Annotated in this window: 50 protein-coding genes, 2 tRNA genes and 1 other RNA gene (2 of these 53 running past the window's edge); 32 read left to right on the forward strand and 21 right to left on the reverse strand. The window is 63.3% G+C overall.

All coding sequences use genetic code 11. The features are described 5' to 3' along the window. Positions 1–1,537, reverse strand: the 5' portion of a protein-coding gene (locus QD356_RS14565; RefSeq protein ID WP_192839079.1) for a mechanosensitive ion channel domain-containing protein. The gene continues 848 nt to the left of window position 1, outside the view; the window shows 1,537 of its 2,385 coding nt (coding positions 1–1,537); it begins with the start codon at positions 1,535–1,537; the stop codon falls past the left edge of the window. A 664-nt stretch (positions 1,538–2,201) separates the two neighbouring features. Here QD356_RS14565 and QD356_RS14570 point away from each other — a divergent pair. The 4 genes from QD356_RS14570 to QD356_RS14585 all read left to right on the forward strand — a co-directional run bounded on the left by QD356_RS14570 (position 2,202) and on the right by QD356_RS14585 (position 6,451). Then, positions 2,202–3,098 carry an ABC transporter substrate-binding protein gene (locus QD356_RS14570; RefSeq protein ID WP_225996605.1) on the forward strand — a complete coding sequence of 299 codons (897 nt, stop codon included), beginning with the start codon at positions 2,202–2,204 and terminating at the stop codon, positions 3,096–3,098. Positions 3,099–3,274: 176 nt separating this feature from the next. Beyond that, positions 3,275–4,243 carry an iron ABC transporter permease gene (locus QD356_RS14575; protein ID WP_225996622.1) on the forward strand — a complete coding sequence of 323 codons (969 nt, stop codon included), beginning with the start codon at positions 3,275–3,277 and terminating at the stop codon, positions 4,241–4,243. 138 nt (positions 4,244–4,381) lie between these two features. Further along, a complete protein-coding gene (locus tag QD356_RS14580; RefSeq protein WP_082388719.1) occupies positions 4,382–5,440 on the forward strand; it encodes an iron ABC transporter permease in 1,059 nt (352 codons plus the stop codon). Positions 5,441–5,593: 153 nt separating this feature from the next. Then, positions 5,594–6,451 (forward strand): ABC transporter ATP-binding protein, encoded by an 858-nt coding sequence (locus QD356_RS14585; RefSeq protein ID WP_192839118.1) that lies wholly within the window; start codon positions 5,594–5,596, stop codon positions 6,449–6,451. Positions 6,452–6,675: 224 nt separating this feature from the next. Here the strand turns inward: QD356_RS14585 and ssrA are convergent. After that, positions 6,676–7,030, reverse strand: a transfer-messenger RNA (tmRNA) gene (gene ssrA, locus QD356_RS14590). A gap of 135 nt (positions 7,031–7,165) precedes the next feature. Continuing rightward, positions 7,166–7,642, reverse strand: a complete 477-nt coding sequence (smpB, locus tag QD356_RS14595; RefSeq protein ID WP_043333345.1) for an SsrA-binding protein SmpB — start codon at positions 7,640–7,642, stop codon at positions 7,166–7,168. Between the two features lie 162 nt (positions 7,643–7,804). Here smpB and QD356_RS14600 point away from each other — a divergent pair, with 162 nt between their 5' ends. Beyond that, a complete protein-coding gene (locus QD356_RS14600; RefSeq protein ID WP_043333347.1) occupies positions 7,805–8,242 on the forward strand; it encodes a type II toxin-antitoxin system RatA family toxin in 438 nt (145 codons plus the stop codon). Positions 8,243–8,329: 87 nt separating this feature from the next. Then, on the forward strand, positions 8,330–8,641 hold the full coding sequence (locus QD356_RS14605) for an RnfH family protein (protein ID WP_043333350.1): 312 nt from the start codon (positions 8,330–8,332) through the stop codon (positions 8,639–8,641). A 92-nt stretch (positions 8,642–8,733) separates the two neighbouring features. Here the strand turns inward: QD356_RS14605 and bamE are convergent, their stop codons facing one another. After that, positions 8,734–9,162 (reverse strand): outer membrane protein assembly factor BamE, encoded by a 429-nt coding sequence (bamE, locus tag QD356_RS14610; protein ID WP_052384519.1) that lies wholly within the window; start codon positions 9,160–9,162, stop codon positions 8,734–8,736. Between the two features lie 78 nt (positions 9,163–9,240). Here bamE and fur point away from each other — a divergent pair, with 78 nt between their 5' ends. Then, positions 9,241–9,663 (forward strand): ferric iron uptake transcriptional regulator, encoded by a 423-nt coding sequence (gene fur / locus QD356_RS14615; RefSeq protein WP_043333352.1) that lies wholly within the window; start codon positions 9,241–9,243, stop codon positions 9,661–9,663. A 200-nt stretch (positions 9,664–9,863) separates the two neighbouring features. Here fur and recN read toward each other — a convergent pair whose 3' ends face one another. Further along, the gene (gene recN, locus QD356_RS14620) at positions 9,864–11,534 is read right to left on the reverse strand and encodes a DNA repair protein RecN (RefSeq protein WP_192839081.1); all 1,671 of its coding nucleotides are present in this window, start codon (positions 11,532–11,534) and stop codon (positions 9,864–9,866) included. A 376-nt stretch (positions 11,535–11,910) separates the two neighbouring features. Between recN and grpE the strand changes: the two genes are divergently transcribed. The 3 genes from grpE to dnaJ all read left to right on the forward strand — a co-directional run bounded on the left by grpE (position 11,911) and on the right by dnaJ (position 15,981). Next, positions 11,911–12,534 (forward strand): nucleotide exchange factor GrpE, encoded by a 624-nt coding sequence (gene grpE, locus QD356_RS14625; protein WP_043333357.1) that lies wholly within the window; start codon positions 11,911–11,913, stop codon positions 12,532–12,534. A 203-nt stretch (positions 12,535–12,737) separates the two neighbouring features. Further along, complete coding sequence (gene dnaK, locus QD356_RS14630; RefSeq protein WP_192839082.1) at positions 12,738–14,660, forward strand: molecular chaperone DnaK; 1,923 nt, start codon at positions 12,738–12,740, stop codon at positions 14,658–14,660. A gap of 169 nt (positions 14,661–14,829) precedes the next feature. Then, entirely contained in the window at positions 14,830–15,981 is a 1,152-nt protein-coding gene (dnaJ, locus tag QD356_RS14635) for a molecular chaperone DnaJ (protein ID WP_043333362.1), read from the forward strand. Between the two features lie 175 nt (positions 15,982–16,156). Here the strand turns inward: dnaJ and QD356_RS14640 are convergent, their stop codons facing one another. Next, a complete protein-coding gene (locus QD356_RS14640; protein WP_192839083.1) occupies positions 16,157–17,185 on the reverse strand; it encodes an esterase-like activity of phytase family protein in 1,029 nt (342 codons plus the stop codon). A 215-nt stretch (positions 17,186–17,400) separates the two neighbouring features. On the opposite strand from QD356_RS14640, the gene dapB reads away from it, so the two are divergent. The 4 genes from dapB to greA all read left to right on the forward strand — a co-directional run bounded on the left by dapB (position 17,401) and on the right by greA (position 23,725). Beyond that, the gene (gene dapB / locus QD356_RS14645; protein ID WP_043333367.1) at positions 17,401–18,207 is read left to right on the forward strand and encodes a 4-hydroxy-tetrahydrodipicolinate reductase; all 807 of its coding nucleotides are present in this window, start codon (positions 17,401–17,403) and stop codon (positions 18,205–18,207) included. Positions 18,208–18,808: 601 nt separating this feature from the next. Continuing rightward, positions 18,809–19,954: a glutamine-hydrolyzing carbamoyl-phosphate synthase small subunit gene (gene carA, locus QD356_RS14650; protein WP_192839084.1), complete on the forward strand. Its 1,146-nt coding sequence runs from the start codon at positions 18,809–18,811 to the stop codon at positions 19,952–19,954. A 67-nt stretch (positions 19,955–20,021) separates the two neighbouring features. Continuing rightward, complete coding sequence (gene carB, locus QD356_RS14655; protein ID WP_192839085.1) at positions 20,022–23,252, forward strand: carbamoyl-phosphate synthase large subunit; 3,231 nt, start codon at positions 20,022–20,024, stop codon at positions 23,250–23,252. After that, positions 23,249–23,725, forward strand: a complete 477-nt coding sequence (gene greA, locus QD356_RS14660; RefSeq protein WP_043333374.1) for a transcription elongation factor GreA — start codon at positions 23,249–23,251, stop codon at positions 23,723–23,725. The genes carB and greA overlap by 4 nt, the downstream gene beginning before the upstream one ends. Before the next feature lie 236 nt (positions 23,726–23,961). Here the strand turns inward: greA and yhbY are convergent, their stop codons facing one another. Further along, positions 23,962–24,276 carry a ribosome assembly RNA-binding protein YhbY gene (gene yhbY, locus QD356_RS14665; RefSeq protein ID WP_043333380.1) on the reverse strand — a complete coding sequence of 105 codons (315 nt, stop codon included), beginning with the start codon at positions 24,274–24,276 and terminating at the stop codon, positions 23,962–23,964. A 279-nt stretch (positions 24,277–24,555) separates the two neighbouring features. On the opposite strand from yhbY, the gene rlmE reads away from it, so the two are divergent. The 15 genes from rlmE (at position 24,556) to pnp (ending at position 40,767) form a co-directional block, all read left to right on the forward strand. Further along, on the forward strand, positions 24,556–25,179 hold the full coding sequence (gene rlmE, locus QD356_RS14670) for a 23S rRNA (uridine(2552)-2'-O)-methyltransferase RlmE (protein WP_318833294.1): 624 nt from the start codon (positions 24,556–24,558) through the stop codon (positions 25,177–25,179). A gap of 481 nt (positions 25,180–25,660) precedes the next feature. After that, complete coding sequence (gene ftsH / locus QD356_RS14675; RefSeq protein ID WP_054556443.1) at positions 25,661–27,661, forward strand: ATP-dependent zinc metalloprotease FtsH; 2,001 nt, start codon at positions 25,661–25,663, stop codon at positions 27,659–27,661. 469 nt (positions 27,662–28,130) lie between these two features. Further along, positions 28,131–28,973, forward strand: a complete 843-nt coding sequence (gene folP / locus QD356_RS14680) for a dihydropteroate synthase (protein WP_225996623.1) — start codon at positions 28,131–28,133, stop codon at positions 28,971–28,973. Beyond that, positions 28,970–30,319 (forward strand): phosphoglucosamine mutase, encoded by a 1,350-nt coding sequence (gene glmM / locus QD356_RS14685; protein ID WP_043333386.1) that lies wholly within the window; start codon positions 28,970–28,972, stop codon positions 30,317–30,319. The genes folP and glmM overlap by 4 nt, the downstream gene beginning before the upstream one ends. 215 nt (positions 30,320–30,534) lie before the next feature. Continuing rightward, positions 30,535–31,281, forward strand: coding sequence for a triose-phosphate isomerase (gene tpiA, locus QD356_RS14690; RefSeq protein ID WP_107335694.1), 747 nt, complete (start codon positions 30,535–30,537; stop codon positions 31,279–31,281). A 5-nt stretch (positions 31,282–31,286) separates the two neighbouring features. Then, a complete protein-coding gene (secG, locus tag QD356_RS14695; protein WP_043333391.1) occupies positions 31,287–31,673 on the forward strand; it encodes a preprotein translocase subunit SecG in 387 nt (128 codons plus the stop codon). A 62-nt stretch (positions 31,674–31,735) separates the two neighbouring features. Next, positions 31,736–31,822: transfer RNA gene (locus QD356_RS14700), tRNA-Leu, on the forward strand. Between the two features lie 103 nt (positions 31,823–31,925). Next, positions 31,926–32,002: transfer RNA gene (locus tag QD356_RS14705), tRNA-Met, on the forward strand. A gap of 123 nt (positions 32,003–32,125) precedes the next feature. Further along, complete coding sequence (rimP, locus tag QD356_RS14710) at positions 32,126–32,584, forward strand: ribosome maturation factor RimP (RefSeq protein ID WP_043333393.1); 459 nt, start codon at positions 32,126–32,128, stop codon at positions 32,582–32,584. A 76-nt stretch (positions 32,585–32,660) separates the two neighbouring features. After that, the gene (nusA, locus tag QD356_RS14715) at positions 32,661–34,154 is read left to right on the forward strand and encodes a transcription termination factor NusA (protein WP_054556444.1); all 1,494 of its coding nucleotides are present in this window, start codon (positions 32,661–32,663) and stop codon (positions 34,152–34,154) included. 28 nt (positions 34,155–34,182) lie between these two features. After that, a complete protein-coding gene (gene infB / locus QD356_RS14720; protein WP_043333398.1) occupies positions 34,183–36,627 on the forward strand; it encodes a translation initiation factor IF-2 in 2,445 nt (814 codons plus the stop codon). Positions 36,628–36,654: 27 nt separating this feature from the next. Next, positions 36,655–37,080, forward strand: coding sequence for a 30S ribosome-binding factor RbfA (gene rbfA / locus QD356_RS14725; protein ID WP_043333400.1), 426 nt, complete (start codon positions 36,655–36,657; stop codon positions 37,078–37,080). After that, positions 37,080–38,009 (forward strand): tRNA pseudouridine(55) synthase TruB, encoded by a 930-nt coding sequence (gene truB, locus QD356_RS14730; protein ID WP_054556446.1) that lies wholly within the window; start codon positions 37,080–37,082, stop codon positions 38,007–38,009. The genes rbfA and truB overlap by 1 nt, the downstream gene beginning before the upstream one ends. A 98-nt stretch (positions 38,010–38,107) precedes the next feature. Further along, the gene (gene rpsO / locus QD356_RS14735; protein ID WP_024952154.1) at positions 38,108–38,377 is read left to right on the forward strand and encodes a 30S ribosomal protein S15; all 270 of its coding nucleotides are present in this window, start codon (positions 38,108–38,110) and stop codon (positions 38,375–38,377) included. Positions 38,378–38,625: 248 nt separating this feature from the next. After that, a complete protein-coding gene (pnp, locus tag QD356_RS14740) occupies positions 38,626–40,767 on the forward strand; it encodes a polyribonucleotide nucleotidyltransferase (protein ID WP_192839086.1) in 2,142 nt (713 codons plus the stop codon). A gap of 171 nt (positions 40,768–40,938) precedes the next feature. Here the strand turns inward: pnp and QD356_RS14745 are convergent, their stop codons facing one another. From QD356_RS14745 to dksA, 10 genes are all read right to left on the reverse strand, one after another. Beyond that, positions 40,939–42,120: an acetyl-CoA C-acetyltransferase gene (locus tag QD356_RS14745; RefSeq protein ID WP_192839087.1), complete on the reverse strand. Its 1,182-nt coding sequence runs from the start codon at positions 42,118–42,120 to the stop codon at positions 40,939–40,941. A gap of 305 nt (positions 42,121–42,425) precedes the next feature. Beyond that, positions 42,426–42,806 carry an aspartate 1-decarboxylase gene (gene panD, locus QD356_RS14750; protein ID WP_043333409.1) on the reverse strand — a complete coding sequence of 127 codons (381 nt, stop codon included), beginning with the start codon at positions 42,804–42,806 and terminating at the stop codon, positions 42,426–42,428. A 122-nt stretch (positions 42,807–42,928) separates the two neighbouring features. Further along, a complete protein-coding gene (panC, locus tag QD356_RS14755; protein WP_192839088.1) occupies positions 42,929–43,783 on the reverse strand; it encodes a pantoate--beta-alanine ligase in 855 nt (284 codons plus the stop codon). Next, the gene (panB, locus tag QD356_RS14760) at positions 43,783–44,574 is read right to left on the reverse strand and encodes a 3-methyl-2-oxobutanoate hydroxymethyltransferase (protein WP_192839089.1); all 792 of its coding nucleotides are present in this window, start codon (positions 44,572–44,574) and stop codon (positions 43,783–43,785) included. The genes panC and panB overlap by 1 nt, the downstream gene beginning before the upstream one ends. A gap of 169 nt (positions 44,575–44,743) precedes the next feature. Further along, positions 44,744–45,241, reverse strand: a complete 498-nt coding sequence (folK, locus tag QD356_RS14765; protein ID WP_054556450.1) for a 2-amino-4-hydroxy-6-hydroxymethyldihydropteridine diphosphokinase — start codon at positions 45,239–45,241, stop codon at positions 44,744–44,746. A 46-nt stretch (positions 45,242–45,287) separates the two neighbouring features. Beyond that, positions 45,288–46,688, reverse strand: a complete 1,401-nt coding sequence (gene pcnB, locus QD356_RS14770) for a polynucleotide adenylyltransferase PcnB (protein ID WP_131431144.1) — start codon at positions 46,686–46,688, stop codon at positions 45,288–45,290. 544 nt (positions 46,689–47,232) lie between these two features. After that, positions 47,233–47,436: a hypothetical protein gene (locus QD356_RS14775; protein WP_192839090.1), complete on the reverse strand. Its 204-nt coding sequence runs from the start codon at positions 47,434–47,436 to the stop codon at positions 47,233–47,235. Positions 47,437–47,812: 376 nt separating this feature from the next. Next, complete coding sequence (locus tag QD356_RS14780; RefSeq protein WP_225996606.1) at positions 47,813–49,423, reverse strand: sigma-54 dependent transcriptional regulator; 1,611 nt, start codon at positions 49,421–49,423, stop codon at positions 47,813–47,815. Positions 49,424–49,565: 142 nt separating this feature from the next. Further along, positions 49,566–50,501, reverse strand: coding sequence for a tRNA glutamyl-Q(34) synthetase GluQRS (gene gluQRS, locus QD356_RS14785; protein ID WP_192839091.1), 936 nt, complete (start codon positions 50,499–50,501; stop codon positions 49,566–49,568). Positions 50,502–50,635: 134 nt separating this feature from the next. After that, positions 50,636–51,073: an RNA polymerase-binding protein DksA gene (dksA, locus tag QD356_RS14790; RefSeq protein ID WP_043333424.1), complete on the reverse strand. Its 438-nt coding sequence runs from the start codon at positions 51,071–51,073 to the stop codon at positions 50,636–50,638. A 275-nt stretch (positions 51,074–51,348) separates the two neighbouring features. Here dksA and QD356_RS14795 point away from each other — a divergent pair, with 275 nt between their 5' ends. Together QD356_RS14795 and sfsA are read left to right on the forward strand one after the other, a co-directional pair. Further along, positions 51,349–52,533, forward strand: a complete 1,185-nt coding sequence (locus tag QD356_RS14795) for an aminotransferase class I/II-fold pyridoxal phosphate-dependent enzyme (protein WP_192839092.1) — start codon at positions 51,349–51,351, stop codon at positions 52,531–52,533. After that, a complete protein-coding gene (gene sfsA, locus QD356_RS14800; protein ID WP_192839121.1) occupies positions 52,533–53,375 on the forward strand; it encodes a DNA/RNA nuclease SfsA in 843 nt (280 codons plus the stop codon). The genes QD356_RS14795 and sfsA overlap by 1 nt, the downstream gene beginning before the upstream one ends. Before the next feature lie 60 nt (positions 53,376–53,435). On the opposite strand, the gene QD356_RS14805 is transcribed toward sfsA, so the two are convergent. Continuing rightward, positions 53,436–53,768: a Rieske 2Fe-2S domain-containing protein gene (locus QD356_RS14805; RefSeq protein ID WP_192839093.1), complete on the reverse strand. Its 333-nt coding sequence runs from the start codon at positions 53,766–53,768 to the stop codon at positions 53,436–53,438. 185 nt (positions 53,769–53,953) lie between these two features. Between QD356_RS14805 and QD356_RS14810 the strand changes: the two genes are divergently transcribed. Next, on the forward strand, positions 53,954–55,036 hold the full coding sequence (locus QD356_RS14810; protein ID WP_192839094.1) for a ChaN family lipoprotein: 1,083 nt from the start codon (positions 53,954–53,956) through the stop codon (positions 55,034–55,036). Between the two features lie 157 nt (positions 55,037–55,193). Here the strand turns inward: QD356_RS14810 and QD356_RS14815 are convergent, their stop codons facing one another. The 3 genes from QD356_RS14815 to QD356_RS14825 form a co-directional block, all read right to left on the reverse strand. Further along, positions 55,194–55,697 carry a hotdog domain-containing protein gene (locus QD356_RS14815; RefSeq protein ID WP_192839095.1) on the reverse strand — a complete coding sequence of 168 codons (504 nt, stop codon included), beginning with the start codon at positions 55,695–55,697 and terminating at the stop codon, positions 55,194–55,196. A 249-nt stretch (positions 55,698–55,946) separates the two neighbouring features. Continuing rightward, the gene (gene metW / locus QD356_RS14820) at positions 55,947–56,561 is read right to left on the reverse strand and encodes a methionine biosynthesis protein MetW (protein ID WP_043333435.1); all 615 of its coding nucleotides are present in this window, start codon (positions 56,559–56,561) and stop codon (positions 55,947–55,949) included. Next, positions 56,554–57,108, reverse strand: partial view of a homoserine O-acetyltransferase gene (locus QD356_RS14825; RefSeq protein ID WP_192839096.1) — the 3' portion only. Its footprint extends 639 nt past the window's final position; the window shows 555 of its 1,194 coding nt (coding positions 640–1,194); its start codon lies off the right edge, out of view — the gene reads right to left on this strand; it ends in the stop codon at positions 56,554–56,556. The genes metW and QD356_RS14825 overlap by 8 nt, the downstream gene beginning before the upstream one ends.

Genomic DNA, 57,108 nt, shown 5'->3' on the forward strand with positions numbered 1-57,108 from the left:
TCATCGCGATGGCGATGGCATTGCGGAACAGCGCCAGCAGGGTTTCCACCCGCGAGGAGGGCTTGCCCTTGCCGGTGTCCGGATTGAGCTTGTGCTCGATCAGGCTGGCGATGCCGACCCAGACCGCGATGGCGAAGGCGAGAATGAACAGCACATGGAAGATGCGCGACAGCAGCAGGGCACCGGCATCGGTTGCCAGCCACTCGCCGAGCGCCACGATGTGCCAGGCATTCAGCACCATGCCGACCACCACGATCAGGATGATGGCGCGCATGATGCGCAGCGCGGTGGGGATGTAGGAGTTGAGGCGCTTCTCGAGCAGCGGCAGCTGGCCGCGCAGCTTGTCGGAGATCTGGATGCGCTTGCCGATCAGCTGCGTCACCACGCGCGACAGCAGAGCGCCGCCGCCGATGGCGAGCAGCGTCTTGAGCGTCGCCCCCATCATGAACGGCAGCGCCTCTTCAGGCGTCGTCTGCGAGATGATGAACAGGGTGGCGAAGTAGGCCAGCGCGATCAGATGCCAGGTGCGCGCCAGAATGCGCAGGCACACGGCGATGAGCGCGTTGTTCGCCTCGCGGGCCTGAGTGAGCAGGCGGTCACGCAGAATGATGCGATTGCGCGAGATCACCACGATGGCCCAGACGAGGGTGATGGCCATGATCAGCAGATTGACGAAGCTGCCGACGGCCGGCGCCAGGTTGTTGTTGATCATCGGCACCACGACCAGGATGCCGTAGCCGATGAAGCCGGCCAGCATGGCCAGGGAGCGGTTCCAGTACCGCGCCACCTCATCCGGCATCGGCAGCAGACGCAGCCCCTTGTAGCCGGAGGAGAACAGCATGCGCATCAGGGCCTTGAACAGCTCGATGACCAGATAGGCGTTCAGGAACATCGACTCGCGCTGACCGATCACGCCCTGTTCGCCATAGGCGAAGATGGCGAGCAGATAGCCGCCGAGGAAGGCGAGACCGATGACCGCGATGTCCACCACCGCCGCGACCAGTACCGCCAGCAGGGTGCGCAGCAGCGGGCTGCGGTGCTGGCCATCCAGTGACCACTGGCTGACGCGCGAGAACAGCGGCTTGGCGAGTCTGCGCAGCACGAGGAACAGCGCGATGGTCGAGATGACGACCAGCCCGAGGCTTACGGCCTCGCTGGTGAAGCGACTCCAGTCGATCTCGTCGGCGTCCTCGTTGGCCAGACCGTCGAGGGTGCCCAGCATGCGGTCCAGCGTGGCGGAAAGATCCGCGACCAGGTCCTGGCTGATGGCCGCCAGCTGGCGCGACAATGACGGCGAGTCCTCGCTCAGGGTGACGTCTTCTCCCGCCACCTCGACGGCTTGTTCACTCGCCTTGCTGTCCAGCTGTCGCAGGCCTTCGATCAGGGCCTCGCGCTGACTGGGGTCTTCCAGCAGTGTGGCCAGGCTCTCGTAGGAGGATGTCGCGCCATCGCCGCTGCCGCCCTCGGCCGGGGCGGCATGGGACAGGCTGCTGAACCCGAGGCTCAACACCATCAACAGCATCATCAGGGCGGACATCAGCCAGGCAGGTCGCCATGAGTCCGGTTGGCGCGAGGCAGCAAGGGCGGGAGGGGAGTGCGGGGGTGTCGGAATCGCCACAGATGGCTTCTCCATGTCGGTGAGTGTGTGAGGCGTCGGGGTAGAGAGTGAGAGCAGGCTCCGCAGGTGCATCAGAGGCTCGCAAGCGTCCCATCAATAACGCGAGGATCTGTCAGGTAGATGTTGAAGGGGCGTCACGCGCGTCCTGCGCGCACGCCGAGCGAGAGTCCATCCCTCAGTTATCGGGGCACTTGGGGCTATCCCAACCCCTGCGGGGACTCCGCCAGAGACATTCTTGCGCACAGCCTGCGGCAGGCGCCGCCAACCTTCAAGGTCTTCAGACGCTGCTCGGGGGAGAGGCGTGACCTGCTGCCACGCAGGATGTTGCAATGTCGCGTTGCATGAACTGGTGTGGTGAGTCACAGGATGAGTCGGTATTGTTGCGATTGATTATTATTCGTTGTTCAGGTGTGATAGTCATGCGCACAGGGGCCGCCTTGCGGTATCGTCCTGCGCAGGATCACGCCTGCCTTCGCTTGAGTGCGAGATCATTTCCTTCATTTCGGAGTACTGCATGACCGTCTCGTCGACTGCTTTTACTGCTCGTGGCATGACCCGGCCTGCATGGTTCAAACAGGGCCTGATGGCGACCTTGGCGGTAGCGCTGATGGGGGCTTCCCTGTCTGCCGAGGCACGCAGTGTCGAGACGGCCTACGGTGAGCTGGATATCGAGGGTACGCCGCAGCGTGTCGTCACCCTGTACGAAGGCGCGCTGGATGTGGCCGTCGCCAGTCAGGTGACGCCGCTGGGCACCGTGACCACGCGTGGCGGTGATGGCGTGGCGAGCTATATCCAGCCGCAGGTGCCGGACATCAAGATCATCGGCACGCCGCGTGAATTCAATCTCGAGGCGATCGTCGCGCTCAAGCCGGACCTGATCCTGGCACCGCCGGGCCTCGACAAGACCCAGTACCAGCTGATGTCGCGTCTGGCGCCGACCGTCGTGCCGAGCGCTTCAGCGCTGAGCCAGCAGGGCTGGAAGGAGCAGAGTCGCGTCTATGCCGAGGCGCTGGGCGAGACGGCCGAAGCGGAACTCGAGACACGTCTGGCTGCCATCGACGCGCACGCCACGCGTCTGAAGGCCGAGATGACCACCCCGGAAACCGCCAGCCTGGTGCGTCGCATGCCGGGTGGTCTGATGGCGATGTCCGACCAGCTGTTTGCGACCGGCCTGATGGCGGCCAGCGGCTATGAGCTGGTCGGCGGTGATCTGGTCAAGCCGGGTCGCCCGCATTCCGATCCGCTCAGCGACGAGAACATGGCACGCATCGATGCGCAGACCATCTTCCTCGCCACCATGGACGATTCCTCTGATGCCGCGGTCGACGCCCTGGCGGCAGAACCGGCCTTCCAGCGTCTCGAGACAGCGGACCGCGACAGCCTGGTCGGCGTGAATGGCCAGCTGTGGACCAGCGCCAGTGGCCCGTTGGCCGCGGAAGCACTGCTGAAGGATATCGACCGGGCGCGCGATGATGGCTAGTCGCAGTCATGTCGGTGCACCACGTTTGATCCCTGCGCAGGCAGGGGACCTCCCGCAACCGCGACGCGGGAGGTGGTATGCAGGCTGAAGAGACTTCTTCACAGCTCCGCAGGCCACGCACACATGCCGCCCGGATGACCCACAAGGTCTCCGGGCGTCTTGCGTTGCGTCAGGTGATGCCGCTGGCCTGCCTGAGTGCCCTGCTGACCTGTCTGGCCAGCCTGCTGTGGGGGGCTGGCGATGTCGGCACCTGGCAGGCGCTGCAGGTGCTGGCCGGACAGGGCAGTGATCAGGCGCGCTTCGTGGTGCTCGAGCTACGCGCGCCGCGTACCCTGATCGGCATGGTGGTCGGCATGATGCTCGCCTGTGGCGGCGCCCTGATGCAGGTGGTGGCACGCAACCCGCTGGCGGAGCCGGGCTTGCTGGGCGTGAGTGCCGGGGCCTCCTTTGCCGTGGCCGTGGCGTTGTTGCTGGGGATGGAAGCGACCGGCATGCATGTGATGGTGGCGCAGAGTGGTGCGCTGCTGGGCTGTCTGTTCGTGATGAGTACCGTGCGGATGAGCGGCGCACGTCAGGACCCGGTGCGCCTGGTGCTGGCCGGCGCGGCGTTGTCGAGCCTGCTGGTGGCGCTGACGTCTCTGGCCTTGCTGATCGACCAGCGCGCGGCCGACGAGATCCGCTTCTGGGTGATCGGCAGCCTGGCCGGGCGCTCGCTGGAGGCGCTTTACAGCAGCCTGCCCAGTATCCTGCTCGCGGTGCTGCTGACGCTGTGGCTGGCGCGGCCGCTCTCCGCGATGGTGCTGGGTGAGCAGGTCGCCAGTGGCCTGGGCCATCATCCCAAGCGCGTGCGCAAGGTCGCGATTCTGGTGGTGGCGCTGCTGGTCGGTGCCGCGACGGCACTGGCCGGGCCGGTGGCCTTCGTCGGCCTCGCCGTGCCCTATGTGGCGCGTGCGCTGTGCGGCGCCGATGTGCGCCGTACGCTGTGGCTGTGCCTGCCGCTGGGCGTGACCATGCTGCTGAGCGCCGATGTGGTGTCGCGGCTGGTCGTGCCGCCCTCGGAGCTGCCGCTGGGGGTGCTGACGACCCTGATGGGTGCGCCCGTGCTGATTGCCGTGGTGCGTGCCCGCCGTCTGCCCACCCTGTAGTAGTTGGTGCCTCTGGCGCTTGCGGCGTGAACGATGATGGAGGCCAGGCTGGCGCGCATGCCGGCGCCATCGCCTCATTGCTTGAATCGACCGGCCCTGTCAGGCGTTGTCCTGACAGGGCCTTGTTTGGAATCGATGATGTCTAGACCTTCACCGCTTGATCCCCTCCGCTCGGCCCCTACCGGCACGCTCTGGTGGCGACATGGCAAGCTGTCCCTGTTGCTGTTGCGTGCGCCATTGCTGGCGGCCGGAATACTGCTGCTGGCGCTGCTGATGGCCAGTGTCGCCTCGCTGATGCTGGGCAGTGCCGGCCTCGGGCCGTGGGATGCCTTCAAGGCGGCCTTTGGGCACGGCGAGTTCGCCACCGTCTTCGTGGTGCAGGAACTGCGCCTGCCGCGCCTGCTGGCCGGTATCGCCACGGGCGCTGCCTTCTCGCTGGCGGGCTGTCTGATGCAGACCCTGGCCGGCAACCGTCTGGCGACACCCGGCATCATCGGCATCGACAATGGCGCGACCGCCTTCGCGGTGGCCTCCGTGGTCGGGATGGGCATCTCGCTGGCGCCGCCGGTCATGGCGCTGAGTGGTGCCGTGATCGCCACTGCGCTGGCCTTCGGGCTCTCCGGCGGCATCGGCACGCGCGGTTATCGCTTCCTGGTCGCCGGTATCGGGGTCGGGGCGCTGTTCGGGGCCGGAACGCAGCTGATGCTGGCAAGAGTCTCCATCGATGCCGCCAACAGCGCCTACCCGTGGACGGTCGGCAGCCTCAATGCGCGTGACGCCGATTCGCTCACCTGGCTGGGGCTGGCCCTGCTGATCGGCGTGCCGATCGCGCTCTGGCTGGGACGCGGGCTGAATACGCTGCGCTTCACCGACCGCGTGGCGACGGGGCTGGGACAGCCGGTGTCGCGTGTACGCCTGATCACGCTGTGGCTGTCGGTCGTGCTGACGGCGGCGGCCGTCGCGGTGGCCGGGCCGGTAGGCATGGTGGCGCTGGTGGGCCCCGAGATCGCACGCTACCTGTCGCGCCACAAGGGCGTGCCGCTGCTGGCCTCGGCGCTGGCCGGTGCGCTGGTGATGGTGCTGGCCGACCTCGCCGGTCGCACCCTGCTGTCGCCACTGGAAATCCCGGTAGGTATCGTGATGGCCGTGGTCGGCAGCCCTTATCTGCTGTGGATACTGCTGCGCAGCCCGCGCTAGCCGTTGCCCCTATTTTCCTGCTGAGCGGCCCAGGGCCAGCCCTTGCCGCTCAGCGTCGCACGACATGTTTCAGCGGCTGATGATGTTCCAGCGGCCGATGATGTTTCAGGAGAGTGCGCCATGAGCGCTGAGACGATGCTTGATCCGCGAGCGATGAATTCCCCGGCCGATCGCCACGCTGCGGCCACCACCGATACCCTGCGAGCGAACGAGCTGTCGCTGGGCTATGGCGCGCGCCAGCGCCATGTCACCGTGATCGATTCGCTGACCTTGGGGCTGCCCGACGGCAAGGTGACGGCGATCGTCGGGCCCAACGGCTGTGGCAAGTCGACACTGCTGGCAGGGCTGGCTCGCTTGCAGTTGCCTGAGTCAGGCGCGGTGCTGCTGGAAGGCAAGGACATTCACGCCTACAAGCGGCGCGAAGTGGCACAGCGCATCGCGCTGCTGCCCCAGGAGACTCACTCGCCCGAGGGGGTGACGGTGCATGAGCTGGTGCGTTTCGGTCGCCAGCCCTATCAGGGCGCGCTGAGTCAGTGGTCAGAGGAAGATCAGCGGCTGGTGGCCGAGGCGATGGCCGCCGCCGACATCGAGAGACTGGCGGACCGTGAGCTGGCCTCGATGTCCGGTGGGCAGCGCCAGCGTGCCTGGATCGCCATGGCGCTGGCACAGCAGACGCCCTTGCTGCTGCTGGATGAGCCGACCTCGGCGCTGGATCTCGGCCACCAGATCGAGGTCTTCGAGCTGATCCAGCGTCTGGCCCATGAAGAGGGCAAGACCATCGTGATGGTGGTGCATGATCTGGCCAGCGCCTGCCGCTATGCCGACCACATCGTGGCCATGCACGCAGGTCGCGTGATCGCCGAGGGTGCGCCCGCCGAGGTGGTGACGCCGGAGCTGGTGCGCAAGCTCTATGGGGTCGAGTGCCGCCTGATCCCCGATCCCGACACCGGCACGCCGCTGCTGATCGGTGTACGCCGCACCAGCGAGCGCCTGAGCGGCAGCGCGACCTGAACCCGAGGCTGTGGCCATGATGGGCGCTGTGGCGCCTGCGTGGCCGCTGCCGGGCCTTGCGCAGGCCTGAAGGAGGGGCTTGGGAGGGCCTGAGAGGGAGACTTGAACGGCGGCTTGATAGGGCGACTTGAGGGGCGGTCTGCCTCTGTCAGAAAAGACCAGCCAGAACTGATCGCCCACAAACAGAAAGGCCTCCCCGAAGGGAGGCCTTTCTGTCACGGATATGGTGGAGGCGACGGGAGTCGAACCCGTGTCCGCCGGCACTCCGCCTTCGGCTCTACATGCTTAGTTTCATTATTTGATTTAACACTACTGCCGCCAATGAACAGGCTACAGCAATGCGATTCTCTGAGTTTTAATCTCGACCTTAGAGACGTCGGCCAAGACGATCCTGTTTATACGGGCTCGTTCTCAATCCACCTTGAACAGGCGCAACGGTATCATGAGCAGCTTATGCAGCTAGAGCGTAGTTGTCGTCGTTTGCGACTATATATTTGCAACGTTTTATTTACGAGATACGTTACGATCTCGGCATGCACCTCAGGGTTTGCCACCAGCGTCGAATGCCAGAACGCCCCCATAACAGTGTTACCACTTTACTGCGTTGCTACGTCTTCATCATAACAGGTGGGGACTGTGCTACGCCAGTTCAAGCGTTCAGGAAAATTTCTGACCTGACAGTAGCTTGCTGGCGTGAGCTCCCTCACGCTGCCCTCAGCGGTCGCGCAGGATACGGGCTTTCTGACGGTTCCAGTCACGGTCTTTCTCGGTGGCGCGCTTGTCGTGCAGCTTCTTGCCTTCCACCAGCGCGATCTCGCACTTCACGATCGCATTCTTCCAGTACAGCTTGACCGGCACACAGGTGTGGCCCTTGTCCTGGGTGCGCGAGAAGATGCGTGCGATCTGCTTCTTGTGCAACAGCAGCTTGCGCGTGCGCTGCGGGTCCGCCACCGCGTGGGTGTTGGCGGTTTCCAGCGGATGGATGTGGCAGCCCAGCAGCCAGGCTTCGGCATTCTTGATCACGATATAGGTATCGGTCAGCTGGCCCTTGCCTGCGCGCAGCGCCTTCACTTCCCAGCCTGCCAGTACCAGACCCGCTTCGAAGGTTTCCTCGATGTGGTACTCGTGGCGTGCCTTCTTGTTCTGGGCGATCAGATTGCCGCCCTGTTCGGGTTTCTTTTTCTTGCCCATGTTGCCTCATTTGTCGTGTGCGCCTGCCGTCATCCAGTGTGGATATGGCACATCCTTCTGGATGGGGGGAGGCGTGTTACCATTCAAGGCCAGACGGCACTTCATGCGCCGGCCCATTGTTCATGATACGCATGCTGCGTATCCAAGTCAGCGGAGAGCTAGATGCCTACGGTCAACCGGTCTGCCCTGGTGCGGCATTCGGCCCGGGCAATGTTCGATCTGGTCAATGATTTCGAGCGTTATCCCGAATTCCTGTCCGGCTGCAGCAACGCGGAATTGCTGGAACGTGATGAGGACCATCTCAAGGGCAGGCTCACCCTGTCCAAGGCAGGCATGCAGCAGAGCTTCGTCACGCGCAATGACCTGTATGCCCCCGAGCGGATAGAGCTGAACCTGGTCGATGGCCCCTTCAAGCGTCTGCAGGGGACCTGGCTGTTCACGCCACTGGGCGAAGATGCCTGCAAGGTCTCGCTCGAGATGGACTTCGAGTTCAGCAATCGCCTGCTGGGCATGGCGTTCGGCAAGCTGTTCAGTCAGGTCGCCGCTCAGATGGTCGAGGCCTTCACGCGCCGCGCTGACCAGATCTATACCCAGCGCTGACACATGGCCGTTGGCCAGGGTGGAACGCCGCGCAGGTGATATATCGCACAGGTGGTATATAAAGGTGGCGAGAGCAAAGGAGCAGACATGACAGACAGAATCACGGTCGAGGTGGCCTATGCGCTGCCCGACAAGCAGAAGATCGTCTCGCTGGCGGTCGCCCCCGGCACCACGGCGCGCGAGGCCGTGCGCATGGCGCGTCTGGAGCAGCACTTTCCGACGATTGCCGCCGAGGTGTTTCTCGAGGCGGACCTGGGCATCTTCGGCAAGGCGCTGCGCAAACCCGATGAGCATGTGCTGGACGCCGGGGATCGAGTCGAGGTCTATCGCGCCTTGATCACCGACCCCAAGCTTGCGCGCAAGCGGCGCGCCGACAAGGCTGCTCGCGCCGCTCAGTAAGACGAGATGTAGGCGAGAATCAAAAACAGCGGGGCACCTTGAAAGGTGCCCCGCTGTTTTTCTGGCTTGTCACTGAGTGAAGAGGACAGTGATCAGCGCTCTTCAGGCAGGTCGGCTGCGCCTGCCTTGGGTTCAGCACGGTTAGGCTGTGCCGCGCGAGGGTCGATGTCCAGGTCCGGCACGATGACGGTTTCCTGGTCGATGTCGCCGCTCTTGTCGATGTTGGAGAGTGAATCGCCTGCGAAGGTCAACGTCACGCGCTTGTTGATGATTTCGCCATCCGCTTTCTTGAGGCGATAGACGTAGTCCCAGCTATCCTCACTGAAGGGGGCGGTCAGCAGCGGTGAGCCCATCACGTAGATGACCTGTTCGCGGCTCATGCCCGGCTTCAATTGCTCGACCATTTCCGGCTTGATCAGGTTGCCCTGAGGAAGGTCGCGCTTGTAGACGCTGAAGTAGCTGCACCCGGTGAGCAGCGACAGGGCGCTGCAAAAGGCGACTGTTTTGATCAAGTTTTGCATTTGCCCTGAAGATTCCCTATCGTTTTGCCTTGGCCGATCATACCTGATACATCAAGCGACTGCGAAGAGTACCCCAGCATGGCCGATCAGAACCATGAACTGCGCAAGGCGGGACTCAAGGTAACCCTACCGCGAGTCAAGATCCTGCAGATCCTCGAGAAATCGACGGATCGACACCTGAGTGCCGAGGACGTGTACAAGGCGTTGCTTGAGGCTGGCGAAGATGTCGGTCTGGCGACGGTTTATCGTGTGCTCACCCAGTTTGAAACAGCGGGACTGGTGATGCGTCACAACTTCGATGGCGGTCACGCCGTCTTCGAACTGTCCCAGGAAGAACACCATGACCACATGGTATGTCTGGACAGCGGCGAGATCATAGAGTTCTGTGATCCCGAGATCGAGCGCCGTCAGCGCGAGATCGTCGAGGAGCACGGCTATGAGCTGGTCGAGCATGCGCTAGTGCTCTACGTGCGCCCCAAGGGCGACAAGAGCGACAGCTGACGCGGGTTGCGTCAGGGATGACGTGGCCGGAGAGCCTTCTCCGGCCAGATACACGAACGGCCGCCCTCAGGGGCGGCCGTTCGTGTATCTGGCGTTCATGTTTCCTCAATCCATGACTCTGGCGTTCGTCTTGTTGAGGAGCATCATTGGACGAATGGACGTCGCTGGCAGTGCATGAACGGCGACTTTGACGACAGCGCTCAGTGGCGGCTGTCGGCAGCGCCCAGCATCTCGCGGGCATGGGCGAGGGTCTGCTCGGAAAGGTGAATGCCGCCCAGCATGCGTGCCAGCTCGCGCACACGGCCGCTTTCATCCAGTAGCGCCATGTGCGTGCGGGTCGTGTCCTTCTCGGCCTGCTTCTCTATATGCAGGTGCTGATGCGCCTGTGCGGCGACCTGCGGCAGGTGAGTGACGGTCAGCACCTGGCCCTTGTCGCCCAGGCGACGCAGCAGCTGACCGACGATCTCGGCGGTAGCGCCGGAGATACCGACATCGACTTCATCGAAGACCAGGCTGGGGATGGTCGAGCGACTGGCAGCCACGACCTGGATCGCCAGTGACACACGCGAGAGCTCGCCGCCGGAGGCGACCTTGGCCAGCGCACGTGGCGGCTGGCCCGGGTTGGCGCTGATGCGGAAGTGGATGCGTTCCATGCCCTCGGGCTGCGGGCGCTCCCGCGCCTCGATGGCGACCTCGAAGGTGGCCTTGCCCATGCCGAGGAAGGCCAGCTGGTCCTGGATGTCGCTGGCCAGTTGCGGGGCGGCAGTGGCGCGTTTGGCGCTTACCTCACTCGCCAGCCCCTTCCAGGCCTCGCGACGCTGAGCCACTTCTTCGCGCAAGGCTTCGATGGCCTCCTCATCGCCACCCAGGCCGTCGAGTTCTTCGCTCAGGCGCTGATGAAGGCCATGCAGCTCGTCCGGCATCACATGATGCTTGCGTGCGATCTGGTGAATGCGGCTCAGGCGCTCATCGACGAAGGCCAGACGCTCGGGATCGAGTTCGGTGACTTCCACGAAGCGATGCAGTTCACGCGCCGCTTCTTCTATCTGGATGCGCGCTTCCTCGAGCATACCCAGTGCGCTGGCCAGTGAGCCATGCTCGTTGCCCGGCAGATGTGCCAGGCGCGCCAGGGCCTGGTTGAGGCGTGGCAACGCACCTTCTTCGTCGTGATCACAGCATTCGGCGGCGGACTGCGCCTCGGCCAGAATCTGCTCGGCATTGGCCAGCGTTTCCTGCTCCTGCTCCAGGGCTTCCAGCTCCCCTTCGCACAGCGCCAGTTCATCGAGCTCCTCGACCTGATAGCGCAGCAGCTGGCGGCGCGCACGCACCTCATCGCCATCATTGCTCATGCGCTTGAGGCGACGATGCGCCTCCTGCCAGTGACGGAAGTCCTCGCGCAACTGGGCAGCCTGAGTCTCCAGGCCCGCATATTCGTCGAGCTGACGCAGATGCGTCTCTTCCTTGAGCAGGGAGTGATGGGCGTGCTGGGAATGGATGTCGATCAGGTGCTCGCCCAGCTCGCGCAGGTCGGCGATGGTGCAGGGCGTGCCGTTGATCCAGGCCTTGGAGCGGCCGCTGGCGGTGATGACGCGACGCAGCAGGCAGTCGTCGCTGCCCAGTTCGCGCTCATCCAGCCACTGACGGGCGTCGCCAAGCTCATTGATATCGAAACGCGCGATGAGGTCGGCGCGGTCGGCGCCATGCCGCACGCTGCCGGCATCGGCACGCTCGCCCAGACACAGGCCGAGGGCGCCGAGCAGGATGGACTTGCCGGCACCAGTCTCGCCGGTGATGGCGGTCATGCCGCGGCGGAAATCGAGTTCCAGCGTTTCGACGATGGCAAAATCTTGGATGGCGAGTTGCAGCAGCATGACTACCTCCGAGGGGGCTTTGACGTACGCCGTGCTGGGAGAACATCAGCGGACCCGGACTCGATGGGCGGGCTACGGTGTCGCCATACAGTATGTTTATACAGTGAACATGGCTTTTTATACAGCACGTTCGGGTGGCCTTCAATCCATGCCGGACTCAGTGGGGAGAAAAGCCTGCGGCAAGGCTTGAGAAGCGATGTGCTGTCCCCATATAGAGGCACTGACACTTTCAGTCGGCAGCAATGGCCTGGCCTTGCTGCCTCTCAAGGCAACTCATGGCCTGTCTGTCAGCCAGTACGCGTGATGCTTCGCGACAAGCTCAGCAGGCCACGAATCAGGGCAATGGCGCATAGACGCCGGCCCGCAGGAGATCAGCATGGCTCAGGACCCGCAGACCCCGATGGATGAAGAGCTTCAGCGTGCCGCTCGCGATGCCGAGCCGCAGCCGGAAACGCCGGAAGGTGAAGTGATCGACAACGTACTGGATGCCGACGATACCGGCGCCGAAGGCTCTCTGGTGGACAACCCGGAAGCCGAGATGCTGGCCGCCCAGGTCGAAGAGCTTGAGCAGGCCGTCAAGGAAGCCAAGGACCAGGCGCTGCGTGCGGCTGCCGATGCGCAGAACGCGCGCCGTCGTGCCGAGCAGGACGCCGAGAAGGCGCGCAAGTTCGCGCTGGAGAAGTTCGTCAAGGAAATGCTGCCGGTGGTGGATTCCCTCGAGAAGGCACTGGAATCCATGTCGGGTGACGAAGCGGCCAAGACCCACGTCGAAGGCATCGAGATGACCTTGAAAATGCAGCTGGATGCCCTGAACAAGTCAGGCGTCGAGCAGCTGGATCCGCACGGCGAGCCCTTCGATCCGGAATACCATCAGGCTGTCGCCATGGTGCCGTCCCCGGACGCGGAGCCGAACAGCGTCATTGACGTGATGCAGAAGGGTTACACCCTCAATGGCCGCCTGGTGCGTCCGGCGATGGTGGCAGTCAGCAAGGCCTCCTGAGGCCTGCGCGCTCCCGACGCCCGATAGGCGTTGGATCGCGCCCTGTGGGGGCTCAGGGCGATCCGGCCCGGGAAAATTTGCCCGGCCGGGTCTTGAAACCCTGACACGCGACCCCATCTAGAGAAACAAGTTCAGGCACCGACACAAGGTGCCGACATCCAGACTTATCTTTCAGGCTAGCAACAGATTCGAGGTATACGATTATGGGACGCATCATCGGTATTGACTTGGGTACTACCAACTCCTGTGTGGCAGTGCTCGACGGCGAGAAAACCAAGGTCATCGAAAACGCTGAAGGCGGTCGCACCACACCGTCCATCATCGCTTACACCGACGACAACGAGATTCTGGTCGGCCAGTCGGCCAAGCGTCAGGCAGTGACCAACCCGGAGAACACTCTCTTCGCGGTCAAGCGCCTGATCGGTCGCAAGTTCAAGGATGATGTGGTTCAGAAAGACATCAAGATGGTGCCGTACAAGATTGTCGAAGCCGACAACGGCGACGCCTGGGTGCAGGTGAAAGACAAGAAGATGGCACCGCCGCAGATCAGTGCGGAAATCCTCAAGAAGATGAAGAAGACCGCGGAAGACTACCTCGGTGAAGAAGTCACCGAAGCCGTCATCACCGTGCCGGCCTACTTCAACGATTCCCAGCGTCAGGCGACCAAGGACGCCGGCCGCATCGCGGGTCTCGACGTCAAGCGCATCATCAACGAGCCGACTGCCGCAGCCCTCGCCTACGGCATGGACAAGTCTCGTGGTGACAAGACCATCGCGGTCTACGACCTGGGTGGCGGTACCTTCGATATCTCCATCATCGAAGTCGCCGACGTCGACGGTGAGACCCAGTTCGAAGTGCTCGCCACCAACGGCGACACCTTCCTGGGTGGTGAAGATTTCGACATGCACCTGATCAACTACCTGGTTGACCAGTTCAAGGCAGACAGTGGTATCGATCTGTCCGGCGACAACCTCGCCATGCAGCGTCTGAAGGAAGCCGCCGAGAAGGCCAAGATCGAGCTGTCCAGCGCTCAGCAGACCGACGTGAACCTGCCCTACATCACGGCTGACAACACCGGTCCGAAGCACCTGAACGTCAAGGTGACTCGTTCCAAGCTCGAGTCTCTGGTCGACGACCTGGTCGCACGCTCCCTGAAGCCGTGCCAGACCGCGCTGTCCGACGCCGGCCTGTCCGCCTCCGAGATCGACGACGTCATCCTGGTCGGTGGTCAGACCCGCATGCCGCTGGTGCAGTCCAAGGTGGCCGAGTTCTTCGGCAAGGAAGCCCGCAAGGACGTCAACCCGGATGAAGCGGTCGCCGTCGGTGCCGGCATCCAGGGCGGCGTGCTGGGCGGCGACGTCAAGGACGTGCTGCTGCTGGACGTGACGCCGCTGACCCTCGGTATCGAGACCATGGGTGGCGTGCTGACGCCGCTGATCGAGAAGAACACCACCATCCCGACCAAGAAGTCTCAGGTGTTCTCCACCGCTGACGACAACCAGGGCGCGGTGACCATCCACGTCCTGCAGGGTGAGCGCAAGCAGGCCGCGCAGAACAAGTCTCTGGGTCGTTTCGACCTGGCCGACATTCCGCCGGCACCGCGCGGTGTGCCGCAGATCGAAGTCGCCTTCGACCTGGATGCCAACGGTATCCTGAACGTGTCCGCCAAGGACAAGGCGACCGGCAAGGAACAGTCCATCGTCATCAAGTCTTCCGGCGGCCTGTCCGACGACGAGATCGAACAGATGGTGCGTGACGCGGAAGCCAACGCCGACGAAGACAAGAAGTTCGAGGAAATGGTCCAGCTGCGCAATCAGGCCGACGGCATGATTCACGCGACCAAGAAGACCCTGACCGAAGCCGGTGACAAGGCCGAAGCCAGCGAGAAGGAAACCATCGAGACGGCGATCTCCGAGCTGGAAGAAGCCCTGAAAGGCGACGACAAGGATGCGATCCAGGCCAAGCTGGATGCACTGACCGAAGCGTCCGGCAACCTGGCGCAGAAGCTCTACGCCGAGCAGGGCGCCCAGGGTGAGCAGGCTGCCGAAGGTCAGGCTGGCAAGAAGCAGGACGACGACGTGGTTGACGCCGAGTACGAGGAAGTCAACGACGACAAGAAGTCCTGAGGGATTTCTTGAACGACGTCTGATGACAGCGCGGGAGCCTTGTGAAGGTGTCCCGCGTTGTCGTTTGCATCGGTGGCGCCTTGCGCTAGCCGCGAGCCACCGGTGACAACCGGCATTCCAGAACAGACCGGCAGCCTCAGGCTGCCAGCAATCCAGGCGGACCTGATCCATGTCCAAGCGTGATTATTACGAAGTGCTTGGTGTCGAGCGTGGCGCCGACACCAAGGACATCAAGAAGGCGTACCGACGCCTGGCCCAGAAGCATCACCCGGACCGCAACCCGGATGATGAAACTTCGGCCGAGAAGTTCCGTGAAGTCTCTGAAGCCTACGAAGTGCTGTCCGATGCTGACAAGCGCGCCGCCTATGACCAGTTCGGTCATGCCGGTGTCGATGGTCAGGGCGGCGGCGGCTTCGGTGGCGGCGGCTTTGGCGGTGGTGGTGCCGGCGGCTTCGGCGATGTGTTCGGCGATGTCTTCGGTGACATCTTCGGTGGCGGCGGTGGTCGTCGCAACCCGAACGCTCCGCAGCGCGGCAGCGACCTGCGTTACAACCTGGATCTCGATCTGGAATCGGCGGTTGCCGGTACCACGGTCGATATCCGCGTGCCGCGCCTGGCAGCCTGTGGCCACTGCGATGGCGATGGTGCCGAGCCGGGTTCCAGCAAGGAAACCTGCCCGACCTGCAATGGCATGGGCAAGGTGCGCATGCAGCAGGGCTTCTTCGCGGTCGAGCAGGCGTGTCCGACCTGCCACGGTCGTGGCGAGAAGATCAGCGTGCCGTGCCGTAAGTGTCACGGCGAAGGCCGCGTCCAGGAATCCAAGACCCTCTCGGTCAAGATTCCGCCGGGCGTCGACACCGGCGATCGCATCCGTCTGAACGGCGAAGGCGAGGGTGGTGTCAATGGCGGGCCGTCAGGTGATCTGTATGTGCAGGTCAACCTGCGCGAGCACGAGATCTTCAAGCGCGATGGTCGTCACCTGCAGTGTGAAGTGCCGATCAGCTTCGTCGATGCGGCGCTGGGTGGTGAGCTCAACGTGCCGACCCTCGACGGGCGTGTCGTGCTGAAGATTCCGGCCGAGACCCAGACCGGCAAGCTGTTCCGTCTGCGCGGCAAGGGCGTCAAGCCGGTGCGCGGCGGCCCCGCCGGGGACCTGCTGTGCAAGGTGGTCATCGAGACCCCGGTCAGCTTGAATGAAGAGCAGAAGGAGCTGTTGCGTCAGTTCCAGCAGAGCCTCGGTGATACCGGCAAGAGCCATTCACCGAAGGAGAACAGCTTCTTCGATGGCGTGAAGAAGTTCTTCGAAGACATGAAGCCCTAGGCATTCGCCTTGCCGTCCGCGGGCCAGCCCCGTGGATGGCCTTCATGCCAGAGAGCCCCGCACTCGACTTGTCGAGTGCGGGGCTCTCGCGTTTCAGGCTCGGTGGCTCTGTCCAGCAATTCAGTCCGGTGACTCATTCTGGTAACTCAATCCAGTAACCCAGCCCGGGGCATGGCTATTCCGGCGCTGATTCAGCCGTGAAGGCCTCGGGTTCGATGACGGCAAAGCAGCTCAGCAGCGTGGTCTGGAAGCTGCTGAAGTTGTCATCCGAGATCATCAGGAAGCGATTGCCTTCCAGGTGCGTCAGCCCTTCGAAGTTGTCCAGCGACCAGCCATCGCCGCTCGACAGGCGTGCCAGGGTGCGCACCTCGACCTGGGTGCCGGGCTCACCGAGATGCGCGCGGCGCAGACTGATCACCAGCGGGAAGGGCGGTGAGAAGGCGCGCTCCAGCATCAGCATGTCACCGTCGGGCAGCATCTCCATCGCGGTCAGGCTCGAGCCGGTGTCGCTGGCCAGCGGGTAGCTCCACTCGTGCTTGTCGTCGAGGCTGAAGATGCGCGTCATGCCCTCGCTCATGCCCTCCGGCGTGGCTTCCAGTCCGGCGAGCATGCCGTATTCCGGGTGCAGGGTCAGGGCTTCCATGCCGTTGTTGGGCGCCGCGCCACGCGCACCCATCGGGGTGAAAGGCTCGCTGACGGCCAGGCCGCTGGGCAGGAAGTGCTCGACGCGTGGCTGCTGCTCGAAGCTGATCACCAGGCGGGAATCGCCGCGGCGGTCATTGTTCGCGCGCAGCAGCTGCAGGCCCTCGGCATCACTGAGGGCGCCGCGCAGCGAGACATCGGTCTCGTCGCGCAGGGTGTAGGTATTGAGCGCCTTGGCCCCGACCAGCTCACCGTGACGGAAGGCGAGCCGCAGACGATGCAGCCAGCCGCGGTCCGACACGGCATACAGCAGTGACTCGTCCTGGTCCCAGCCGATGTCCGACAGGCCCCCGACGGGAGTGTCATCCAGCCATTTGCCCGGCAGCCTGAGCGTGCCGCACCACTGGATTTCCGGGAACTCGCTCTTCTGTTCCGGCGATGCCAGCGTGTAGGGGCGCGGATGAACGCCGCAGGCGCTCAACAGACCGGCGAGCGCCGTGGTGACAGCGAGGGTCTGGAGCATGCGCCAGCGGCGCGAGGCGGGGGATTGGCGTGCAGGCATGCTGACTCCGGAGACTGAGCGGTGATGAGAAAAATGACGATCAACAGGAGACAACCTGGTACGAGGCTACTCTAGCGCGTAACCGGCACAAATACATGACGTCAGCCAACGCTGCAGGCGGCTGATATACTCGTGGCCACAGCATAGGTGGCACGCTCGCTCGGGGCATGCTCGCGGGCTGTCACCCTCAAGACCCACAACAGGCAGGAGTCAGCATGACCCGTATCGCAATCATGGGCGTCGCCGGACGCATGGGACGCACGTTGGTCGAGGCCGTCGGTGCAGTGGAAGGTCTGACGCTGGCGGCGGGCATCGTCGAATCCGGCAGCTCCCTGGCGGGCGTCGACATCGGTGAGCTGGCCGGTCAGGGTCGTCTGGGCGTGGTCGCCAGCGACAGTCTGGCTGCCGTGGTGGATGACTTCGATGTGGTGATCGATTTCACCGCACCGCAGGTGACGCTGGCCAACCTGGCGCTGTGCGCCGAGCACGGCAAGCGCATGGTGATCGGCACGACCGGTTTCACGCCGGAGCAGCTCGAGCAGCTGGATGGCTACCGTGACAGCGTGCCCTTCGTGTTCGCGGCCAACATGAGCTCCGGCGTCAACCTGACCCTCAAGCTGCTGGAAACCGCCGCGCGTGCCCTGGGCGATGCCGGCTACGACATCGAGATCATCGAGGCGCACCACCGCCACAAGGTCGATGCTCCTTCCGGCACGGCGCTGGCGATGGGCGAAGCCGTGGCGCATTCCATCGGGCGTGATCTCGCCACCCACGGTGTCTTTGCACGTGAAGGTCAGTGCGGCCCGCGTACCGACAAGGAAATCGGCTTCGCCACCGTGCGTGCCGGTGACATCGTCGGTGAGCACACCGTGATGTTCGCCACCGAAGGCGAGCGCATCGAGATTACCCACAAGGCGTCGAGCCGCATGACCTTCGCCAAGGGCGCGGCACGCGCGGCCGAATGGCTGTCAGGACGCGAAGTCGGCCGCTATGACATGCAGGATGTGCTGGGGCTCAAGTGAGTGAAGTAGAGAGCAAAGTGGGGAGCGAAATGGAGAGCCAAGCGCTGAGATGACAGTCTGGCGACATTCAGGAGAATTTCTTGAAAGCTGTCTCGGTGGGCAGGATGCGGCGCAAGCGTGAGCCATTCTGGCCGCCTTGCGCCGCTGGACTGCGTCGCTTTACAAGCGCTGTGCAGTGTCCCGGCTCGGCCAAGGGTTTCGTCAAGCTGACCGCGGCGACGAAACGACCGTATCGTGGGCCTTGTCGCCTGCTGGCGGGGCATGCGTGGGGTGGTCAGCACCCAAGGATTCCGGTAATCTCTACCCAATTTGGCCACGTTCTTGGCCGCCCTATTGGTTGCCGTTTTGGCAGCGCTCGGGCCAGCAGCATTCCGAAGAATGATAACAAGCGGGATGAAACCTGATTTTTCGGTTTCGTCCCGCTTTTTTGCAACCTGAATTTGCCGCTTCTGGCGCGCGTCTGTCCAGTGACAGGCACCTGGCCGAAGTCGGCAGCGGGACACAGGCTCGGCGAATGCCGAGCACGATAATCAAGCAGCATGTCCGGTGTTCGACCGCGGATTCCGGGCAGGAAAGTGGACACTATGGGGAGGACGTTGCGTTGATCAAACCCGCGATACTGGCCTTGGAAGACGGCAGTGTATTTCACGGCAGCGCCATCGGTGCTGATGGGCAGACCAGCGGCGAGGTAGTGTTCAACACTGCCATGACCGGCTACCAGGAAATCCTGACCGATCCCTCCTACACCCGACAGATCGTCACTCTGACGTATCCGCACATCGGCAATACCGGCATCAACGACGAGGACACCGAGTCCGACAGCGTCGCAGCCGCCGGCCTGGTCATCCGCGACCTCCCGCTGCTGGCCAGCAACTTCCGTTCCACTCGCTCCCTCGATCAGTACCTGCGCGACGAGAATGTCGTCGGCATCGCTGATATCGACACGCGTCGCCTGACGCGCATCCTGCGCGAGAAGGGCTCCCTGAACGGTGCCATCCTCGCCGGTGAAGATGCCCAGGGTGATGACGCCGTCGAGCGCGCGCTGGAAGCGGCACGCGCCTTCCCGGGTCTGAAGGGCATGGACCTGGCCAAGGAAGCCTCCTGCAGCGAGCAGTTCGAGTGGCACGAAGGCGAATGGACACTGGGCGAAGGCTACGCCGATACCCGTGAGTCCGAGCGTCCCTTCCACGTGGTCGCCTACGACTACGGCGTCAAGCACAACATCCTGCGCATGCTGGCATCCCGCGGCTGCCGCCTGACCGTCGTGCCGGCGCAGACGCCTGCCGCCGAGGTACTGGCGCTCAACCCGGATGGCGTCTTCCTGTCCAACGGTCCGGGCGACCCCGAGCCCTGCGACTACGCCATCACCGCGATTCGTGAAGTGCTCGAGACCGACACGCCGGTCTTCGGCATCTGCCTGGGTCACCAGCTGCTGGCGCTGGCCTCCGGCGCGACTACGGTCAAGATGGGCCACGGTCACCATGGTGCCAACCACCCGGTGCAGGACCTCGACAGCGGTGTGGTGATGATCACCAGCCAGAACCACGGCTTCGCAGTGGATGAAGCGGGCATGCCGAGCAGCCTGCGCGCGACCCACAAGTCGCTGTTTGACGGTAGCCTGCAGGGCATCGAGCGCACCGACCGCCCGGCCTTCAGCTTCCAGGGTCACCCGGAAGCCAGTCCCGGCCCGCAGGACGTCGCCCCGCTGTTCGATCGTTTCATCGAGATGATGCGCGCGCGACGCTGAGCCGAGCGCAGGCCCGAGGGCCTGATCCATCGTTGAGTTCAGTCACCAGATCATTGCGGGAAGAGACATGCCGAAACGTACAGACCTAAACAGCATCCTGATCATCGGCGCCGGCCCCATCGTCATCGGCCAGGCGTGCGAGTTCGACTATTCCGGCGCACAGGCCTGCAAGGCCCTGCGTGAAGAGGGTTACCGGGTCATCCTGGTCAACTCCAACCCGGCAACCATCATGACCGACCCGGTGATGGCCGATGCGACCTACATCGAGCCGATCACCTGGGAAACCGTGGCGCGCATCATCGAGAAGGAACGCCCGGACGCCATCCTGCCGACCATGGGCGGCCAGACCGCACTGAACTGTGCGCTGGCGCTGGAGCGCGAAGGCGTGCTCGAGCAGTACGGTGTCGAGATGATCGGTGCCAACGCCGACACCATCGACAAGGCCGAAGACCGTGATCGCTTCGACAAGGCGATGAAGAAGATCGGTCTGGCGTGCCCGAAGGCCAAGGTCGCGCACTCCATGGAAGAAGCCTGGGAAATCCAGGCCGAGCTGGGCTTCCCGTCCATCATCCGTCCCAGCTTCACCATGGGTGGTTCCGGCGGCGGCGTGGCGTACAACCGTGAAGAATTCGAAGAGATCTGCCATCGCGGCTTCGAGCTGTCGCCGACCCGCGAGCTGTTGATCGACGAGTCGCTGCTGGGCTGGAAGGAATACGAGATGGAGGTCGTTCGTGACAAGAACGACAACTGCATCATCGTCTGCGCCATCGAGAACTTCGACCCGATGGGCGTGCACACTGGCGATTCCATCACTGTCGCCCCGGCCCAGACCCTGACCGACAAGGAATACCAGCTGATGCGTGATGCATCGCTGGCCGTTCTGCGTGAGATCGGCGTCGAGACCGGCGGTTCCAACGTCCAGTTCGGCATCTGCCCGGACACTGGCCGCATGGTCGTGATCGAGATGAACCCGCGCGTGTCGCGTTCCTCGGCGCTGGCTTCCAAGGCGACCGGCTTCCCGATCGCCAAGATCGCCGCCAAGCTGGCCGTCGGCTACACCCTGGATGAGCTGCAGAACGACATCACCGGTGGCAAGACGCCGGCGTCCTTCGAGCCGTCCATCGATTACGTCGTCACCAAGATTCCGCGCTTCACCTTCGAGAAGTTCCCGCAGGCCAATGACCGCCTGACCACGCAGATGAAGTCGGTCGGCGAAGTCATGGCCATCGGCCGTACCTTCCAGGAATCCCTGCAGAAGGCGCTGCGTGGCATGGAGACCGGCGTTGACGGTCTCGACCCGATCGTCGAGAACTTCAGCGACGAGAACATGGCGCGTATCAAGGGCGAGCTGCAGGCCGCCGGTGCTGAGCGTATCTTCTACATCGCCGATGCCATGCGTGCCGGTCTCGATATCGAAGAGATCTTCCGCCTCACCAACATTGACCGCTGGTACCTGGTGCAGCTGGCCGACCTGATCGCTCAGGAAGGCGCAGTGGCCGCAAGCTCGCTGGGCGAGATGGACGCTGATCGTCTGTTCCGTCTCAAGCGCAAGGGCTTCAGCGATGCGCGCCTGGCGCGTCTGATGGGCGTGTCCGAGAAGGCCTTCCGCAAGCACCGTCAGCAGCAGGGCATCCGTCCGGTCTACAAGCGCGTCGACACCTGTGCCGCCGAATTCGCGTCCGACACCGCCTACATGTACTCCACCTATGAGGAAGAGTGCGAGGCGGAAGTCAGCGACAAGAAGAAGATCATGGTGCTGGGTGGCGGGCCGAACCGTATCGGTCAGGGCATCGAGTTCGACTACTGCTGTGTCCACGCCTCCCTCGCCATGCGCGCGGACGGCTACGAGACCATCATGGTCAACTGCAACCCGGAAACGGTCTCGACCGACTACGACACTTCCGATCGCCTCTACTTCGAGCCGGTCACCCTGGAGGACGTGCTGGAGATCGCCGACAAGGAACAGCCGGTCGGTGTCATCGTCCAGTTCGGTGGTCAGACGCCGCTGAAGCTGGCGCGTGAGCTCGAAGCCGCCGGTGTGCCGATCATCGGTACCACGCCGGACGCCATCGACCGCGCCGAAGACCGCGAACGTTTCCAGCAGATGATCGAGAAGCTCGGTCTGATCCAGCCGGAAAACGCCACCGCGCGCAGCTTCGAGGAAGCCTTCGTCAAGGCCGAGGTCATCGGTTACCCGCTGGTGGTGCGCCCGAGCTACGTGCTGGGCGGCCGCGCGATGGAAATCGTCTACTCCGCCGCCGAGCTCGAGAATTACATGACCCACGCGGTCAAGGTCTCCAATGACTCGCCGGTGCTGCTGGATCACTTCCTGAACGCGGCCATCGAGGTCGACATCGACGCGGTGTCCGACGGCAAGCAGGTCGTGATCGGCGCCATCATGCAGCACATCGAGCAGGCCGGTATCCACTCCGGTGACTCCGCGTGCGCACTGCCGCCGTACTCGCTGCCGGCAGACGTCCAGGAAGAGATGCGCGAGCAGGTCAAGCGCATGGCGCTGGAACTCAACGTCGTCGGCCTGATGAACGTGCAGCTGGCCTGGCAGGATGGCGTGATCTACGTCATCGAGGTCAACCCGCGCGCTTCACGTACCGTGCCGTTCGTCTCCAAGTGCATCGGCCAGTCGCTGGCGCAGATCGCCGCACGCTGCATGGCCGGCCAGACCCTGGAAGAGATCGGTTTCACCCAGGAAATCGTGCCGACCTTCTACAGTGTGAAGGAAGCGGTGCTGCCGTTCGCCAAGTTCCCGGGGGTCGACCCGATCCTGTCGCCGGAAATGAAGTCCACCGGCGAAGTGATGGGCTCCGGCGATACCTTCGCGGAAGCCTTCTACAAGGCGCAGCTGGGTGCCGGTGAAGCCATCCCGGCCCTGACTGGCGATCGCAAGGCCTTCCTGTCCGTGCGTGAGTTCGACAAGGCGGGCGTTATCGAGGTGGCCCGCTCTCTGGTAACATTAGGCTTTACGCTTTGTGCTACCCGTGGCACGGCAGAGGTGATCGCCGCTGCCGGCCTCGAGGTTGAACCCGTCAACAAGGTGTTCGAAGGGCGGCCGCATATCGTCGACATGATCAAGAACGGCGAGATCGCCTATATCGTCAACACCACAGAGGGACGTCAGGCCATCAATGACTCGTCCGTGATCCGTCGCACGGCGCTGGCGCACAAGGTGCCCTACGCCACGACGCTGGCGGGTGCCAATGCCGTGTGCATGGCGCTTGCCTACGGCAACGACGTCAAGGTCCGTCGTCTCCAGGATATGCATGCAGGAGTCATGATATGAGTAGAAGTCCGATGACCGTCGAAGGCGAAGACCGCCTTCGCAAGGAGCTCGAGCACCTAAAGGGCACTGAGCGTCCCCGGGTCATCGCTGACATCGCGGAAGCCCGTGAGCACGGCGATCTCAAGGAGAATGCCGAGTACCACGCCGCGCGTGAACAGCAGGGTTTCATCGAGGGTCGTATCCAGGAGATCGAGTCCAAGCTCTCCATGTCCCAGGTGATCGACGTCACCAAGTTGCCGAAGACCGGCAAGGTGATCTTCGGCACCACGGTCGACCTGATGAACCTCGATGACGATAGCGAAGTGCGCTATCGCATCGTTGGCGAAGATGAAGCCAGCATCAAGGACGGCAAGATCTCCGTCACCTCTCCGATCGCGCGTGCGCTGATCGGCAAGGAAGAAGGGGATGTCGTGGTCGTGCGCACCCCGGGTGGCGATGTGGAGTATGAAATCTCCGAAGTGCATCACATCTGAAGTGCATCGCCTCTGATTCGTCAGATCCTGATGTCGTGACAGCCCTGCCGGTAACCCCGGCAGGGCTGTTTTTTTGCCTGCGGGCACGAAATCCTTCAGGGAGGCGGCTCTCAGCGTCATCAGGTCGTGATTGTCAGCAACAGAAAACAGAAACGCCGCCCTCGATGAGGGCGGCGTTTCTGTCTGCAGCAGGCGTGGCGTGCGAGGTGAACCTCGTCAGGCCTGGGCCCGGCGGCTTACTTCTCGCTGAAGCGCTGTACGTTCGACAGCTTCGGCTTGGCCTGCGGGTTGCGGCGATACAGCAGAGCGATCTTGCCGATGCTCTGGATCAGGGTCGCGCCGGTTTCGCTGCACAGGTGGCGAGCCACCTCGCCGCGCGCTTCGCGATCGTTGATCGCCAGCTTCAGCTTGATCAGTTCGTGATCGTGCAGTGCGCGCTCCAATTCGGTCACGACGCCTTCGGAAAGGCCGTTTTCCGAGACGGTGACGATCGGGTCAAGATGGTGCCCGATGCTGCGAAATGCTTTCTTTTGTGACTGTGACAAGCTCATGGTATCGTAAAGTTTCCCTGTTGGCGTCCGATGGGAGCGGGGAGCGTAGCGAAAGACAGGGTCGACTCCAGGGCTTGAAATCCAGGGGTGTGAACCCGTCTGTTGCGCAGGCAATGTCTGTGCCCACGGGCGGAACCGCGCGCAGGACCCGCCATTCTACTCCATGACGACGCTCATGACACGACCCGTGCGCAAGCTTGCCACGCCTTTCGTGTCGTCGTTATCCCCCGCGCTATCTCCCGCCAGTATTCGATTTTCCCCGACATTCCAGGTGACAACGTGGCTCACCCCAGCAAGAGCAGTGCTGGCTGGATGAAGGAACACTTTGATGACGCCTATGTCCAGCGCAGCTGGGCCGACGGTTATCGTTCCCGTGCCAGCTACAAACTGATTGAAATCGATGACAAGGACCGCCTGCTCAAGCCGGGCGCCACCGTCATCGACCTTGGCGCAGCCCCCGGTGGCTGGAGCCAGATCGCCGCTGACCGCGTCGGCATGGAAGGCGTGGTCATCGCCTCCGACATTCTCGAGATGGACGCCCTGGCCGGTGTCGACTTCATTCAGGGCGACTTCACCGAAGAGTCCGTGCTGAACCAGATTCTGGCCACTCTGGGGGATCGCCCGGTGGATCTCGTGATCTCCGACATGGCGCCCAACATGAGCGGCATGAGCGCGATCGATCAGCCTGCCGGCATGTATCTGGTCGAGCTGGCGCTGGATCTGGCGCGCCAGACTCTCAAGCCGGGCGGCAATTTCCTGGTCAAGGTCTTCCAGGGCGAGGGCTTCGATGCCTATCTGAAGGACATGCGTGGCAGCTTCAAGAAGGTCGTGACCCGCAAGCCGGAAGCATCGCGTGCACGCTCACGCGAAGTCTATCTGCTGGGGCAGGGCTTCAAGGGCTGACGGCCCGTGTCCTTGCATGCCGCTGCACGCGGCAGGCACTGACTCGCGGTGGCGAGATTTCCACGTTGCTGTTCGCATGCTTCATCGCGGGTTAAGGCGAGCCATGCGATGCTCGTCCAGACTGGCGCCAATGTGTCCGGGCGAGTCGCAGCGCTGGCTGATGCAGGCTGTCTATCGGCGCAATAGTCCATTGTCGGGCTTTAAGCAATGGTTGCCAGCCCCCATCTGGTGTAGTGTCGATATCATTGGGTCTTGAGTACGATGGGCCAGTGACAGTTCGGTGGGTTTCAATGCCTTACCGATGCTGGCAGGCAAGTAGCACAATGCACGGCAAGCTTTGAGTGACTCGGTAGGCGAAGTGGCGCGTTGCGCTGACTTGATACCCCGCAGGCACGATCAGATAGCATGGCAGGCCACCACAAGACGGCAGTCGGAGTATTCACGGCATGCCAAGACAGATTCATGCAATGAGGGTGTCCCCTTGAACGACATGGCGAAGAACCTGATTCTCTGGTTGATCATCGCAGCAGTGCTGCTGACGGTGTTCAACAACTTCAGCGTCGATACCTCGCCGCAGGCGATGAACTATTCACAGTTCGTCCAGCAGGTGCAGAACGACCGGATCAAGAGTGTGACCATCGATGGTTACACCATTGAGGGTGAGCGGGCCGATGGCTCCAGCTTCACCACCATCCGGCCGGCGGCGTCCGATCCCAAGCTGATGGATGACCTGCTTGCCAACAAGGTGGAGGTCATCGGCAAGAAGCCTGAGCAGCAGTCGCTGTGGACACGCCTGTTGATTGCCAGCTTCCCGATTCTGATCATTCTGGCCATCTTCATGTTCTTCATGCGCCAGATGCAGGGTGGCGGTGCCGGCAAGGGTGGCCCGATGAGCTTCGGCAAGTCCAAGGCCAAGCTGCTGAGCCAGGACCAGATCAAGACCACCTTCAGTGACGTCGCAGGCTGTGACGAAGCGAAGGAAGAGGTCGAGGAGCTGGTCGACTTCCTCAAGGACCCCAGCAAGTTCCAGCGTCTTGGCGGTCAGATTCCGCGTGGCGTCCTGATGGTAGGCCCGCCGGGTACCGGTAAGACCCTGCTCGCCAAGGCGATCGCCGGTGAAGCCAAGGTGCCGTTCTTCAGCATCTCCGGTTCTGACTTCGTCGAGATGTTCGTCGGTGTCGGTGCCTCCCGTGTGCGTGACATGTTCGAGCAGGCCAAGAAGCAGGCGCCGTGCATCATCTTCATCGATGAGATCGACGCCGTCGGCCGTCACCGTGGTTCCGGCATGGGCGGTGGTCACGATGAGCGTGAGCAGACCCTGAACCAGCTGCTGGTCGAGATGGATGGTTTCGAGGCGAACGACGGCATCATCGTCATCGCCGCGACCAATCGTCCTGACGTGCTTGACCCCGCGCTGCTGCGTCCGGGCCGCTTCGACCGTCAGGTGACCGTCGCACTGCCGGACATCCGTGGCCGCGAGCACATCCTCGGCGTTCACCTGCGCAAGGTGCCGATGGGCGATGACGTCGTGCCGGTCAACATTGCACGTGGTACACCGGGCTTCTCCGGTGCGGACCTGGCCAACCTGGTCAATGAAGCCGCCCTGTTCGCCGCGCGTCGCAACAAGCGCCTGGTCGGCATGGAAGAGCTGGAGCTGGCCAAGGACAAGATCATGATGGGCGCCGAGCGCAAATCGATGGTCATGTCCGAGAAGGAGAAGCGCAATACGGCCTATCACGAGTCTGGCCACGCCATCATCGGCCTGGTGATGCCCGAGCATGATCCGGTCTACAAGGTGTCGATCATTCCGCGCGGTCGTGCGCTGGGTGTGACGATGTTCCTGCCGGAAGAGGATCGCTACAGCTACTCGCGTCAGCAGATCATCAGTCAGATCTGCTCGCTGTTCGGCGGTCGTATCGCCGAAGAGATGACGCTGGGCCCGAATGGTGTCACCACCGGCGCGTCCAACGACATCAAGCGTGCTACCGAGCTTGCCCACAACATGGTCGCCAAGTGGGGTCTCTCCAGCGAGATGGGCCCGATCATGTACGACGAGGACGAGTCCCATCAGTTCCTCGGTGGCCCGGGTCAGGGTGGCGGCAAGCTGAAGTCTGGCGACACCACCTCGCGTCTCGACAAGGAAGTGCGTCGTATCATCGACGAGTGCTACGCCAAGGCGCAGCAGATCCTGGAAGAGAATCGCGACAAGCTGGATGCGATGACCGAAGCGCTGATGACCTACGAGACCATCGATGCCGAGCAGCTGGCGGACATCATGGCAGGTCGTGCTCCGCGTCCGCCGAAGGACTGGGGTGGCCCGGCGAGCGGCGGTGACGGTGGCCTGGTGGCCCCGGTTGCCGACACTCCGAAGGCGGAAGCGCCAGAAGCTCCCAAGGCGGATGATGACGCTGATGGCAGTGAAGATGACGACAGCAACCGCCGTCGCCCGTCTGATCCGCTAGGTGGTCCGAGCGGCCATTGATGTACGCCTGATGTAGGCCTGATCTAGGCCTGAGGGGGCGCGCCCGATATCGCATGCGATATCTGAGCCTCTGAAAGGAAAAACGCCCGACTGGCTTGCCAGTCGGGCGTTTTCTTGTCTGCAGCAATGGTGACCTGTACCGCTGAAGCAATGACGCTGGTGAAGTTAAGGTACTGCTGATGAGTGGCCTACGCCGTGGTGTGACGGCGTCGACTCATGTCTCTGCACGGGCATTGTCAGCGCCATGATGAGCGTGGGGTGAAAGGTCTGAGCCAATGGCGTTGCCATCTGCTGACGCCCCGTGTGGCGGCCATTCCACGCCTTGCGCGCCATGGGCTGGCTCTTTAAAGTGGTGCGCAATCATTTCTGAACGGGCTGCGAAGCCACCTTCGTGCCCCTCTCGCCTGCATGGAATGCCATGACGAATTCTGCCTTGAGTACGCCTCTCGAGCCTCGAGTGGGCCATCTGATGTCATTGGAGTGCGCTGGACATCATCTCGATCTCTCGCGTCCGCGGGTGATGGGGATTCTCAACGTGACGCCGGACTCCTTCTCGGATGGCGGCCGCAGCGCGACTCTGGACGCCGCGCTGCGCAATGCCGAGCAGATGCTGGCCGATGGTGCCGCGATGATCGATGTCGGCGGTGAGTCGACGCGACCCGGGGCGACGCCGGTCAGCACCGAGGAAGAGCTTGAGCGGGTCTGCCCGGTGGTGGAGCGGCTGGTGAGTGAGCTGGGCGCGTTGGTGAGCATCGATACCAGCAACCCGCAAGTCATGCGCGAAACCGCACGGCTGGGGGCCGGCATGATCAATGACGTGCGTGCGCTGAATCGAGACGGCGCGCTCGAGGCCGCCGCTGCCAGCGGGCTGCCCGTCTGTCTGATGCACATGCGCGGTGAGCCGGACACCATGCAGCAGGATACGCATTATGCTCAGTCCATCGAGCAGGAAGTCCGGGCGTTCCTGGCGGCGCGTATCGCCGCATGTGAGGCGGCGGGCATCGCGCGTGAGCGACTGCTGCTGGACCCCGGCTTCGGCTTCGGCAAGTCACTGCAAGACAACCTGCGCCTCTATCACCGCATGGCGCAGTTGCATGAATTCAACCTCCCGCTGCTGATCGGCACGTCACGCAAGAGCATGATCGGCAATGCCCTCGGGCGCGCGGTAGAGGATCGCTTGGCTGGTAACCTGGCACTGACGGCATTGGCCGTCCGTGACGGGGCCAGACTGTTTCGCGTTCACGACGTGGCCCCGACTGTCGACGCTGTCGACATGGCATGGGCCGTGCTACAGGAAGGCACGATACGATGAGTCGACGTTATTTTGGTACGGATGGTATTCGCGGCACGGTCGGGGAATTCCCCATCACGCCAGACTTCATGCTCAAGCTGGGCTGGGCGGCAGGCCGCGTATTTGCCCGCCACGGCCGCGGCAAGGTATTGATCGGCAAGGACACGCGCATCTCGGGCTACATGTTCGAATCCGCGCTCGAGTCCGGCCTTTCGGCAGCGGGCGTCGATGTGTCCCTGCTCGGCCCGATGCCGACACCGGGGATCGCCTATCTGACGCGCACCTTCCGCGCCGATGCCGGCATCGTCATCTCGGCCTCCCACAATGCCTATCCGGACAACGGCATCAAGTTCTTTTCCGCTGCCGGCACCAAGCTGGATGATGCGCTGGAAGCCGAGATCGAAGCCGAGCTGGACCGCGACATCGTGATCGTCGGCCCGGACAGCCTGGGCAAGGCGTCACGCATCCAGGATGCGGCCGGGCGCTATATCGAATTCTGCAAGTCCACGCTGCCGGGCCGTCTGGGGCTGCACGGCATGAAGGTGGTGCTGGATTGCGCGCATGGTGCGACCTATCACATCGCGCCGAACGTCTTCCGCGAGCTGGGTGCCAAGGTCAGCGTCATCGGCGGTGAGCCGGATGGCCTCAACATCAATCAGGGCGTCGGCTCCACGCACCCGCAGGCGCTGCGCGCGGCCGTCATCGAGCAGGGCGCCGATCTGGGCGTGGCCTTCGATGGGGATGGTGACCGTCTGATCCTGGTCGATGCCGATGGCCGTGTCATCGATGGTGACGACATCCTCTACATGATCGCGCGTGACCGTCACGAGCGCGGTGTGCTGGGCGGCGGTGTCGTCGGCACCCTGATGTCCAACTTCGGCCTGGCGGCAGCACTGGAAGGCCTGGGAATTCCCTTCGAGCGTGCCAAGGTCGGTGACCGCTACGTCATCGAGCGTCTGGAAGCCAATGGCTGGCAGCTGGGTGGCGAATCCTCCGGTCACATCGTCTGCAGTCATATCCAGAGCACCGGTGATGGCATCGTCTCGGCGCTGCAGGTGCTGGCGATCATGGCGCGTGAAGAGTGCTCGCTCAGCGAGTTGCTGGTCGGCTTCGAAAAGGCCCCGCAGGCGCTGATCAATGTGCGTCTGGCGCCGGGGTGTGACAACAAGGCGCTGATGGCGGCGGATGCCGTGCAGGCCGCGGTGGTCGAAGTGGAGCAGACGCTGGGCAACGAAGGTCGCGTGCTGCTGCGCCCCAGTGGCACGGAACCGCTGATTCGCGTCATGGTCGAAGGGCGTCCGCACTTCGATGTCGATGCGCTGGCGGGTCAGATCGCCGCGACGGTCGAATCCAGCATGTCGGCGTGATGCGCTGACAAGGCGACTCGCCGGGGCGACGGTTCACGTCGCTGAGCGGTCGGGTTGCACAGCACGACAACAGGCGCCGAGTGCGCCTGTTGTCGTTTCTGGCAGTTGCCCCGAGCCTGATCGTGCCGGATCACGGGGCTTGACAGGGGTCGCGAAGGTTGTCAGTCAAGGGCGGCTCCATTACCATCCTCGCACTGCTCACAAGGGAGAAGCACATGCGTACACCGCTGATTGCCGGAAACTGGAAGATGAATGGTGATCTTGCCCTGGTCGATGAGTTTGCCCGGGGTCTGCAGGCGGCTGAGCTGCCGCAGGGCATTCAGGTGGCGCTGGCAGTGCCTTTCCCTTATCTGAGCGCCGCTCGCGCGAGCATGCCTGTGAGCGTGGCGCTGGCGGGGCAGACGCTGAACCCGGCGAGCGAGGGTGCCTTTACCGGCGAAGTGGCGGGTCAGATGCTCAAGGATGTCGGTGCCACGATGGTGCTGGTCGGTCACTCGGAGCGTCGAAGCCTGTATGCTGAAGACGATGCGGCGGTACTGGCGCGCGTCGAGGCGGCGCTTGCCGCTGGCCTCACACCGGTGCTGTGCGTCGGTGAGACGCTCGAGGAGCGTGAAGCCGGTGACACGGAGCGTGTCGTGCTGGGACAGCTGGAGGCGGTGTTCTCCGCGCTCTCCGCCGATGCGCGCACGCGTCTGGTCGTCGCCTATGAGCCCGTCTGGGCCATCGGTACCGGGCGCACCGCCTCGCCCCAGCAGGCGCAGGAGGTCCATGCGGCCATTCGCGCGCGCCTGGCCGAGTGGTCTGCCTCGCTCGCCGAGGCAATGCAATTGTTGTACGGCGGCAGCATGAAAGCTGCCAATGCCGCCGAGCTGCTTGCGCAGCCGGATATCGACGGCGGTCTCGTGGGCGGTGCCTCGCTCCAGATCGACGAATTCCTAGCCATTTGCCAGTCTGCAGGTTGAATCTCATGCAAGTAGCCGTTCTGATGGTCCATGTGGTACTCGCGGTCGCGCTGATCGTGCTCGTCCTTCTCCAGCAGGGCAAGGGTGCCGAAGCTGGCGCTGCCTTTGGTGGCGGTGGTGCTTCCCAGACCGTTTTCGGGTCCAGCGGTAGCGGCAACTTCCTCGCGCGCTTCACGGGTGTTCTGGCCGCGGGCTTCTTCGCGACCTCTCTGACACTGGCCTGGTTCGCGTCCAACGCCAACCAGCCGTCAGTCGAAGCGGGCATTCCGAATGCCAGCGTGATCGAGCAGCAGAAAAATTCACTGCCATCACTTGACGACTCCGAGGAAAGTGTGGAGAATACGTCGCCAGTGCTTGAGGAAAGCGGCAACGCAGACCAACCAGCACTCTAAGGAATTCAAGGCGTTAACTTTGAATTCTTCCGGGTAACGTCTCAGGCGATACCCGCCCCCGTGCCGAAGTGGTGGAATTGGTAGACACGCTATCTTGAGGGGGTAGTGACCTTATGGTCGTGGGGGTTCAAGTCCCCCCTTCGGCACCATCTTGTTAGATCGATTGGCAGTCTGGACGCAACTCTGCCACCTTGGAAAGACGTCATTCCTTGACCTCCTTTTTCGGTGACATTACCATCGTCCGACTATTGTTGCGGGGTGGAGCAGTCTGGTAGCTCGTCGGGCTCATAACCCGAAGGTCATCGGTTCAAATCCGGTCCCCGCTACCAAGTTTCTTGAAAGGCCCCTTCCTATGAAGGGGCTTTTTGTTAGCACCAGTGCCAATCAGCCACCTAGCTCTCTTCTCTACTCCCGGTCAGGTGCCTGATGCAACTGCTGTAGGAGCCTCGTCTGTGTCAACCAAGGACGCTGCGCTTAACGCGCTTATCGATCCAGTCGTCTCTGCTCTGGGCTTCGAGCTCTGGGGTATCGACTATCTCTCCCAAGGCAAGCAGTCCCGTCTGGTGATCTATATCGACCATCCCGATGGCATTACCGTGGACAACTGCGCAAACGTCAGTCGTCAGGTGGGTGCCGTACTGGATGTCGAAGACCCCATTACCGGTCAGTTCCAGCTTGAAGTCTCGTCTCCAGGCATGGATCGTCCGTTGTTCACGCTTGACCAGTACGAGCGCTACATCGGTCACGTGGTGGCACTGCGACTTCGCCAGGCCTTCGATGGCCAGCGCAAGTTCCAGGGGCTGGTGACTGGCACCGAAGACGGTGATGTCGTGATCCGGGTCGATGAAGAAGAATACTGCTTTCCCATTGAAAGCATCGACCAGGCACGCATTGTGCCGCAGTTCAAATAACTGACGTTGTCGGCACACCGCTCGCGTTGCGAGCCCGGGTCGATGCGCAAGGACAGGTTTCTGGCGAGGCAAAGTCATGAGCAAAGAGATTCTGCTGGTCGTTGACGCCATCTCCAACGAGAAAGGCGTGCCGCGGGATGTGATTTTCGAAGCCGTCGAAGCGGCATTGGCTTCGGCGTCACGCAAGCGTTTCGATCAGGAAGAGGCGGATATCCGCGTCAAGATCGATCGTGTCACCGGTGATTACGCGACCTACCGTCGCTGGACCGTCGTCGAAGACGACGAGTTCGAGACGCCGGACTACGAGATCAAGGCCAGCATCGCCGAACAGCGCGAAGAGCCGCTGGCGCTGGGTGCCGTGGTCGAGAAGCAGATCGAATCCGAAGCGTTCGGTCGCATCGCTGCACAGACCGCCAAGCAGGTCATCGTGCAGAAGGTGCGCGAGGCCGAGCGTGCGGAAGTGGTGCGCCTTTACGCCGAGCGTGAAGGTGAGCTGGTCGCGGGTATCGTCAAGAAGACGACACGTGATGGCCTCATCATCGATCTGGGCGACAACGCCGAAGGCTTCCTGCCGCGCGGTGAGATGATTCACGGCGAGCGCTACCGCTTGAACGAGCGGGTTCGTGCCCTGCTGTGGAAAGTCGACGCGGATGCTCGTGGTTCTCAGCTGATCCTGTCGCGTACGCGTCCTGAGCTGATCATCGAGCTGTTCAAGATCGAAGTCCCGGAAATCGCCGAGCAGCTGATCGAGATCAAGGGTGCTGCCCGCGATCCGGGCTCGCGCGCCAAGATCGCGGTCAAGAGCAACGACAAGCGTATCGATCCGATCGGTGCCTGTGTCGGCATGCGTGGTTCACGCGTGCAGGCCGTGTCCAATGAACTACGTAACGAACGCGTGGATATCATCCTGTGGGATGACAATCCTGCCCAGCTCGTCATCAACGCCATGGCGCCGGCAGATGTCGGTTCCATTCTGGTCGACGAAGACACCCATTCCATGGATGTCGCTGTCGCTGCGGACAACCTGGCTCAGGCCATCGGTCGCAGCGGTCAGAACGTTCGTCTGGCCAGTGAGCTGACCGGTTGGCAGCTCAACGTCATGACCGAGGCGGAAGCCGAGGGCAAGCGCGAGCAGGAAATCGACAGTTTCGTCGAATATTTCATCACTCATCTCGAGATTGAAGAGGATCTAGCCCGTGTCCTGGTGGACGAGGGCTTCACCTCACTCGAGGAAATCGCCTATGTCCCGCTCGAGGAAATGCTCGAGGTCGAGGGCTTTGACCAGGATCTGGTCGAGGAGCTGCGCGCTCGGGCCAAGGATGAACTGCTGAATCTCGCCATCGCCACTGAAGAGCAACTGGACGGCGCACAGCCGGCCGAAGACCTGCTCAACATGGAAGGCATGGAGAGTCATCTGGCATACATCCTGGCCAGCAAGGGTATCGTCACCATGGAAGACCTTGCTGAGCAGGCCATCGATGATCTGAAAGACATCGAAGGCGTCGACGAAGAGCGAGCAGCGGCGTTGATCATGACCGCCCGCGCGCCCTGGTTCGCAAGCGAACAGTAACTAGGTCACGGGCTCAGGAGGGTCGTACATGTCAGAAATGACAGTCAAAGAATTCGCCAAGAAGGTGGGCCGCGAGTCAGCCCGCCTACTGGAACAGATGCATGAAGCGGGTCTGAAGCACAAGTCAGAGAACGACGCCGTCTCTGAGGTCGACAAGCAGAAGCTGCTTGATCACCTCACCAAGAGCCACGGTGGTGGCGCCGCTCCGGCAGCGCCCAAGAACCGCATTACCCTGACCCGCAAGACCAAGTCTCGCATCAACACGGGTAGCGGTCGCGGCAAGTCCATCGAGGTGCAGGTGCGCAAGAAGCGTACCTACGTCAAAGAGGGCGAAGAGCAGGCTGCAGAAGCGCCGGCTGCTGCTGCACCGGCAGCTGCCGTTGCGGACAAGCCGGCTGCGGCACCGCAGCGCGAAGAGCGTCGTGGCAATGACAACCGTCGCGAAGAGCGTCCGCGTCAGAGTGCACCGGCTGCTGCCGCTGCACCGGCCGCCGACGCTGCGCCGGAAGTCAATGCGCCGCCGAAGGAGCCGCGTGGTGATGCACCGCGTCGCGCCAAGGCTGCGCCGCGTGATGAATCACGTGATCGTCGCGAAGCCCGTGAAGACCGTAGCGAACGCAAGCGTGGCGGGGCCAAGAAGGTCAAGCGCGCCGAGCGTCGCGGTGGTCGTCGTGGTGGCCGTGATGCCAACCGTCAGCCGCCGAAGCCGGTCCAGACCTTCGTCCGTGAAGTCTCCATCCCTGAGTCCATTTCAGTGGCAGACCTCGCCGACAAGATGGCCGTCAAGGCGTCTGAAGTGATCAAGACCATGTTCAACATGGGCGCTGCGGTCACCATCAACCAGACGATCGATCAGGAAACCGCGACCATCGTGGTCGAGGAAATGGGTCACACGCCCAAGCTGATCAAGGATGACGCACTCGAGACAGCCGTTCTCGAAGGCATCTCCTACGAAGGTGAGCAGATCACCCGCGCGCCGGTCGTTACCGTCATGGGTCACGTCGACCACGGCAAGACCTCACTGCTGGATTACATCCGCCGCACCAAGGTGGCCACAGGTGAAGCGGGTGGTATCACCCAGCACATCGGTGCCTACCACGTCGAACACGACAACGGTGACATCACCTTCCTGGATACCCCGGGCCACGCGGCGTTCACCGCCATGCGTGCTCGTGGTGCCAAGGCGACCGACGTCGTCATCCTGGTGGTGGCTGCCGATGATGGCGTGATGCCGCAGACCATCGAGGCTGTCGAGCACTCCAAGGCCGCGGGTGTCCCGATGGTCGTGGCGGTGAACAAGATCGACAAGCCGGGTGCTGATCCGGACCGCGTCAAGAATGAGCTGTCCCAGCACGGTGTCATCTCCGAGGAATGGGGTGGTGATACCCAGTTCGTCCACGTTTCCGCCAAGACCGGCGAGAACATCGACGCGCTGCTCGAAGGTGTCCTGCTGGTCTCCGAAGTTCTCGAACTTCAGGCCGTGCCGTCCGCGCCGGGTAAAGGCGTCGTGGTCGAGTCCCGTCTCGACAAGGGCCGTGGTCCGGTCGCGACCGTGCTGGTCCAGAACGGTACGCTGAAGAAGGGCGACATCGTCCTCGCCGGCCTGCATTACGGCCGTGTGCGTGCGCTGATCAACGAACTCGGCAAGCAGGTCGATTCCGTGGGTCCGGCCATGCCGGTCGAGATCCAGGGCCTGGGTGGCACGCCGGACGCCGGTGAAGAGTTCACCGTGGTCCCGGACGAGAAGAAGGCACGTGAAGTCGCCAACTTCCGTCAGGGCAAGTACCGCGAAGTGCGCCTGGCACGTCAGCAGAAGGCCAAGCTGGAGAACATGTTCTCCCAGATGGGTCAGGACGAAGTCGCCAAGGTCAACGTCGTCCTCAAGGCCGACGTGCAGGGCTCTCTGGAAGCCATCCGTGGCGCGCTGGAAGAACTCTCCACCGAAGAAGTCAAGGTGGCCGTGGTCTCTTCCGGTGTCGGTGGTATCACCGGTACCGATGCCAACCTGGCACTCGCTTCCGAAGCGATCCTGGTCGGCTTCAACGTCCGTGCTGACGCCTCCGCGCGTGAGATCGTCGAGCGTGAAGGTCTGGATCTGCGCTACTACAGCGTCATCTACCAGCTGATCGACGAGGTCAAGCTGGCCATGACTGGCATGCTGGCACCGGAATTCCGCGAGCAGATCGTCGGTGTTGCCGAAGTGCGCGATGTCTTCAAGGCACCGAAGATCGGCGCGATCGCCGGTTGTATGGTCGTCGAAGGCAACATGTACCGCTCCAAGCGCATCCGCGTGCTGCGTGACAACGTGGTCATCTATGAAGGCGAGCTGGAATCCCTGCGTCGCTTCAAGGATGACGTCAACGAAGTCCGCAACGGCATGGAATGTGGTATCGGCGTCAAGAACTACAACGACGTGCAGGTTGGCGACAAGATCGAGGTGTTCGACCAGATCCAGGTCGAGCGCACGCTCTGATAGCGCCCCTGCAAGGAGAGATCACGGATGCGTGAATACAGCCGTACTGACCGCGTGGCGGACCAGATCCAGCAGGAGCTCGCGCTGTTGATTCAGCGCGAGGTCAAGGACCCGCGCCTTGGCATGCTGACGGTCAGCGCCGCCAAGGTCAGCCGCGACCTGTCCTACTCCGATGTCTACGTGACCCTGCTGGGTGACGACAGCCCGGAACGCATCAAGGAAAACCTCGCCGTGCTCAAGCGCGCGGCAGGTTTCCTGCGCTCCCAGCTGGCGCGCACCATTCAGCTGCGCCACGTGCCGGAACTGCGTTTTCATTACGATGAAAGCGTCGTTCGTGGCCATCACCTGTCCTCACTGATCAACGATGCGGTCGCTGACGATCGCAAGCGCAGTGCTGAACGCGGTGATGACGACAGCGAAGATGGTGCCCCGGGCACCACGCCGGACGCCTGATGGCGCGTCGTCGTCGCGGCTTGCCGATCGATGGCGTTCTGTTGCTGGACAAGCCCAAGGGCATGTCCAGCAACTATGCGCTTCAGAAGGCTCGTCGCCTCTACCAGGCGCAGAAGGCCGGTCATACCGGCACGCTCGATCCGATGGCGACCGGCTTGTTGCCGGTCTGCTTCGGGGAAGCGACCAAGTTCTCCTCGCATCTTCTCGAGGCAGACAAGGTCTATCGGGCACGGATCAAGTTTGGCCAGGTCACCGATACCGGTGATGCGGAAGGCACGGTGATTCGCGAGCGGGAGATTCCCGAGATTGCGCAGGCCGAGCTGGACGCGGTGCTGGACAGGTTCCGTGGCGAGATAGATCAGGTACCGCCGATGTACTCCGCGCTCAAGCACCAGGGACGTCCGCTCTACGAGCTGGCGCGCCAGGGGATTGAAATCGAGCGTGCAGTCCGTCGCGTTACCATCTACAATATGGCGCTTCTTGCGCGGCACTCCGATGGCATCGAGATCGAAGTGGCGGTCAGCAAGGGTACCTACATACGCAGTCTGGCCGAGGATATCGGCGAGGCGCTGGGCTGTGGAGCCCACCTCACGGCACTGCGTCGTCTCAAGACGGGCCCGTTCACGGGTGATGCCATGCTGGATTTCGAGCGCCTCGAGGCGCTGGCTGACCAGCAGGCACGTGAAGGCGTTCTGTTACCTGTCGACATCCTGCTCGATCATCTCCCGCGTCTCGACATCACTGCCGAGATGGCGAGGATGATATTGCGTGGTCAACAGGCTGAAACGACGACAGGGTCGCTGGAAGTGGACTCCCTGGCTCGTGTGTATCAGGACCAGCAGTTGCTCGGGCTGGTCCGGATTGCGGCGGAGGGCGTCATCGCTCCTCGCCGACTGCTCAGTTCTGCCGTCGAGGCGGCGGCTGGGTGAGCTGATTGCGGCCTCGCCGCAAGCCGCATGAAGACTGCAAATATGCGTGGTCTTCGACATTTCTAATCTATCAAGCATATTGCTTACTGGAGAGACAGATGGCACTTACCGCTGAGAAGAAGGCTGAGATCGTTACCGAATTCGGCCGTGGCGAGAACGACACCGGTTCCCCGGAAGTTCAGGTTGCTCTGCTGAGCGCCAACATTGATGGCCTGCAGGGTCACTTCAAGGCCAACAAGCAGGATCACCACTCCCGTCGTGGTCTGATCCGCATGGTCAACCAGCGCCGCAAGCTGCTTGACTACCTCAAGCGCAAGGACTTCGAGCGTTACACCGCTCTGATCCAGCGTCTGGGTCTGCGTCGCTAATCAGCGATGTTGCCGCCATGCACTTCGGTGCATGGCGGGCCCCCGGTGGGCACAGGAAAACCGACACTGCCTGCGGGCGGTGTCGGTTTTTTTGTGCCTGATACCGAGGTGATCCGGGCTTCAGATCAGAGGCTCGACCCGCGCTGCAGCCCGCTTGTCGCGTGGGATCAACCCGCTTTTCATTGCCTGAGGCGCGCTTTACCATGAGCGCCTGGCATCGATGACTATCAGATTAAAGGACATGCGCCGTGAACCCGGTAACGCACAGCTTCCAGTACGGTAATGACACCATCACCCTCGAGACCGGCCGCATCGCGCGTCAGGCGACCGGTAGCGTGATGGTGACCATGGGCAATACCTCGGTGTTGTGCACCGTGGTGGCCAAGGCGTCGCCGAAACCCGGCCAGTCCTTCTTCCCGTTGTCGGTCCACTATCAGGAGAAGGCCTACGCGGCGGGGCGTATCCCCGGCGGCTTCCTCAAGCGCGAAGGGCGTCCCACCGAGAAGGAAACCCTGACCTCGCGCTTGATCGACCGCCCGATGCGCCCGCTGTTTCCCGAAGGCTTCATGAATGAGGTGCAGGTGGTCTGCACGGTGATGTCGGCGGAGCGCAATGTCGACCCGGACATCGCGGCACTGCTCGGCACCTCTGCAGCGCTTTGCATCTCCGGTGTGCCCTTCGTGGGCCCCGTGGGCGCGGCGCGCGTCGGCTTCAGCGAGCAGCGCGGCTACTTCCTGAATCCCGGCTACAGCGAACTGGCGCATTCCGAGCTGGACATGGTGGTGGCGGGGACCGAGAAGGCCGTGTTGATGGTCGAGTCCGAGGCCCAGGAGCTGCTGGAAGACGAGATGCTCGGCGCCGTGCTCTATGGCCATCACGAGATGCAGAAGGCCATCACGGGGATCGAGACGTTCGCCGCCAAGGTCAATCGTCCCAAGTGGGCGTGGGTGCCGCAGAAGCTCGACCGCGTGCTGGTCGAGGCGCTGGAGCAGAGCTTTGCCACCCGGATCGGTGATGCCTATCGCCTGAGTGACAAGATGGCGCGTCAGGACAGCCTGTCGGCGCTCAAGGCGCAGGCCATCGACCTGCTGGGCGCCGAGGATGATGCGCGCTTCAGTGTCGAGGCCGTCGCCACGGCCTTCGCGGCGCTCGAGAAGCGTATCGTGCGTCAGCGCGTGATCGCCGGTGAGCCGCGTATCGATGGTCGTGATACGCGCACCGTGCGACCGCTGGACATGGCGGTCGGCGTGTTGCCCAAGGCGCATGGCTCGGCGCTGTTCACCCGCGGCGAGACCCAGGCGATCGCCACTGCCACCCTGGGGACCACGCGCGATTCACAGCTGATCGAGGGGCTGTCCGGCGAGAAGCAGGACCGCTTCATGCTGCACTACAACTTCCCGCCCTACTGCGTCGGCGAGACGGGCTTCATCGGCGCGCCCAAGCGGCGTGAGATCGGCCATGGGCGTCTGGCGCGTCGGGGCATCGAATCCATGCTGCCGTCGCTGCAGGCCTTCCCCTACGCGATCCGTGTCGTCTCCGAGATCACCGAATCCAATGGCTCGAGCTCGATGGCGTCCGTGTGTGGCGCCTCGCTTGCGCTGATGGACGCCGGTGTGCCGCTCAAGGCACCGGTCGCGGGTATCGCCATGGGGCTGGTCAAGGACGCCAATGGCGTCGCGATACTGACCGATATCCTCGGTGATGAGGATCACCTCGGTGACATGGACTTCAAGGTCGCGGGTACCGCGGAAGGTGTTACCGCGCTGCAGATGGACATCAAGATCGAAGGAATCGACGAGGAGATTCTTGAGCAGGCGCTGGAACAGGCCCTCGAGGCACGCCTGACCATCCTCGCGCAGATGAATGAGGTGCTGGCCGCCAGTCGCCAGGAAGTCTCGGACAATGCCCCGGCGATGCTGTCCCTCAAGATCGCCCCCAACAAGGTGCGTGACGTGATCGGCAAGGGCGGCTCCACCATCCGCAAGATCTGTGAAGAGACCGGGGCCAATGTCGATCTCGACGACGATGGCTGCGTGCGCATCTATGCCGAGCACAAGGCGCAGGCTCAGGCGGCTGCGAAATACGTCGAGGGCATCATTGCCGAGGCCGAGATCGGCAAGCTCTATGCCGGCAAGGTGGCGCGCATCGCTGACTTCGGTGCCTTCATCACCTTCATGCCGGGCACCGATGGCCTGCTGCACATCTCGCAGATCGTCGAGGAGCGGGTCAATGACGTACGTGACTACCTCAACGAAGGCGATGAGGTGGTGGTCAAGGTGCTCGACATCGACAACCGCAATCGCGTCAAGCTGTCGCTGAAAGAGATCAGCGAAGAAGAGAAGGCGGCCTTTGCCGCTGCTCAGGCTGAAGAGGCCGCCGCCCAGGACTGACCGATCGTCGCGGGGCGTCCCCGCCCCGGTCTTGCCTGCTCTGCATGAGAGGTGAGCCCTCGGGGCAAGAAAAAGCCCCCGCCAGGTTACTGGCGGGGGCTTTTGCATATCTCCCTGCTCGAGATTGCGCGAGCAGGGAGGGTTCAGGCGGGGGTTCAGATATGTGAGCGATCAGCTGCGCTCGATGGCCAGCGCGACACCCTGACCGCCACCGATGCACAGGGTCGCCAGACCCTTCTTGGCATCACGCTCGATCATCTCGTGCACCAGCGAGACCAGCACACGGCAGCCGGAGGCGCCGATCGGGTGGCCGAGGGCAATGGCGCCGCCATTGACGTTGACCTTGTCGACATCCCAGCCCAGCTCCTTGTTGACCGACAGGGCCTGGGCGGCGAAGGCTTCGTTGGCTTCGATCAGGTCGAGGTCTTCCAGGCTCCAGCCGGCCTTCTTGAGGCACAGGCGAGTCGCCGGCGCCGGGCCGATGCCCATGATCTTCGGATCAACACCCGCGTTGGAGTAGGCCTTGATGGTCGCCAGCGGCGTCAGACCCAGCTCGCGTGCCTTGTCGGCGGAGCACAGCATGACCACGGCAGCGCCGTCGTTGAGCGCCGAGGCGTTGCCGGCGGTGACGGTGCCGTCCTTCTTGAAGGCCGGGCGCATGCCAGCGAGTTTCTCGGCCGTGGTGCCGGCGCGCGGGTTCTCGTCGGTATCGAAGACGATCGGGTCGCCCTTGCGCTGCGGGATCTCGACCGGGACGATCTGGCCCTTGAAGCGGCCAGCTTCGATGGCTGCGCAGGCCTTCTGCTGAGAGGCGGCCGCGAAGGCGTCCTGGGCTTCACGGCTGATCTCGTATTTCTCGGCCAGATTTTCGGCGGTGATGCCCATGTGGATGTCATTGAAGGCATCCCACAGACCATCGTGAACCATGGAGTCGATCGCCTTCCAGTCGCCCATGCGCTTGCCGTCACGCGAGTTGGGCAGCACGTGCGGAGACAGGGACATGTTTTCCTGGCCGCCGGCCAGAATCAGCTCGGCATCGCCGCAACGGATGGCCTGGGTGGCCAGGTGCAGCGCCTTGAGGCCAGACCCGCAGACCTTGTTGATGGTCATGGCGGGCACGCCTTCCGGCAAGCCTGCCTTGATGACCGCCTGACGTGCCGGGTTCTGACCGCATCCTGCTGTCAGCACCTGGCCCAGAAGCACTTCATCGACCTGATCGCCACTGACACCCGTGCTGGCGAGGATATCCTTGATGACATGTGCGCCGAGATCCGCGGCGGAAATGCCAGCCAGGCTGCCACCGAAGGCGCCTACGGCGGTACGACGGGCTGCTACGATCACCACATCCTGCATCTGAACGCTCCTGTTCTCTTGCGAGACTGTCTGAGTCAATTGGCTGCGACTATGGCCATGCCATCAAGCGGGCGAGGCGCAGTCCTGCTGAGGTGAGATTCCAGCATAAGGCAGTTTTGTGCGGTGCGGCAATCGCCAAAGGGCATCTCCAGTGTCAGCCTTTAGCCATACGTATCGCCTGTCCAGACGGCACGACGCCAGCGCTCTGACAGGCAGGGCTGGCGTCGTGTTGGAGCGCTCGCGGTAGGCTCAAGGCCTGAAAGCATCAGCCCTCAGGGCGTGGAGCAGCAGGCAGCAAGGGGGGCTCAGGCCATCTGGACCGGGATGGCGTTGGCCGTATGGCTGACCTCGTTGCCTTCCATCAGATAGACCATGGAGGGCTTGTGCGCGTCCAGCTCGCTCTCGGCGTAGTGGGCGAAGGCGCAGATGATCACGCGGTCGCCGACATCGGCCTGGTGGGCTGCGGCGCCGTTCACCGAAATGATCTTCGAGCCTTCTTCGCCGCGAATGGCATAGGTGGTGAAGCGCTTGCCGTTGTCCACGTTGTAGATCTGGATCTGTTCGTACTCACGAATGCCTGCCATGTCGAGCAGGTCGCCATCGATGGCGCAGGAGCCCTCGTAGTTGAGGACGGCGTGAGTCACGCGGGCCATGTGCAGCTTGGCCTTGAGCATGATGGCTTGCATCAGGATGTCTCCAGTTGAGCGCCGCCGGACGCAGATCAAGACCCTGGGACCAGGGCCGTGGCGCGTATGGCGTGGCGGACAGTGCCACGCCAAGGTGCAAGGCGGCGCAGTCTAATCAGGCATCAGGCCACCGGCAAGGCGACCTTCAGGTTATCGAGCAGGCGCGTACGGCCCAGGTGTGCGGCGACCAGAATCACCGCCTCGCGCGTGTCATCCTCGACCGCCCCCAGGTCAGCCGCGCGGCGCAGCTCGAGGTAGTCCGGCTTGAAGCCGCTCTCGCTGATGGCGGCCAGTGCCTCGCGCAGTGCCACATCACGCGTCACGCCCTGTTCAAGGCGAGCCTTCAGGGCGTCGAGGCACTGCTTGAGGCGCGGCGCGATGGCGCGCTCCTGCTCACTCAGGTAGCCGTTGCGTGATGACAGCGCCAGCCCATCCTCGGCACGCACGATGGGCACACCGATGATCTCGATGCCGAAGTGCAGGTCGCGGTTGAGCTTGCGGATCACGGCCAGCTGCTGGAAGTCCTTCTCGCCGAAACAGGCGACTTCAGGGCGTACCAGATTGAACAGGATGCTGACGACGGTGGCGACGCCATCGAAGTGCCCCGGACGGTTGCCGCCGCACAGGCCTTCGGAAACGCCCGGCACCTGCACGTTGCACAGCCCGTCGCGGCCCGCGGGGTAGAGTTCCGCCGTCGAGGGGGCGAACAGCAGGTCACATCCTTCTGCGGCCAGCGCATTCTGGTCGGCCTCGAGGGTGCGCGGATAGCTGTCGAGGTCTTCGCCGGGGCCGAACTGCAGCGGGTTGACGAAGATGCTCGCGACGACCATGTCGGCATGGCGGCGCGCTTCACGGACCAGCGACAGGTGGCCGGCATGCAGGTTGCCCATGGTCGGCACCAGCGCGATACGCAGACCATCACGGCGCGCCTGGGCGAGTTGCTCACGCAGGACGTTGATCTGGGAGACGGTTTTCATCAGAAGCCGTGCTCCGGCGCCGGGAAGCTGCGCGTCTTGACCGCCTGGTGGTAGGCGGCGAAGGCCTCCTGCACGCTGCCGGCATCGCTCATGAAATTCTTGACGAAGCGTGGCTTGCGGCCGGGCGTCAGGTCGAGCATGTCGTGCATGACCAGAATCTGGCCATCGACGTCCACGCCGGCACCGATGCCGATCACCGGCACCTCGACGGCATCACGAATGCGCGCGGCCAGCTCGGACGGCACGCATTCGAGCAGGATGATCGCGGCGCCTGCGGCTTCCAGCGTGCGCGCATCGGCGATGATCTGCTCGGCGCGCGCCTCGTCGCGACCCTGTACCTTGTAGCCGCCGAAGGCATGCACGTGCTGTGGCGTCAGGCCCATGTGCACGCAGACCGGTACGCCACGCTGGACGAGTGCGGTGACGGCATCGGCCAGCCAGGCTTCGCCTTCGACCTTGACCATCTCGGCGCCGGCACGCATCAGACGCGCCGCATGATCGAGCAGGATGTCGGTGCTGGCATTGCTCATGAAGGGGAGGTCGGCCATCAGCAGGCTGCCCTGCTTGCCACGTGCCACGGCGGCGGTGTGGTAGCAGATGTCATCGATGATGACGGGCAGGGTGCTGGTATGGCCCTGCAGGACCATGCCGAGAGAGTCGCCGACCAGCAGCACTTCAATGCCGGCATCGCTGGCAAGATGAGCAAAGGTGGCATCGTAGGCGGTGAGGCAACTGAACGTCTCACCATCGGCCTTGAGGCGGCGCAGGGTGCTCAGGGTGACGTTTTTCATCGGGACGCTTACTCGTTGCGGCGCGTATGACGCGGCTGCCCGTGGCGTCGAGCAGCCGCGATCGCGAGAAGGCCGCCGAGGGCGGACTGCGGGCGACACGGGCCGGTGTTACCAGAAAGTGTTACCGCACAGGCCAAAGTGGGCACGACGGTAACAAGATGGCGAAACTCTACTCCTGAGGTCCGAGGGGGAGCAAGTCATCGCCCTCAACTCGAGACGCCAGTATTTCGAGATTCTCCTCGCCCAGCACGCTGAGGCGCTGCGGGCCCAGCAGGTCAGCCAACGGACGCATCACGAAACCACGTTTGAGCATTTCGCGATGGGGCACGACGAGACGCGGCGTCGAGATCCTGCTGTCATTGAAGAGCAGCAGGTCCAGATCCAGCGTGCGGGGGCCCCAGTGACGCAGCCGCACGCGGCGATGCTGCTGTTCCAGGGCTTGCAGTTGATCGAGCAGGGCGAGGGGAGACAGGCGGGTCGATAGCTCGGCGACGGCGTTGACGAAGTCGGGCTGGTCCTGCGGGCCGACCGGCTTGCTGGCATACAGGCGAGAATGTCGCGTGCAGCGGGTCAGCGGCAGCCGGTCGAGAGCCTCAAGCGCGCGCTCCAGTTGAGCGCGCGGATCGTCAAGATTGGCACCGAGGCCAATCAAGGCTGTCGAAATCATGCGGAGTTCCTGCGTGGAGACGGCAGTGGCTCAGACGAGCCACTGCTCAGCCCTGGCCGCGACCATTGCGCCGACGCTTGCCGCGACGCTTGGTGCCGACCGGCTTGCTGCCGGCGGGGCCTTCATCGGAGACACCTTCGATCATCGTGACCTGGGTGCGAGCATCGACTTCCTGGAAGTCGGTCCACCACTTGCCCAGCCCCGGCTTCACTTCGCCGGCGAATTCGCGCAGCAGCAGGAAGTCGTAGGCGGCGCGGAAGCGCGGATGCTCACGGGTCTGGAAGGCGCGCTTGCCACGACGACGCGGCAACTTGGCCTGCATGTCCCAGATCTCGCGCATCGGAATGCTGAAGCGCTTCGGGATCGAGGTGTGGTTGAGCTGGCGAGCGATCGCCTGCTGAGCCGCCTGGTGGGCTGCCGGAATATCGGGCATGCCACTGGCGATCAGCTGGTCGGTACGCGCCTTGACGCCCGGCCACAGCAGGGCGGCATACAGGAAGGCCGGCGTGACCGGCTTGTCTTCGCGGATGCGGTCGTCCGTGCTGGCCAGCGCCTTCTCGATCAGCGGCATGGACCACTGATAATGCGCGAAGCTCTCTTCCGTCTCGGGGAACAGCATCTGGAACAGACCAAACTCACGCAGGAGATGGAAGGTTTCCAGTGCATAGCCGGACATGAACAGCTTGAGCACTTCCTCGAACATGCGCGCCGGCGGAATCTGCAGCAGCAGCGGGGCCAGTTCGTACATCGGTTCGGCCGTGGCCTCCTCGATGTCGAAGTCCAGCTTGCCGGCGAAGCGGACGGCGCGCAGCATGCGCACCGGATCTTCGCGATAGCGTGTTTCCGGATCACCGATCAGGCGAATCATGCGCGCTTCGATATCGCGTACGCCATTGGCCCAGTCGTGGATCGTGAAGTCGGACACGTCGTAATAGAGGGCATTGATCGTGAAGTCGCGGCGCAGCGCGTCCTCCTCGATGGAGCCGAAGACGTTGTCACGCAGCAGCATGCCGTCTTCCGACTGCTGGGTATGCTGGCTGGGCGTGCTATCGGCCGGCTTGCCGCGGAAGGTGGTGACCTCGATCACCTCACGACCGAAGCGCACGTGCACGATACGGAAACGACGGCCGATGATGCGGGCATTGCGGAACAGCTCGCGGACCTGTTCCGGCGTGGCGTTGGTGGCCACGTCGAAGTCCTTGGGGCGTTGTCCGAGCAGGGCATCACGGATACAGCCACCGACCAGATAGGCCTGATATCCACCGCTTTGCAGGCGATAGAGTACCTTCAGCGCATTCTCGCTGAGCTGGCGGCGGGACACGGGATGCTCATCCCGCGGTATCACACGCAGGCTGGGCAATGGGGCCGCGGGCGCGTCAGTTGCATTGAAAAGCGTCTTCAAGCGGTCACCGGGGCGTTGTAGAAAGCGGGTAAATCCTTTGAGCATGCAGCGATTCGACTCGTGCGTGGCAGGCCGCCCAGTGTAGCCGAGGGCAGATACCTTGGCAAAGCGCCGGTCTGCCATCCAGGGGCCGACTCTGCACTTCAAGGCGTCTGACGAGGCGAAAATCACCTCTCAGACAAGGAAAAAGGGAGACCGATCACTCGGTCTCCCTTGCAGGTAGGGTACACGCATCCTTGAGCGGATGTTCTTTTTCGTGATGGCGCATCGCCCTGAATACGCACCACAGTCACAAATCAATGCAGACAGATCCTTCGTGTTGCAGATCATGTTGTTGTTGTCTGGCTGTCTGTTCGGTGACCATCTCGTATTCAAAACAATCTTCCATTCACCGACGGCTGAGTAGCCTCCCCCCGCGAGTTGTTGTTGTTTCGGGGGTGATCCGGGGTCGAGCCTGTTGTTCTTGTTGGTGCTCGAGGCCGGATTCGTCGCGTCCTGGTCAGTAGATTCCGGACTGCCGATATCTTGTTGTTGTTGGATCGGCGGATGATGAACTGCGGCCGTTTGTTCTTGTTTTGGCTCTTGCCTGTCACCACTCATGTAGTGAAGCATGCAGTTCATCATCAATGTCACGCGCTCGACGGGTATTGTTCTTGTTGGTGTCGAGGGTTTTCGAAGCATTGCGCGTTCTTGTTGTTGTTGGGCGCGCTTCGTATTTCCGGTTGTTCTTTTTCTTGACCGTGTTATTGCATCGGATGTGCCACAGCTTAAAAAAAACCAGCAATTCAGTCATTTAGACATAGGTCGCTGAGACGTGAGGTGTAGAGAGGTGCGAGGTGTTACCTGACGTGGCCATTGGTGCGCTGGATGGGGTCATGATTTGGGGTCGATGGTAACAATTGGTGCGAAGGTCTAACGAAGTGCCTTGCAAGCTAATGATTGAGCTGGGTTTTTTGCGAGTCTTTCGACACTAAAGTCTAGCGATGCCCTCGATGATGCGGGGATCTGTGGCAGGCAAGGTGGCGCCGCAGGCGGGTTGCTCGCTCGGGAGGGCACCTGCATGGTGCAGTGACTTGAGCGCAGTGACTTCTGTGCAGTGACTTCTGTGCAGTGACTTCTGTGCGTCAGCGTCAGTGCTCCGGCGTCGCTCCAGCTTCATTGCGCCAATGTCAGTTTGCGGGAGAGCTGCGGCGGCCCTTGCGACGTGGAATGCCCAGGCGCTGGCGTCGCTCCCAGAGGTTCTTGCGGCTGATGCCGAGGCGGCGTGCGAGCTCGGTCTCGCTCATGTGGTCCTGATGCTCGAGCACGAAGTGCTGGAAGTAGTCCTCCAGCGAAAGGTCTTCCTCTTCACCGGCATCGCCGACCACCGAGAGGCCGCTGCGTGGGGTGTCCGCAGGCGGTGGCTGGCCCATGTCCTGTTGGCCGGTCGCGGGCTGACCTGTGACAGGCGCTGCGGCCGTCTCGGGACTTGCGTCCCTGGCGGCGCCTTTCACTGTGCCTTTCATCGACCCTTTCATCGCTCCTTTCGCCACCCCCTTGCCCGCTGTCTTCGGCGCCTGAGCAGTGGACGGGGGCGCAGGGTTTGCCGTTGCGGCGGGCGCTGGCTGAAGCGGCTGCCCTGAGGGCGTGCGCAGGCCGAGGTCTTCCGGGGCGATGATGCGGCGCTCCGCCAGGATGACGCCACGCTCGAGGGCGTTTTCCAGCTCACGCACATTGCCGGGCCAGGCGTAGTGATGGATTTCCTGACGCGCCCGCTGAGAGAGTCGCATGCCGTCACGGCCATGCTTGCGGGCGATGCCGGCCAACAGGTGCTCGGCCAGTTCCAGCACGTCATCGCCGCGCTCACGCAAGGGAGGCAGGTCGATCTCCATCACGTTCAAGCGGTAGTAGAGGTCGAGGCGGAACTCACCGCTGGCCGAGAGCTGGTGCAGGTTGCGGTGGGTCGCGGCGATGAGGCGGATGTCGACGTAGCGGGTCTCGATCGCCCCCACGCGGCGAATCTCGCCCTCCTGCAGTACTCGCAGCAGGCGCGCCTGGGCATCCAGCGGCAGTTCGCCGATCTCATCCAGGAACAGTGTGCCGCCGTCGGCGGCTTCGATCAGGCCGGTGCGCGAGCTGGTGGCGCCGGTGAAGGCGCCTTTTTCATGGCCGAACAGCTCGGACTCGATCAATGTCTCGGGAATGGCGGCGCAGTTGACGCAGATCAGCGGCGCCTGATGGCGTTCGCTCTGACGGTGAATGGCGCGTGCGACCAGCTCCTTGCCGGTGCCGGACTCACCGAGCACCAGCACGGTGACGTCGGCGGGCGCAACCTTGCGGATGCGGGTATAGACCTGTTGCATGGCGCGACAATGGCCAATCATCTCCACCGGCTTGTTGGCCGTGCCAGCATGCGCCTGGGGAGGAGGGGGCGCGGCACTCGGCGCCCCCTGGCGTGGCAGCGACAGCGCATCTCGCACGCTGCGCGCGAAGGCCTGCTGATCGAACGGCTTGGGCAGATAGTCGGCTGCCCCCGCCTTCAGACAGCCGATGGCGGCGTGCAGGCTGGGGTTGTCGGCCAGCAGCAGCACGGGAGTTGGCCGGCTGGCGCGCAGGATCGGGTCGGCATGCTCTCCGGCCAGTTCACTGTCACAGATCACCAGCGCGAAGTCGGCAGGGTGCTGCAGGCGGGCATCCTCCAGGCCGCTGGCCTGCACCACGTCGTGACCCTCGCGCTCCAGCAGATGCTGCAGCGTGTTGCGCGAAGCACCTTCCTTTTCGACGATCAGAATCCGGGCCATGGGGTGATGTCGCTCGCCTGAGGGTGTGCATGAGGGAATGACTGTCGTTCGAGTCTGTCCTGTTCCCACAGGGGAGGCAATCCGACAATCGTGGCTGTTGTCAGGCGTCCCGAGTGCATGGCGTGTCTGGTCTCAGCTTCCCTCAGCTGCCCTCAGCAGTGCTTGGCATTGGAGCAGTGGCCGCACTGAGTGACGGCGCGGTGCCGACCGCCGCGAGTGACCAGCGAGGAGTGGCGTGGGCGAGTTGTTCAGCGGGGCTGGCGGTCGCCAGTTCGGGCGGCGGCGCCTGACCGAGCAGCGTCAGGGTATGGTGCAGCAGCGTTCGAATCGCGCTGGCGTCTTCCGGCAGTGCCGGTGCCAGATTCTGCTTGGAGAGCTTCTGGCCATTGTCGGCGGTGATCAGTGGCAGGTGCGTCAGGCGGGGCATCGGCAGAGCAAGCGAGGCCTGCAGCAGACGTTGCCAAGGGCTGTTGTCGAGCAGATCGAGCCCGCGCACGACATCGGTGATGCCCTGCTCGGCGTCATCCACCACCACGGCCAGCTGATAGGCCCACAGGCCATCGCGTCGCTTGAGCACCACATCGCCGAGCGTGGCGAGATCCAGCTGGACCGCGCCCTGCAGGCGGTCCTGCCAGCCAGCGATGGCCCGGGTGCCGCCGAAGCGCTCTGCCGCACGCACATCCAGCCGCCAGGCATGCTCGCCCGTGGGAGGCTCGGCTCGCTCACGGCACCAGCCGGGGTAGATGGCGTGCTCGCGCCACTGCTTGCGCGAGCAGTCACACGGGTAAGCGATACCACTGGCCTTGAGTTGCTCCAGTGCCTCGGCGTAGGCGGCGTGACGCTGGCTCTGATAGCGGAGCTCGCCATCGCGCTGCAGGCCGAAGGCATCCAGCTGGCGCAGGATGGTATCGCCGCTCCCGGCGGGGCAGCGCGGCGGGTCGATATCCTCGATACGCACCAGCCACTCGCCGCCGTGATGGCGGGCATCGAGATAGCTGGCGACGGCGGCCAGCAGTGAGCCCGCATGCAGCGGGCCGGAAGGGGTAGGGGCAAAGCGGCCACGGTAGGCGGTAGGCATGTGGGCTCCGTCATCCTTCGTGGTGGGGAGTTCGCAGGCAGCAGGGCCTGAACGCATACGGGCACCGCTCCGAGGAGGGTGCCCGTATGGGGGATGAGGGCGACAGCCTGACGTCGCTTCATCGACAGCAGGGCTTAGCGGCCCAGCTGCTTTTCCTTCAACTCGGCCAGCGTCTTGCAGTCGACACACTGGGTAGCGGTCGGACGTGCTTCCAGACGGCGAATGCCGATCTCGACGCCGCAGGCTTCGCAGAAGCCGTAGTCGTCTTCATCGATGTTCTCGATGGTCTCGTTGATCTTCTTCAGCAGCTTGCGCTCGCGATCACGTGTTCTCAGTTCGAGGCTGAAGCCTTCTTCCTGAGTGGCACGGTCTGCAGGGTCCGCGTAGTTGTTGGCATCTTCCTGCAAGTGACGCACGGTGCGATCGACCTCTTCCATCAGCTCCTGTTTCCAGTCCAGCAGGATCTGACGGAAGTGCGCTAGCTGCTTCTCGTTCATGTACTCTTCACCCGCTGCCGGCTCATACGGGGTGAATTTCTTAAGCGCTTCCGGCTTGGTTTCAGCTAAGGGCATGGGACCGCCTCATTCCGCAAGGTGACTTGGGCCGTCGACAGTCTGTTGCACTGCCTCCTTGGCCACGGCGAGGGGGCTGTCCTGACTGCTGCCCTCGCGAGAAGATCAGCTTATTTAGCGTAAAAATGACAAGTTTGCAACCGATCTCCGACGATAGTTTGTAGCGGGCAGTGGTCCGGCGTGTACCGGCAAACACCGATTTTCCTGCACGAAGGGGCTGGGAATGGGCCTTGGCAGGCGCCTAGAATGAAGCTCCCATCCTGAGGAGTGTTGTCATGCCGTTTGCCCGCCGTCTTGAATCCGTCGCTGCCTTTCGCGTGATGACGCTGCTGGAAGCCGCCCAGGCGCGGGAGGCCGCGGGCCATGACGTCATTCATCTGGAAGTGGGCGAGCCCGACTTCCCGACCCCCGCGCCGGTGATCGCCGCCGGGCAGGCGGCGCTGGCGGCCGGTCAGACGCGCTACACCCCCGCCTGCGGCCTGCCGGCCCTGCGCGACGCCATCGCGGCAGACTACCAGCGCCGCCACGGCGTCACGGTCTCTCCCTCCCGTATCATCATCACGCCCGGTGCCTCCGGTGCCTTGCTGCTGGCCACATTGCTGTGCGCCGAACGTGGCGACAGCGTGTTGATAGCCGACCCGACCTACCCCTGCAATCGCCACTTCATGGGCCTGGTGGATGCCCAGCTGGATGTGGTGCCCGTCAACGCCGAGAGTGGCTGGCAGCTGACCGCCGAGCTTGCCGATGATTTCTGGCGCGAGAACACGCGGGCCGTGATGGTGGCATCGCCCTCCAATCCCACCGGACACGTGCTGTCGCCCGAGGAATTGAAGGCGCTGGGCGAGCTGTGCCAGTCGCGTGATGCGCACCTGCTGGTGGATGAGATCTATCAGGGACTGACCTATGGCGTGCCTGCGCACACCGCACTTGCGGAGTGCCCCGACGCCTTCGTCATCAACAGCTTCTCGAAATACTTCGGCATGACGGGCTGGCGGCTGGGCTGGCTGGTGGCGCCTGAAGCGGCGGTCGAGCCCTTGTCACGCCTGGCGCAGAATGTCTTCCTGGCTGCCTCGACGCCTGCCCAGCATGCGGCGCTGGCGGCCTTCACGCCGGAATGCGAAGCAGAGCTCGAGCGGCGTCGGCAGGTGCTGGAAGCCCGCCGTGGCGTGCTGCTGGCCGGGCTCGAACGCCTGGGGCTGGCGCCGTCGGTGCCGCCGCAGGGCGCCTTCTACGTCTGGCTGGATATCTCGCATCTGAGTGATGACAGCGAGGCCTTCTGCCGCGCACTGCTGGAAGAAGAGAATGTCGCCATCACGCCGGGCACGGACTTCGCGCTGGCCGAAGGGCGTCGCCATGTGCGTATCGCCTTCACCGCCGATGAGGCGCGTCTGCGCGAGGCCCTGGCCCGCATGGAGCGCTTCCTTGAGCGGCGTGCCACTCAGGCGGGAGTGTCGGCTTGATGGTGCTTGAGGGGCTGTATCGTGGTCGTCTGATCCGTCGCTACAAGCGCTTCTTCGCCGAGGTGGAGCTGCTCGAGGGTGAGCGAGCCGGTGAAGTGGTGACGGCGCATTGCCCGAATACCGGCTCGATGCGCGCGGTGTGCGTCGAAGGTTGTGAGGTATGGCTATCGCCGTCCGACAACCCCAAGCGCAAGCTCGCCTGGACCTGGGAGCTGATTCGCCTGCCCCTGGACCCACCCGGCGCTGACGGCCGGCGTGAGGCCTTGGTGGCGGTGCATACCGGACGTGCCAATGCCCATGTCGAGGCGGCGCTGCAGCAGGCAAGCGTCAGCGTGCTGCACGACATGGGGCTCGCCGACTTTGCGCGCCTCAAGCGCGAGTCGCGTGTCGAGGTCCTGCTACCGGGCAATGACACGCCGGAGCGCTCACGGCTCGATTTCCAGATGTGGCCGAAGGAGGAGGGCGCGGCCTCGATCTATCTGGAGGTCAAGCAGCTGACGCTGCGTGAATCCGACGGTCACGGCTATTTCCCGGACTCGGTGAGCACGCGTGCCCAGCGTCATCTGGCCAGCCTCGCGGCGCTGGTCGCAGCAGGCCACCGCTGCGTGCTGGTGTTCTGCGTCGCCCATGACGGGATCGAGGATGTCGCACCGGCGGCGCATCTCGACCCGGCCTACGCGCAGGCCTTTGCCCGGGCGCAGGCCGCCGGTGTCGAGGTAGTGGCGCTGGGCATGCAGATCACGCTCGAGGAGTCTCTTTCTGACGCGGGTCAGCCACTGTGGCGAGCAAGACTGGGCCTGACACGCGCGCTGCCACTGCATGAGGCGCGCTTTGCTGGCTGATCAGGTCGCCGGCGCTCAGCCTGTCAGTCAGCGCTCGTCTCTCTCTCTATAATCTTTCCATCATCTCTCTATCATTTCTCCACCGCTGCCTGCGGCCTCCCACAGCAGCAGCTGTGCTGGTGAGGTGTCGTTGTGCACCAGCTCAACGTCCAGCGCGGTCAAGCGTTGGCCGACGCAGGGCCCGCTGATGCAGGTGCCGTGATGCGGTTCGAAACAGGCCTGATGGCGGTGGCAGAGGATCAGGCCGCCGGTCGCGTCCATGTAGGGATCGCCAGTCTCGTCTTCGGTCAGCATTCGGCTGCCCTGGTGCGGGCAGCGGTCGAGGAAGGCGCGCGGGCCGTCGGGTTGCATCACCAGCAAGGCCGGACGGCCATCGTCGAGTGTCAGTGTCATGCTGCGGCCGATGGGCAGTGATGGCAGCGGCAGTCTCAAGCACAGCCTGGATGAGGGCCCTTGGGGGAGTGTTGGTGGCCTTTCGGACATGAGGGGGCTCGCATCGGGTATCATGGCAGCGTTGGCACGCTCTCTTGTGGTCTTTTACCGTGTCTTGCCGCTTCCTTCCATGCCGGGTCATCTTCATGTCGCTATTTCGCCGCTCGATCACTTCCAGCTTCCGCTCCAGCAACGAATCCGAGACGCCTGAGCGCACGGCCGGGGTGAGCCGTCGCCAGTTGCTGGCCGGCATGGTCGCCTCGGCGGGCGGGCTTTCCGTGCTGGGCACGGCACTGAGCAGCCCGCTCGCGCAGGCCGCTCAGCCGGCCAACGGGCCATTGCCACCGCTGCCGGCCTGGCATGACCCCAAGACGTCCCACCCGTTGCTGGGCAGCATTCTGGTCGCGGAGGGCAATCGTCGTCTGTCGCCAGCGGCGCTGGTCGATTGGAGTCAGGCGCACTCGATGGTGCTGCTGGGCGAGCATCACGACAATCCGGACCATCACCAGCTGGAACGCTGGTTGATCGATGCGCTGGTCGCGCGGCGTCAGTTGGGTGGTGTGGCGCTGGAGATGCTGGACACGACCCAGGATGCCGCCTTGTCGCTGGCCAACCGCACGTCGCTTGCGGTCGCCGGATTGCCGGATGACGAGCTTCAGCAGTTGCTGGCCTGGAATGCGCGCTGGCCCTTCACCGATTACGCTCCCCTGCTGCGCGGAGCGCTGGACAGCGGCGCGCCGCTCGCCTCTGCCAGCCTGTCGGCGGCACAGCTGGAGGCCAGCATGGCACCGGGACAGTCGCCGCTGGCGCTGCCGGAAGCGGTACTGCGCCTGCAGCGTGAGGCACTGGATGAAGGCCATTGCGGCCTGCTGGGCGCAGAGCGCCTGGATGCGATGCTGCGTGCGCAGCTGGCGCGGGATCAGCAGATGGCAGAACGCCTGGAGGGCCTGGTGGCCGATGGTGCCACCAGCCTGCTGGTGTGTGGCTCCGGTCATGCCCGTCGCGATATCGGCGTGCCGCGCTGGCTGGACGGCAGCACCCTGTCCGTGGCGCTGATGCCGGTGGCCTGGGATGACGCGGGCCAACCGCTGACGCATCTCACCGATTATCTGCCGGAGAGCGCCGGTGCGGCGCCGGCCTATGATCTGGTGTGGTTCACGCCGGCGACGGCGCCAGTCGCGGATGCCTGTGAAGGCCTGCGTGAGACGGTGCAGACGACCGTCAGCTAGCGGCCAGTCAGGCCCTGCTTAGTCAGCCCCCGGACATCAGCAACATAACTGCGGCCTGAATTGCCGGCATGAAAAAAGGCACCTCTCGGAGGTGCCTTTTTCGTTGGTGCGACCTGTGTGGCGCGACCTGCGTGGCGCGGCCTGAAGAGCGACGCGATCAGGCGTTCTTGAGATCCGACGCGCTATCGGCACGCCGACGCGGTGCCTTCTGCGGCGTTACGTCTTTGCGACTGTCATTGTGGCCGTCGTTATGGCTATCGTTGCTGCCGGCCTGCTCACGGAAGCGGTCTTCGATATAGGTGATGCGCGTGCGGCCGTGGGGCACCGGCTTGAAGTCGGCATCGACGCTGACCAGCACGATGCGGTCGATGGTCAGGATGCGCTCGCGGGTGATCTTGTTGCGGATCTCGACGCACAGCGAGATCGAGGTGCGACCGAAGGCGCTGGCGGTGATGCCCAGTTCGATGATGTCGCCCTGGCGCGCGCTGGAGACGAAGTTGATCTCCGACATGAACTTGGTGACCACGCGCGAGGTGCCCAGCTGGACGATGGCGTAGATGGCCGCTTCTTCATCGATCCAGGCCAGCAGGCGTCCACCGAACAGGGTGCCGTTGGGGTTGAGATCTTCAGGCTTGACCCACTTGCGGGTATGGAAGTTCATGCACTCTCTCCTCGGGATGCCGGCGCACCTCACCGGAAGTGCGAGCCGTGATCCTCAGCTGCGTTTACCCCGAAAGTATATAGACTTTAGTTGCGACTGTCTGTGCATGGCCCGGATAGCGCAGCGCTATCGCGGCGCGGAAGAATTGCTGGCGTCATGACGCGAAACGGCCGACAGGAGTGTCCTGTCGGCCGTTTTCTTGCGGTGCCTGGCGCTTGGTCTGTGGCGACTGCTGTAGGGTGCCTGAACTCAGCGCTGGTCGGGCGGGCAGTTGTCGCGACAGACGCGGAAGATGGCCACTTCCCCGAACAGGTTCGGCCACCAGGTCGCCGCCGGGTGTGGCTCGTGATCGCCATTGCCGACCGCGCGATCGATGATCTTGAGGCCCTGGGCGCGACACAGGCGCTCGAAGTCCGCGAAGGTCGACAGGTGGATGTTCGGCGTGTCGTACCAGGCGTGAGGCAGCGACTTGGAGACCGGCATGCGCCCCTTGAGACCAAGGTGCAGGCGGTGACGCCAGTAGGCGAAGTTGGGGAAGGTGATGATGGCCTCACGCGAGACGCGCATCATCTCCTCCAGCGCACGGTCCGGGCGACGCAGTACCTGCAATGCCTGGGACATCACCACGCGATCGAAGGTGTCATCGGCGAAGTTGGCCAGGCCGTCATCGACATTCTGCTCGATGACGTTCACGCCACGGGCGACACAGGCGCTGATGTTGTCGGGGTCGATCTCCAGGCCATAGCCGAAGACCTGCTTGGTCTCCTTGAGGGAGGCCAGCAGGGTGCCGTCACCGCAGGCGAGGTCCAGCACGCGCGCGCCTTCGGGAATCCAGTCATGAATCTGGGCGAGGTCGTTACGCATGGCTGGTCTCCTTGGTGCTCGGCTTTTGCGTGGCTTGCGCGCCACAGGCGTGGTCGTAAGCGCGAGTCAGGAAGTTGCCCAGCACCGTCTCGTAGCGTTCGCCCGGCAGCAGGAAGGCATCATGGCCGTGCGGCGAGTCGATGTTGGCGTAGCTGACCGACTTGCCGGCATGGATCATGGCATTGACCAGCTCGCGAGAGCGTGACGGCGCGAAGCGCCAGTCGGTGGTGAAGCTGACTACCAGTACCGGGCAGCTGATCGGCGCCATGGCCGCGGACAGGTCATCGCCTGCCGTGGCGGCAGGATCGAAGTAGTCGAGCGCCTTGGTCATCAGCAGGTAGGTATTGGCATCGAAGGCGGTGGAGAAGGTATCGCCCTGGTGGCGCAGATAGCTCTCGACCTGGAAGTCGACGTCGTAACCGAAGTTGAGGCGGTCCTGACGCAGATCACGCCCGAACTTGGTGCCCATCGAATGCTCGGAAAGATAGGTGATGTGACCGACCATGCGCGCCAGCTTGAGGCCGCGCCTGGGCACGGCATCGACACG

This window comes from Cobetia sp. 2AS (genome assembly GCF_029846355.1).
GTDB classification, from domain to species: Bacteria; Pseudomonadota; Gammaproteobacteria; order Pseudomonadales; family Halomonadaceae; genus Cobetia; species Cobetia amphilecti.

Excerpts from the sequence above, each read along its gene's own strand:
- QD356_RS14570 (WP_225996605.1), top strand. The coding sequence starts at position 2,202 with ATGGCGACCTTGGCGGTAGCGCTGATGGGGGCTTCCCTGTCTGCCGAG.
- QD356_RS14575 (WP_225996622.1), top strand. The coding sequence starts at position 3,275 with ATGCCGCTGGCCTGCCTGAGTGCCCTGCTGACCTGTCTGGCCAGCCTG.
- QD356_RS14580 (WP_082388719.1), top strand. The coding sequence starts at position 4,382 with ATGTCTAGACCTTCACCGCTTGATCCCCTCCGCTCGGCCCCTACCGGC.
- QD356_RS14585 (WP_192839118.1), top strand. The coding sequence starts at position 5,594 with ATGAATTCCCCGGCCGATCGCCACGCTGCGGCCACCACCGATACCCTG.
- smpB (WP_043333345.1), bottom strand. The coding sequence starts at position 7,642 with ATGGGCAAGAAAAAGAAACCCGAACAGGGCGGCAATCTGATCGCCCAG.
- QD356_RS14600 (WP_043333347.1), top strand. The coding sequence starts at position 7,805 with ATGCCTACGGTCAACCGGTCTGCCCTGGTGCGGCATTCGGCCCGGGCA.
- QD356_RS14605 (WP_043333350.1), top strand. The coding sequence starts at position 8,330 with ATGACAGACAGAATCACGGTCGAGGTGGCCTATGCGCTGCCCGACAAG.
- bamE (WP_052384519.1), bottom strand. The coding sequence starts at position 9,162 with ATGCAAAACTTGATCAAAACAGTCGCCTTTTGCAGCGCCCTGTCGCTG.
- fur (WP_043333352.1), top strand. The coding sequence starts at position 9,241 with ATGGCCGATCAGAACCATGAACTGCGCAAGGCGGGACTCAAGGTAACC.
- recN (WP_192839081.1), bottom strand. The coding sequence starts at position 11,534 with ATGCTGCTGCAACTCGCCATCCAAGATTTTGCCATCGTCGAAACGCTG.
- grpE (WP_043333357.1), top strand. The coding sequence starts at position 11,911 with ATGGCTCAGGACCCGCAGACCCCGATGGATGAAGAGCTTCAGCGTGCC.
- dnaK (WP_192839082.1), top strand. The coding sequence starts at position 12,738 with ATGGGACGCATCATCGGTATTGACTTGGGTACTACCAACTCCTGTGTG.
- dnaJ (WP_043333362.1), top strand. The coding sequence starts at position 14,830 with ATGTCCAAGCGTGATTATTACGAAGTGCTTGGTGTCGAGCGTGGCGCC.
- QD356_RS14640 (WP_192839083.1), bottom strand. The coding sequence starts at position 17,185 with ATGCCTGCACGCCAATCCCCCGCCTCGCGCCGCTGGCGCATGCTCCAG.
- dapB (WP_043333367.1), top strand. The coding sequence starts at position 17,401 with ATGACCCGTATCGCAATCATGGGCGTCGCCGGACGCATGGGACGCACG.
- carB (WP_192839085.1), top strand. The coding sequence starts at position 20,022 with ATGCCGAAACGTACAGACCTAAACAGCATCCTGATCATCGGCGCCGGC.
- greA (WP_043333374.1), top strand. The coding sequence starts at position 23,249 with ATGAGTAGAAGTCCGATGACCGTCGAAGGCGAAGACCGCCTTCGCAAG.
- yhbY (WP_043333380.1), bottom strand. The coding sequence starts at position 24,276 with ATGAGCTTGTCACAGTCACAAAAGAAAGCATTTCGCAGCATCGGGCAC.
- folP (WP_225996623.1), top strand. The coding sequence starts at position 28,131 with ATGTCATTGGAGTGCGCTGGACATCATCTCGATCTCTCGCGTCCGCGG.
- glmM (WP_043333386.1), top strand. The coding sequence starts at position 28,970 with ATGAGTCGACGTTATTTTGGTACGGATGGTATTCGCGGCACGGTCGGG.
- tpiA (WP_107335694.1), top strand. The coding sequence starts at position 30,535 with ATGCGTACACCGCTGATTGCCGGAAACTGGAAGATGAATGGTGATCTT.
- secG (WP_043333391.1), top strand. The coding sequence starts at position 31,287 with ATGCAAGTAGCCGTTCTGATGGTCCATGTGGTACTCGCGGTCGCGCTG.
- nusA (WP_054556444.1), top strand. The coding sequence starts at position 32,661 with ATGAGCAAAGAGATTCTGCTGGTCGTTGACGCCATCTCCAACGAGAAA.
- infB (WP_043333398.1), top strand. The coding sequence starts at position 34,183 with ATGTCAGAAATGACAGTCAAAGAATTCGCCAAGAAGGTGGGCCGCGAG.
- rbfA (WP_043333400.1), top strand. The coding sequence starts at position 36,655 with ATGCGTGAATACAGCCGTACTGACCGCGTGGCGGACCAGATCCAGCAG.
- truB (WP_054556446.1), top strand. The coding sequence starts at position 37,080 with ATGGCGCGTCGTCGTCGCGGCTTGCCGATCGATGGCGTTCTGTTGCTG.
- rpsO (WP_024952154.1), top strand. The coding sequence starts at position 38,108 with ATGGCACTTACCGCTGAGAAGAAGGCTGAGATCGTTACCGAATTCGGC.
- QD356_RS14745 (WP_192839087.1), bottom strand. The coding sequence starts at position 42,120 with ATGCAGGATGTGGTGATCGTAGCAGCCCGTCGTACCGCCGTAGGCGCC.
- panD (WP_043333409.1), bottom strand. The coding sequence starts at position 42,806 with ATGCAAGCCATCATGCTCAAGGCCAAGCTGCACATGGCCCGCGTGACT.
- panC (WP_192839088.1), bottom strand. The coding sequence starts at position 43,783 with ATGAAAACCGTCTCCCAGATCAACGTCCTGCGTGAGCAACTCGCCCAG.
- panB (WP_192839089.1), bottom strand. The coding sequence starts at position 44,574 with ATGAAAAACGTCACCCTGAGCACCCTGCGCCGCCTCAAGGCCGATGGT.
- folK (WP_054556450.1), bottom strand. The coding sequence starts at position 45,241 with ATGATTTCGACAGCCTTGATTGGCCTCGGTGCCAATCTTGACGATCCG.
- pcnB (WP_131431144.1), bottom strand. The coding sequence starts at position 46,688 with ATGCTCAAAGGATTTACCCGCTTTCTACAACGCCCCGGTGACCGCTTG.
- QD356_RS14775 (WP_192839090.1), bottom strand. The coding sequence starts at position 47,436 with ATGACTGAATTGCTGGTTTTTTTTAAGCTGTGGCACATCCGATGCAAT.
- QD356_RS14780 (WP_225996606.1), bottom strand. The coding sequence starts at position 49,423 with ATGGCCCGGATTCTGATCGTCGAAAAGGAAGGTGCTTCGCGCAACACG.
- gluQRS (WP_192839091.1), bottom strand. The coding sequence starts at position 50,501 with ATGCCTACCGCCTACCGTGGCCGCTTTGCCCCTACCCCTTCCGGCCCG.
- dksA (WP_043333424.1), bottom strand. The coding sequence starts at position 51,073 with ATGCCCTTAGCTGAAACCAAGCCGGAAGCGCTTAAGAAATTCACCCCG.
- QD356_RS14795 (WP_192839092.1), top strand. The coding sequence starts at position 51,349 with ATGCCGTTTGCCCGCCGTCTTGAATCCGTCGCTGCCTTTCGCGTGATG.
- sfsA (WP_192839121.1), top strand. The coding sequence starts at position 52,533 with ATGGTGCTTGAGGGGCTGTATCGTGGTCGTCTGATCCGTCGCTACAAG.
- QD356_RS14805 (WP_192839093.1), bottom strand. The coding sequence starts at position 53,768 with ATGACACTGACACTCGACGATGGCCGTCCGGCCTTGCTGGTGATGCAA.
- QD356_RS14810 (WP_192839094.1), top strand. The coding sequence starts at position 53,954 with ATGTCGCTATTTCGCCGCTCGATCACTTCCAGCTTCCGCTCCAGCAAC.
- QD356_RS14815 (WP_192839095.1), bottom strand. The coding sequence starts at position 55,697 with ATGAACTTCCATACCCGCAAGTGGGTCAAGCCTGAAGATCTCAACCCC.
- metW (WP_043333435.1), bottom strand. The coding sequence starts at position 56,561 with ATGCGTAACGACCTCGCCCAGATTCATGACTGGATTCCCGAAGGCGCG.